Here is a 56,016-nt window from a genome sequence, read left to right on the forward strand (position 1 = left end):
TGGTGATAAAGGGACCCTGGTTGGATTGTTTGTAAGGAAGTAGCACTTCTGTTTCAAAATCGTCGTATACATTTTCATTATGGGTAAAGTTCAGCCCCAATGCTTCGGTATCAAGTTCAATAAAGTAGGTGTCGTTATCTTGTTTGGTTAAAACAGGAAGGTTGGCGTCCCTTTCATTAAAGGTAATGGTAGAGTTTGCTGGGACATTGAATTTTTGTTCCATTTTTCCCGATTTCCAATACACGGTTACAGTATCTACAGAAGTATTGTTGGCCAGTCCAAAAAATGCTTTAGGTTCTTGGGCAGAGCGGTAGCCGCGAACTCGTTTTACTTCTACCATTTGTGAGTCGCTGCCACTGCTTACCGTTACCTTGGCAAATTCTTCGGAGGAATTTCCATTGGTGATTACTTTTAAGTAATTCCCAAGTCCACTCTCTATGGATAGGTTTTGATAAACAAATGCGGTTTCATCCATATTATTGACAATGATGTCCAGGTCACCATCATTGTCCAAATCCCCGGAAGCAGCACCATTACTGAATGAAAAATCTCCTAACCCCCAAGTGGTTGCTACATTATCGTAAACCAGTTTTGATTTCCGCTTGTAAAGTATGTTGGGTAATTTTTCAGAAGGCATTGATTCATAAAGCTGTTGCTTTACTTCCAACGGAACATTGCGTCCATATCGTTGTTTTGCTTCAAAAACCTTTCTTTGTAAATCGTTGTCAAGTGCATACCTACGATATCCATTGGTTACATGTATTTCTTTATGTCCGTCGAGGTCAAAATCATTCATTAACACGGACCAACTCCAGTCTGTATTGGCAACTCCGGAAAGTTGGGAAATATTACTGAATTTAGTGCCTCCCATGTTTTTTTGAAGGGAGTTGTACATATACTGATAATGATAGCCAGCCTTGTTCACCAAGAAATCAAATCTTTTGGTATTCATGGAGGCCATTAATGTTTTGGACCGGACATGATCGTTAGCGGCCATGTCCAGCACAAAAATATCTTGAAGTCCATCGTTGTCCAGATCGGCTATATCCATACCCATACCATAAAATGATATTTGATTGGTAGCTTCCTTGATTTGATCGGTGAAGGTTCCGTCGTGATTATTGATATAAAGTGCATCTGGTAGATAGTAGTCACTTGCCATATAGATGTCCATCCAGCCATCTTCGTTAATGTCGGCAACGGCAAGGCCTAATCCAAATATGGGTTTTGCAAGTCCTGCAGATTTGGTAATGTCGGTAAAAGTACCGTCATCATTTCGGTACAAATGGGAGGAATTAAAATAAGCAGTTTCCTCATCGGAGTTAACATATTGGTTGAAGCTAATGGGGTCCATGCCATAGAGTTCATTCTCATTCATTACCAAGCAATCCAGGTCACCGTCTTTATCCATATCAAAAAAGACAGATTGGGTACTGATGCCCATGTCGGCAAGTCCGTATTGCTCGGCTTTTTCCTCAAAGGTTCCATCTTGATTGTTGATAAACAACAAATTTTTTCGTTGGTCCCGTGTGTTGGGTCCTCCTTGTGATATATAGATGTCCATCCAACCATCGTTATTGATATCGGCAAAAGTGACACCGTTGGACCATACTTTACCATTGTTAATTTGGGCCATGTCCGAAACATCCTCAAATGTGAGGTCACCTTTGTTAAAATAGAGTGAATTGTTTACTTGATTTCCGCAGAAAAAAACGTCCAAAAGCCCATCGTTGTTCAAGTCCTCCATACCAACTCCTGCCCCGTTGTAAAAATAATCGTAATCGAATAGGTTGTTAAGGCTGCCAACATCGTGGGTTATGGTGTTGGCAAAGGTAATATGGCTATTTCTGGGTTCAACTTTTTTAAATACTGGACTATTCTTTTCTACAGAATTACTCGAGCGGGACGCACTATTGTTTTTCTCTTGATTATCACAACTTATTATAAATAGACTCAAAAGAATGGGTATTATCCGTCTCAACATAATTAACATAATTTTATGTTAAATAAACGTAAAATTTACTTTAAAGCCAAAAAAGCTATGCTAAGATTTTAGAAAGATGTTAGATACGTATAAATATTGATTTTTCTTCAGGACTTGATAATCTACCATAAGAGTTATTTAAAAAATGGTAAAGGAGGATTTGTAACATTTTTATAATGAATCGGATTCATCGAAGCCTTACTTGGCTTAAAAATCTAAAGAACCTAGAAATATACTTGTAAAAAGGTCAAGTGATAGGATTGAATTAATTGAGGTCGAGTTCTATGAACGTCTTTGTCGAACCACTTCGTAAAGAAACACACCACAGGCCACAGACACGTTCAAGGAGCCTATTTTGCCCATGAGGGGGAGTTTTGCTTGGTGGTCGATGATCTGTAGGGTAGAAGGGGAGATGCCTTTGTCTTCTGAGCCCATAATAATGGCCGTAGGTTGGTTAAAGTCCACACCGTAAATATGGTCCGCTGCCTTTTCCGTGGCGCCTGTGACCACAATACCCGAGGACTGCAAATAGAAAACAGCATCCTTTAAATGGTCTACTTTGGCAATGGGTACGTTAAAGGCAGCTCCGGCCGAAGTTTTGACGGTATCGTCCGTTATCGGCGCGGCACCGTTTTTAGGGATAATGATGCCATGCACGCCACAACACTCGGCGGTTCGGATAATGGCCCCAAAATTACGCACATCGGAAACTTGATCTAACAGCAGAAAGAAAGGTAACTTTTCTTTGGAAAGCACTTGTTCCACCAGTTCTTCGAAATCGTAAAACTGAACTGGAGATATTTGCGCCACCACTCCTTGGTGATTATGATTTCGGGTAAGACGGTTCAACTTTTCTACAGGTACATAAGATAGGCTCAAACCACTTTTTCGAACTGTAGATTCAAGCTCCTTGAAGAGTTCGCCCTTCAAACCTTTTTGTACAAAGATTTTATTGATGGATTGGTTGGCCTCTATCGCTTCCAACACGGCACGAATGCCATAAATTGTTTCTGTTCTTTCCAATTGCATTAAAATAAAAAACCCACTGACCAAAGGTAGCGGGTTTTTCGTTATTTGGGTGTTTGTTACGAATTTAAAACTTCGATTATCTTTTTCAAATCCTCAATGGATCGGACTTTGATTTTGTTTTCTTTCAAATAAGCCTTGATTTTTTCCTTGTCTTCACCATCAAGAACCTTTAAAATCTTCCTGTTGGAAGTTTCTATCTCATCGATTCTATTGCCACCTTCTTTCTCGATATAATATTCGGTGAACTGTGAAAATTTATTTGGTGTTGCCATTACAAAGGAATTCGCCGCTGGAGCTCCTTCGGTATATTTCACCTTGGTTCTTTCGTACAAGTTGTACTTTTCACCATCGATGAGCTCCAACAAATAGCCGTTCATCGTATTTTTATTCTTATCGATGAATGTTTTGAAGCTGAGTTTTTTACCATCTTCCAAGACGGCCAAGGACTTGTCCCTGCTCAAACTGCCCACTCCGGTGTCGGTAATGGAAGACTTTATCTCAATTTCACCGTTGTAAGCATTGTAGCGATAGTAGAATTGGCCAACTTCCTTGCCCTTGTCAAATAGGGTGGTGGGTTGAAATGTATCCGAGGTATATGGAGAACCTTGGAAATCATCCACGTTCAATTTGGTATTCTTTTCGTCCATCATGGAACCAGTGATGTATCCTATAGCGGCGGTACTGGCTCCTCCAGGACCTCCTTTTCCGGCAATGACCGGGGATTGACCGGCAAATTGTGCTACGGCCAAAGAGCTGGTTATCAATGATATTGAAAGTGTTAGTGCTTTAATTGATTTCATGCGTATATTTTTTGTTAGGTTATTTAAAGTAGTGAAAATGAGGTAAAACTATGTTAAGTAGATTATAAATTTTTAGCTATATGTAATATGATGCCCAATATCATGATTTTGGACATCTTATCCAACAAAATACTATGGTTAAATGTTAAAAATGAGGGCCTAAGGAAAAAATGCAGGATTCATTTTCACTTTGTGAATCCTAATTTTTGATAGGTATGGACAAATTATTTCTACAACTTCAGATTAGGGTAATTTTGGTTGGCCTTATTTTGAGTATTGGCTACATGCCTTATGGTTATTTAGGACAAGATTATTAAAGTAAAAAGGCCACCTAAACTAGGTGGCCTTTTTTATTTCAAGATATTTTCTTGGATTAATCTTTGCAGAAGTCGATAGTGACCAAACCTGCATCGGTTCCAGCTGGAACATCGGCTACGATATTTCCATTAGGAGTGATAATTTGGAAAGATATTTCTCCCCAGAAATCCCCTTGGAAATCAAATTCAGCAGGTTCTGTCAATCCTGCAGGAACATCAAAGGTTGCAGTGCCTGCGCTTGCACCATCGGTACAGCTATAACCTGGGTCTTCGTACGGAGTACAAAGTCCGATTTCGTAAACGGTACCATCGCTCAAGGTAACAATTAGACCAGGGCCACCACCATCAGCAGTGGTTGGCTGCCAACCATCACCAAAAGCATCTTGCATCTCAACAGTCCAAGTACCTGCAGTAGGAGCCTTAGGAGGACAAACTACTGTGGCAGTGTACAAGAAAGGTGAGCTAAAGAAGGAACCGGTCAAGGTACCTGTGTTGTCTGCGAAAGAATACCTACTTCCGTCTGTCAATACCAATTCAAATCGAATAGTAAATTGATCGGAACCATTTACATCCGCATTGGTAATAGGAAGCGCAGCAAGCATTTCTGGCAACGTAATCTGGTAGCTAAAACGAGGTAGTCCAAAAGGTCCAGTTTCAAAGGATGATGGCTCTACTGTGGATACCAATACTTCCTCGGTGTCCAAATCAGTTTCTCCTTCTTCTACCGTGTTGTCACGAAAACCTAGGTAGACTTCTACAGAACTTACCAATTCACCATTTTCCTGATCCTGTATCTCAACTTCAACGGCAAAATTTGATTCGTCGTTACCGATCGGAATCTCGTTCGAGATGAGATTTACTGTTCTCAGTACAGCACCTCTTTCTGTTCCTGCGACCACTTGGTCAACAGGAGTGTTGCTGTCCTCACAGGATGTGGCCAACAGCCCAACTCCTGCGAACATTATAGTTATATATTTAAACCAATTTTTCATATTGTCTGTTTTAAATGTTTAGTTAGCAGGTGGAAAAGTTGGACTTGCCGGATTGGTGTCCCAGAAAACCTGCTGTGTCAGCGTTTGTTTCTGTGTCAGCGAAGGGTTGGTCACCACCTCGTTCTGAGGATAAAGGAAGCTTCTTGGGAAAGCTCCCGGATCCAATTCCCAGTTGGGCAGAACGGTAGTGGGGTAGCCTGTTTTCCTATAATAGTTGTAGGCCTCCGTAGCTCCACCGTACAAAGTAACAAAGTATTGCTCTGCAAAGATATTTTCTTTGTCATCGCCAGTTGCTGCATTGAAATCGGCAACAATACCATCGATATAGGCATCCACTTCAGCCTCTGTTGGTGCAACGGAAAGGTCCGCATTGGCATCCAAAGATCCAAAGGACTGTACCTTGGCAATGGATTTTTCCAGACCACTTCTTAAGAACTGGGCCCTAGTGGCATCGTTCGCTGCCATATCAGCTCTCCAAAAATCAACGTAAGAGGAAAGGATGATGGGCTCTATACCGGCACCGGCACCTCCTCTTCCAAGACCAACAGTACCAAAGCTACTGTCATCAAATCTACCCGCTGCTGGATAAACCCCAACGGCAGTCCTAAAGAAGTTGTCCGGAGGAGTACCCTCATCGTTACCATGAGATCTTCCCCAGTACCCATTGGGAACACTACAGTAAGTGAATCCACCATCTTGGTAGTGCTGAGGCGGAACTGCCAAAGAACAGGCCAAGGTTTCTTCGTTCGGATCCGCATCAGCCCCTGGAGTCGCGTCTGTTTGTCGGTAGAAATAATAACGGATCCGTGGGTCGTCATTGTTCAACATGAGCTCCATCAACCAGTTGGACTGATAGATGTTCGCACCGGATGGCGTGTAATCCGCAGCATAGTCAGGGTGACGTGTGTCCGGTTGCAATTCACTGCTCCCATATTGGAACTCAAAATCGTCATCTGCGGAGGAGATGAAATTGCCACCTGCGATTACCGAGTTGAAATTGGCCGTGTCGCCAGTGGTCACATAAGCTTTTAATCTTAGGGTATTTACCAATTTCAACCACTTGGAAGTATCACCTCCGTAAAAGAAATCGGTCGCACCCAAGGTCAATGGACCTCCTGACAAGAGACCTTGTGCCTCGTTCAATAGTGAAAGCGCTTCTGCATACACAGTAGCACCATCATCCAAGGTCGGTGCAGGGAATTCATCCGGATTTGAAGCTTGGCTAAGTGCCGCTTCGCCCAAATAATCCACTAACAACATCAACATGTGCGCCTGAAGCGTTTTTGATACTCCTAAATGAAAAGAGTAATCGGTATCACTTTCCGCATCGATAGCCTCTAGGGTATTGATGTTGGTAAACATGCCCACTTGTACACCGGTACCAGGATCATTAGTCCCACTACTGTAGGTTCTGGACCACACCGCGTTAAAGGTGTCCCCGGGATAGTTGTTGAAATAATCCCTACCGAACATGTAGTCGATACGGGTCAGTTCCGCTCCCAAATCGCTCATTACATCCATATTGGAGGCATAGGCCAACTGTATGGAGTTCAACAAGAGGTTGGGGTCTGCCTGATCGGCAGCCAGATCGTTTGGACTTACTCTTAAGTCCAGATCGGTCGTCTCGCAGGCGGTGAATGTAAGGCCCGCGAACAAAACCATTGAAATATGTTTTAAATAATTTTTCATAATGCTATATCATTAACAATTTTTATTAGAACGATGCCCTTACACTGAATCCGTACCTACGTTGTGATGGTCCGTTCATGAAGTCAAAACCACGACCGTTTCCAATACCGATACCGGCAACGTTGGGATCAAAGTTCGCTCCGTCAGGAGTGTTGTAGGCATCATACCATAAATTGAATCCCTGTGCTGTTAGTGTCAACGCGCCAAAAGGTGTTTTGTCCAAGAACTTCTTAGGGAAGGAGTAGGACAATGACACTTCCTGCAAACGGATTACGGATGCATCATAGATCTTCAATTCAGCAGGACCGAACAACAAGTTGTTGAAATAGTAAGTCGAGTTGTTGATCTGTAGGTTGTTCACCTCTCCTGTCGATTGGTTAACACCTGGCAATATGTAGGTGTTCTCCCTGTTCTGGGTCTCCGTGATCAGACCACGGCCCAATAGGGTAGCGATGGTGCTCGACATGATGTCCCCACCTTTCACATGCTGGATCTGGAAACCGAGGCTCCAGTTCTTATAGGAAAGATTGTTGAAGAAGTTCATGGTGTAATCGGGAATCGCATCCCCAATGATCGGCACATTGCCATCGTTGTCCTGCTCTGTGATCACGTAGTTACCACCGTTGTTGACCAAGAAGTTTCCATTCTCGTCACGCGCTACTGCAGTACCCACAATGGTACCCAAGGACTCTCCCTCAATGGCAGCGTTGGCACCTACGAACAGTGCGGTACTACCAGCGTAGAAGATGATATCCTCTTCCTGCTCCTCAACGATTTCCTCGTTGGCGAAGAAGTTTACTCTTGTATTCCAGTTGAAACCATCCTGACCACCTCTAAAGATATCTATGCCCAAATCGGCCTCGATACCTTTGTTACTGATCTGTCCAATGTTGGACTGGGTCAAGGTAAATCCTGTGGATGGTGGAAGCGGTTGGCTAACGATCAAATCATCCGTCCTTCTGTCGTAGTAAGTGAAATCAAAAGAAACTCTGTTCTGCCAGAAACGTGATTCGATACCGACCTCGAACTCTTTCAAGAGCTCAGGCTTAAGGTCAGGGTTCGCTCTAAAGTTATCCACTTGGTTATTGGTAATCTCACCACCTTCACCGTAAACTTGGGTATTCTGCTCTACCACGCTCACTGTTGGGTAGCCTGTTGGGAAGTTCGCGGAAGTCGCGTAACCTGCTCTCAACTTCAAGTAGTTCAGACCGTTTTCGGACTGTAGTCCACTAAATGCAGCAGTTGGCAAGAAGGATACACTCACACCTGGATAGGTCAAGCTTCTGTTTTCGGTTGCCAAGTTGGATACCCAGTCAGTCCTAGTGTTCAAGTTCAAGAACAGCATGTTATCGTAATCAAATGAAACCTGGCCCAAAAGTCCCACAATGTTTCTCTTTTGTGAGAACTGGATAGGCAATTGATTTTCGTAGTTGAAGTGTCTCTTGATTCCATATACGATTTGTCCCGTACTGGCAACACCTTGCTGATCGAAGAAATCTGAACGAGCGTTGGCACCAGCGATAAAGGTCATACCAATCTTTTCGGAAAGATCGTAGTTACCGTTAAGAGCAACATAGTGATCCCAAATCGTATTGTTGTTGTCGTACGTGTTCAAGAATCCGAAGATTGCTTGGGTAAATTCAACCCCACCTCGGTTGGAGGAGTTTACGTTCCTCTCGTTATAGTAGTCAAGACCGGTTCTCCAGGTCAATCCTAGATTTTCATTGATCTCGTAGTTCAACGAAGCATTGAAGTTGAACCTGTTGGTCAAGTTGTTATAAGTAACGTTTTTGGCGGTCCATCTTGGGTTGATGATATCGTTACCGTTACGATAGTAGATACTGGAACCATCTTCGGGCTGCTCAAAGGGCAATCCCATAAGATCCACACTCAAAGGTGTGAACAATACGTTACCGAAAACGGAAAGTCCCAAGGAACCGTTACCCCTACTCGCAGCGATCGGTGGAGTTTTTACGTCACTTCTTGCATAGTTGGCGGTAGCCTGAACACTAAACTTATTGGAAAGCTTGGACTGTCCACCAACGGAGAAGTTGAAACGGTTCAGGGAGTTACCCGGGGTAAACCCTTCTTCGTCCAAATAACCGATGTTGGCATTGAAAGTAGTGTTCCCGTCTTCTGAGGCTCCTGCAATGTTCACGGAGGTATTCAAAGTTCTACCCGGAGCCATAAACTCTTCCACAGAGTTGTAAGGTCTCCAATCATACCTTTGATTGGCAAATTGCTGCGCCAAGGCACTAGTCCCTGTATTGGGTCCGCCTGGGTTCAAGAAAGCGGACGAAGCATAAGGGTGCAATAACGTACCCTGGTCATCGATGGCCGCTTGATTGCCCCAACCGGAAACGCCATCACGCTCGAAACTAGGTCCCCAGTTACTGAAGAACCATCCGAAGGATTGGTCAAAACCGTTACCAAATTTTTGTTGGTAATCAGGTAAGGACGCAAATTCATTGGTAAACACGGATTGGCTTACGGTAATTTCGGTCTTCTTTGGACCTACTTGACCGGCACCTGCCTTGGTGGTAATCAAGATCACGCCGTTTCGTCCCAACGTACCATACAATGTGGTCGCTGCAAGACCTTTCAACACTTCCACATTGGCAATGTTGTTAGGGTCGAGATCCAAGAAACGCGAAGGAGCGGGGTTACCGTCCAAAAAGTTTCCAGGAGAGTTGGTGTCGTTACTAAAAGGTACACCGTCAACAATGAAGAGCGCTTGGTTACTTCCACTAAAGGAACTAAAACCCCTAATGGTAACGTTGGTACCAGAACCGGATGTACCACCTCCAGAGGTAATCTGTACACCTGCGGCCTTACCGTTAAGAACCCTGGCAACATCACCCTCGGAGCGGTTCTCTATCTGGTCGGCACCTACGGAGGTCACCGAATAACCCAGTGCCTTTTTCTCCCGTTTGATACCTTGGGCAGTAACAACCACCTCTTCTAGGGCTTGGGTGTCTTCCACCATTTGGACATTGATTACGTTCCCGGAACCTACAGGTCTCGAGGCAGGTCTCTGCCCGATATAGGTAAAGAGTAACGTCTGTCCTTCCCTTGCGCTGATGGCATAGTTACCATCAAAATCAGTTTGGGTACCAGTGCTGGTCCCTTCAACGACAATGTTGACCCCAGGAAGCGGCAGCCCATCGGCGTCCGTAACCGTACCTGTAATCGTCTTGTCTTGTGCATAGGATATATGCACAACAAACGCCAATAATAGCGTTAACAATCCATTAAGTTTTGTTCTCATTGTTAAATTATTTGAATTAGCTAGTTGCTAAAATCATAATTTCATGTTAATAATCCAAACTAATTTTATAAAATCTTTAAGAAGCCACCCTTAAATGAAATAACCGCAAAAACTGTAATATTCATTAACAACTATATAATTTAAAGGGGGTAGAATTGTTTTAAATGAAATTTGAACGTATAAGCCGGTCATTTACCAGGGGTGTTGATTTTTCTTACATCAATTTGGACAGTTTTGGATTATAATGCGTGTTTAAGGGCTTAGCTGTTAGAGCAATGTTAAGGTGTTTTATTTGTTCGATGAAACCCTGTTGAGATTATACCTTAATATATAGACTTGAAAATTTGAGCTTAGATGAGGAATTGGTCGTAAGGACAACCGATGTGCGTGGCAGTTTTTTGCTTTTGATTGTCCGGTCCAATTGACCTTGGTTCGGTAGCTTGCCAACTTTTTTTGCGGGATGTTGAAATTTAATGGCTACGGATTTGAATTATTGGGAAATATCACTACATTTGCAGCCCTCAAAATGAGGGTTATTTAGTTTTTTAAAAGAAATTTAATGCCAACAATTTCACAATTAGTACGAAAAGGAAGGGCCACAATTACCAAGAAGAGTAAATCGGCTGCTTTGGATTCGTGTCCTCAACGAAGAGGGGTTTGTACGCGTGTTTACACAACTACGCCAAAGAAACCGAACTCTGCAATGCGTAAAGTTGCAAGGGTAAGGTTGACCAATGGTAAAGAGGTGAACGCATACATCCCTGGTGAAGGTCACAACCTCCAAGAGCACTCGATAGTATTGGTTAGAGGCGGAAGAGTAAAGGATTTGCCTGGTGTGCGATATCATATCGTTCGCGGTGCATTGGATACCGCAGGTGTTGCGGGAAGAACGCAACGACGATCTAAGTATGGTGCAAAGCGTCCTAAAAATTAATCATTTTTAAGAAGAAGCGATGAGAAAAAAGCAGGCAAAAAAGAGACCTTTATTACCAGACCCAAAATTTAACGATCAACTTGTGACACGTTTTGTGAACATGATGATGTGGGATGGTAAAAAATCTATTGCATTCAAGATTTTCTACGATGCAATTGATATCGTAGACGAAAAAAATACTGACGAAGAAAAAACCGGATTGGAGCTTTGGAAAGATGCACTTTCCAATGTAATGCCACACGTAGAGGTGCGAAGTAGAAGAGTGGGTGGTGCTACCTTCCAAATCCCGATGCAAATTCGTCCGGATAGAAAAATTTCTACTGCCATGAAGTGGTTGATCAGTTACTCCAGAAAACGTAACGAAAAATCCATGGCACAGAAATTGGCAGCTGAAATTTTGGCGGCCGCCAAAGAAGAAGGTGCTGCTGTGAAGAAAAGAGTGGATACACACAAAATGGCCGAGGCCAATAAAGCATTCTCACACTTTAGATTCTAAACAATACAATGGGAAGAGATTTAAAATATACAAGGAATATAGGTATTGCAGCTCACATTGATGCTGGAAAGACAACTACTACAGAACGTATTCTTTTCTATACAGGTGTGAGTCATAAGATTGGGGAGGTGCACGATGGTGCAGCGACCATGGACTGGATGGAGCAAGAGCAAGAGCGTGGTATTACCATTACCTCTGCGGCTACCACCTGTACTTGGAAGTTCCCCATGGAGAATGCGCAGACATTGCCAGATACAAAAGATTACCACTTTAATATTATCGATACTCCCGGACACGTGGATTTCACGGTTGAGGTAAACCGTTCCCTTCGTGTGTTGGATGGATTGGTGTTCTTGTTCAGTGCTGTTGATGGTGTTGAGCCACAATCCGAGACCAACTGGAGATTGGCCGATAATTATAAAGTACCACGCATCGGTTTCGTGAACAAAATGGACCGTCAAGGAGCCAACTTCTTGGCTGTTTGTAAGCAGGTTCGTGAAATGTTGGGTTCCAATGCGGTGCCAATCGTATTGCCAATTGGTGACGAAGCAGATTTTAAAGGTATTGTGGATTTGGCCAAGAACAGAGCTGTTGTTTGGCACGAAGATAACTTCGGTTCTACATTTGATGTTGTGGATATTCCAGCAGAAATGCAGGACGAGGTTAGGGAGCATAGAGCTGCCTTGATCGAAGCTGTTGCGGAATATGACGAGCAATTGATGGAAAAATTCTTCGAGGACGAAGATTCCATCACTGAAGAAGAAGTACATGCCGCACTACGTGCTGCTGTAATGGATAGGGCCATCATTCCTATGGTTTGTGGTTCTTCCTTCAAAAATAAAGGAGTTCAGTTCTTGTTGGACGCTGTATGTAGATACCTTCCTTCTCCGTTGGATAAGGATGATATCATCGGTGTGAACCCTGATACTGAAAAAGAAGAAAGAAGAAAACCAGATCCTAAAGAACCATTTGCCGCTTTGGCATTTAAGATTGCTACGGATCCTTTCGTAGGGCGTTTGGCATTCTTTAGAGCTTACTCAGGTCGTTTGGACGCTGGTTCCTACATTTTGAACAACCGTTCCGGTAACAAAGAGCGTATTTCACGTATCTATCAAATGCACTCCAATAAGCAAAATGCCATCGATTTTATCGAAGCTGGAGATATTGGTGCTGCTGTTGGATTTAAAGATATCAAGACTGGAGATACCCTATCGGACGAAAAGCATCCAATTGTTTTGGAAAGTATGCAATTCCCCGATCCAGTAATCGGTATTGCGGTTGAGCCAAAAACAAAGGCTGATGTTGATAAGTTAGGTATGGCTTTGGCTAAATTGGCCGAAGAAGATCCAACTTTCCAAGTAAAAACAGATGAAGCTTCCGGACAGACAATCATTTCCGGTATGGGTGAGTTGCACTTGGATATTATCTGTGATCGTTTGAAGCGTGAGTTCAAGGTAGAAGTAAACCAAGGTCAACCTCAGGTAGAGTACAAAGAAGCTATTACGGCTTCTGCTGACCACAGGGAAACTTACAAGAAGCAAACGGGTGGTAGAGGTAAATTTGCGGACATCGTATTCACCTTGGAGCCTGCCGAAGAAGGTAAGACTGGTCTTGAGTTTGTGAACGAAATCAAAGGTGGTAACATTCCTAAGGAATTTGTCCCATCTGTAGAAAAAGGATTCAAGGAGGCTATGAAAAATGGTCCTTTGGCCGGCTTCGAAATGGATGCCATGAAAGTTACCCTTAAAGATGGTTCCTTCCACGCGGTGGATTCCGACCAACTTTCGTTTGAGCTTGCAGCCAAGCTTGGTTACAAAGCAGCTGCCAAGAAAGCAAAAGCGGTAATTTTGGAGCCTATCATGAAGTTGGAAGTGCTTACCCCTGAAGAAAACATGGGTGACATTGTTGGTGACTTGAACCGAAGAAGAGGTCAGGTAAACAGTATGTCCGACAGGGCAGGGGCTAAAGTTGTTAAAGCTGAAGTACCACTTTCTGAAATGTTTGGATACGTAACCTCCTTGAGGACATTGTCTTCAGGTAGAGCTACATCAACCATGGAGTTTTCGCACTATGCAGAAACACCTACCAACATTGCAGAGGAAGTAATCAAATCAGCTAAAGGAGTAACCGCTTAATTTTTCAGCAAGATGAGTCAAAAAATTAGAATAAAATTGAAATCTTACGATCACAATTTGGTGGACAAATCTGCTGAAAAGATCGTAAAAACAGTAAAGACTACGGGTGCTGTGGTAACTGGACCGATTCCGTTGCCAACCCGAAAGAAGATATTTACGGTTTTGCGTTCACCCCACGTGAACAAAAAGGCTAGGGAGCAGTTCCAATTGAGCTCTTACAAGAGGTTGTTGGACATTTACAGCTCTTCATCAAAAACCATCGACGCCCTTATGAAGCTTGAGCTTCCCAGTGGTGTGGAGGTTGAGATAAAAGTCTGATAATACCTTTTCCACTATAGGTGGGAATCACATGTCCCGAACGACGGTTCGGGAAAAACGGAGAAAGAAAAGAATCTGGGTCAGAGCAGAATTGTTTTCTTGACCCAATTTTTTTGCCAAGAAATTGGCTAGAGTTATAAAAAGTAAATAATTGTTAATTAATTAAATATGTCTGGGTTAATAGGTAAGAAAATCGGTATGACCAGCATTTTCGACGAGAATGGAAAGAACGTTCCATGTACCGTTTTGGAAGCTGGGCCATGCGTGGTTACCCAAGTCAGAACCGAAGAGGTAGACGGGTACAAAGCCCTTCAACTAGGTTTCGATGACAAGGCAGAAAAACGTGCTAACAAGGCCGAAACAGGTCACTACAAAAAAGCAGGTACTTCTCCTAAAAAGAAAGTCGTTGAGTTCCAAGGGTTTGAAGGTGAATACAAATTAGGGGATACCGTAGGTGTTGATCTGTTTGTAGAAGGAGAGTTTGTTGATGTAGTTGGTACATCAAAAGGAAAAGGATTCCAAGGTGTTGTAAAACGTCATGGTTTCGGTGGAGTTGGACAAGCAACCCACGGTCAGCACAACAGATTGAGGGCCCCAGGTTCCATCGGTGCGGCTTCTTATCCATCCAAAGTTGTTAAAGGTCTTCGTATGGCCGGAAGAATGGGTGGTGAAAGAGTGACAGTTCAAAACTTGAAAGTATTGAAAGTGGTTCCTGAGAAAAATCTTTTGGTAGTAAAAGGATGTGTTCCAGGTCACAAGAATGCTTACGTAACAATTCAAAGGTGGCAATAATGAAGGTAGCAGTTTTAGATATCACAGGAAAAGAAACAGGTAGGAAAGTAGAGCTTTCTGACGATGTTTTTGCGATAGAGCCTAATGAGCACGCTATCTATTTGGATGTAAAGCAATACTTGGCCCACCAAAGGCAAGGAACGCACAAGGCCAAAGAAAGAGCGGAGATCGCTGGTAGTACCAGAAAGATCAAAAAACAAAAAGGTACAGGTACCGCAAGGGCCGGTAGTATCAAATCCCCTGTATTTAGAGGAGGAGGTAGAATTTTTGGTCCAAGACCAAAGGACTACACCCAAAAGTTGAACAAGAACATGAAGCGATTGGCCAGAAAATCGGCCTTGAGCTTGAAGTCCAAAGAGCAATCTTTGGTGGTTGTGGAAGACTTCAATTTTGAAGCGCCAAAAACCAAGGACTTCGTTAAATTCTTGTCTTCCTTGGGAATAGAAAATAAAAAGTCTCTTATTGTGTTGGGCGGTACAAATAATAACGTATATTTGTCGTCGCGCAATTTGGACCGCTCCGAAGTCGTAACTGGTTCAGAATTAAACACTTACAAAATTGTTAATGCAACAAGTTTGGTGTTGACCGAAAGCGCTTTGGAAGGAATTGAATCGAACCTAAAGAAATAGAACAATCATGAGTGTGTTGATAAAACCGATAATTACGGAAAAAATGACCGCTGACAGCGAGCTTTTCAATCGCTATGGTTTCTATGTAAACCCTAGTGCCAACAAGCTTGAGATCAAAGAAGCGGTAGAGGCTACTTATGGTGTTTCTGTGGAAAAGGTAAGAACCATGAACTATGGGCCAAACCGTAAGAGTCGTTATACAAAAACCGGTATTCAGCATGGCAAAACGAATGCATTGAAAAAAGCGATCGTTGATGTAGCTGAAGGTGATATTATTGATTTTTACAGTAATCTATAAAGACGAGAAATGTCAGTTAGAAAATTAAAACCGATAACCCCTGGTCAGCGTTTTAGAGTAGTAAACGGATTTGACGCGATTACTACTGATAAGCCGGAGAAAAGCTTGCTTGCTCCGATAAAAAAGACGGGTGGTAGGAACAGTCAAGGAAAAATGACCATGCGCCATAAAGGTGGTGGTCACAAAAGAAGATATCGAATCATCGATTTCAAAAGGGACAAGCAAGGTGTAGAGGCCACTGTGGTTTCTATTCAGTATGATCCCAACAGAACTGCATTTATCGCCTTGGTAGAGTACAAGGATGGTGAAAAAAGATATGTGGTTGCCCAAAACGGATTGCAGGTAGGCCAGACCATTCAGTCTGGGACTGGATCTGCTCCTGAAATTGGAAATGCGCTTCCGTTGAGCGAAATTCCTTTGGGTACCATTGTGTCCTGTATCGAATTGAGACCGGGTCAAGGAGCTATCATGGCTCGTAGTGCCGGTACTTTTGCCCAGTTGATGGCGAAAGACGGAAAGTTTGTGACCATGAAATTGCCTTCTGGTGAATCCAGAATGGTGTTGGCTACATGCTTGGCGACCATTGGTGCGGTATCCAACTCAGACCATCAATTGCTTGTTAGCGGTAAAGCCGGTAGAAGCAGATGGTTGGGTAGAAGACCAAGAACCAGACCAGTAGCAATGAACCCTGTTGATCACCCTATGGGAGGTGGTGAAGGTAGAGCTTCCGGAGGTCACCCAAGATCTAGAAACGGTATTCCTGCAAAAGGATTCAGAACCCGTTCTAGAACTAAGGACACCAATAAGTATATCGTAGAACGTAGAAAGAAATAAAAGAAAAGTAAATGGCACGTTCGTTAAAAAAAGGACCATACGTTCATTATAGCTTGGAGAAAAAAGTCCAGGCCAATATAGAATCAGGTAAGAAATCAGTTATCAAAACGTGGTCTAGAGCCTCTATGATAACGCCAGACTTTGTTGGGCAGACCATCGCGGTGCATAACGGTAGACAATTTGTCCCTGTTTTTGTTACTGAAAACATGGTAGGTCACAAACTTGGGGAATTTTCACCTACAAGATCTTTTAGGGGTCATGCAGGAGCTAAAAACAAAGGTAAAAAGTAAGTAAGCTATGGGAGTTCGTAAAAGAGAAATGGCCGAAAGGTTAAAAGAAGAGAAAAAGAAACTTGCTATTGCAAAGCTTAACAATTGCCCAACCTCTCCAAGAAAGATGCGTTTGGTCGCTGACTTGGTAAGAGGAAAGCAGGTTGAGTTGGCTTTGGCTACCCTAAGATTTAACCCAAAGGAAGCTTCTAGAAAATTGGAAAAACTTTTGCTTTCTGCAATTGCCAATTGGGAAGCCAAAAATGAGGGTGCTGATATCGAAGCTGCCGATCTTTACATCAAGGAAATCCGTGTTGATGGAGGAACTATGTTGAAAAGATTAAGACCAGCTCCACAAGGTAGGGCACATAGAATCAGAAAGCGTTCCAATCATGTTACTATGATTTTGGAGGCCAATAACAACGTTCAAAGCTAGAAGAATAATATGGGACAGAAGACCAATCCAATAGGAAATCGCTTAGGAATTATCAGAGGATGGGAATCCAACTGGTATGGAGGAAATGATTATGGCGATAAACTGGCTGAAGACGATAAGATCAGAAAGTACCTTTATGCACGTTTGGCCAAAGCCAGTGTATCTAGGGTGATTATAGAAAGAACCTTGAAATTGATTACCATTACCATTACCACCGCAAGGCCAGGTATCATTATTGGTAAGGGAGGACAAGAGGTTGATAAACTTAAGGAGGAGCTTAAGAAAATCACCAACAAAGAGGTCCAAATCAATATTCACGAAATCAAGAGACCTGAGCTTGATGCCAATTTGGTTGCTGCGAGTGTAGCAAGACAGATTGAGAGCAGGATTTCGTACAGAAGAGCCATTAAAATGGCCATTGCAGCAGCAATGCGTATGAATGCCGAAGGTATCAAGATTCAGATTTCCGGACGTTTGAACGGTGCTGAAATGGCACGTTCCGAATCTTACAAAGAAGGAAGGATCCCATTGTCCACTTTCCGTGCCGATGTAGATTATGCATTGCACGAGGCTCACACTACCTACGGAAGATTGGGTGTTAAGGTGTGGATCATGAAAGGAGAGGTTTATGGAAAAAGAGAACTTTCCCCATTGGTAGGATTGAGCAAGAGTCAAGGAAAAGGCGGCAAGGAGAACAAGAAACCTCGTCGTAGAAAGTAATTAAGATAAAGTAAGGTAAGATGTTACAGCCAAAAAGAACAAAATTTCGTAAGGCCCAGAAAGGGCGTATGAAGGGGATTTCCCAAAGAGGCCACCAACTTTCCAATGGAATGTTCGGTATCAAGTCCTTGGACTCTCACTTCATTACTTCCCGTCAAATCGAGGCTGCACGTATCGCTGCGACAAGATACATGAAGAGACAAGGTCAGTTGTGGATCAAAATATTCCCGGACAAGCCCATCACTAAAAAGCCTCTAGAGGTACGTATGGGTAAGGGTAAAGGAGCTCCGGAATATTGGGTAGCCGTTGTAAAACCTGGTCGTATCATGTTCGAAATTGCCGGTGTGCCCATGGACGTTGCACAAGAAGCCTTGAGGCTTGCAGCGCAAAAGTTGCCGGTAAAGACCAAGTTTGTCGTAGCAAGGGATTATTCCGCCTAATTTTTAATTGAGAAGAAAGATGAGACAATCAGAAATAAAAGAACTTTCAATTGAAGAGCTAAAGGAGCGATTGGCAGAGTTCAAAAAACAACATGCCGATCTTAAAATGGCGCACGCTGTTACACCTTTGGAAAATCCTTTACAGATCAGAAAGACTAGAAGGACGGTAGCAAGACTTGCAACTGAATTAACTAAAAGGGAATTACAATAATCGGTTCTGCCTTATGGAAAACAGAAATTTAAGAAAAGAAAGAATAGGCGTTGTTACCAGCAACAAAATGGAGAAATCGATAGTGGTTTCTGAGGTAAAACGAATGAAGCACCCTATGTACGGGAAGTTCGTTTTGAAGACCAAAAAATATGTTGCGCACGACGAAAAGAACGATTGCAACGAAGGTGATACCGTCAAAATAATGGAAACACGACCATTGAGCAAAACAAAATGCTGGAGGTTGGTAGAAATCCTAGAAAGAGCTAAATAATTATGGTACAGCAAGAATCAAGATTAAGGGTTGCGGACAATACCGGTGCAAAAGAAGTTTTGACCATCCGCGTACTAGGAGGAACTAAAAGAAGATACGCTTCCGTTGGTGACAAAATTGTTGTTACCGTAAAAGAGGCTACTCCAAACGGTACTGTAAAAAAAGGTTCTGTTTCTACAGCGGTTGTTGTTAGGACCAAGAAAGAAGTAAGAAGACCTGACGGTTCTTACATCCGTTTCGACGACAACGCATGCGTGTTGTTGAACCCAACCGGGGAGATGAGAGGAACCCGTGTGTTTGGCCCTGTTGCGAGAGAGTTGAGGGACAGACAATTCATGAAGATTGTTTCATTGGCGCCTGAAGTGCTATAACAGAAATATCAGAAAGATGAAGTTGAAAATAAAAACAGGGGATACGGTAAGAGTCATTGCGGGAGACCACAAAGGCAGCGAAGGTAAAGTACTTCGTGTAGACCGTGAAAAGAACAAAGCTATCGTGGAGGGCGTCAACGAGGTGTCCAAACACGAAAAGCCAAGTGCGAACAATCCTCAAGGAGGCATAACTAAAAAGGAAGCTCCGATGCACATTTCCAATCTTTCCTTGATCGACCCAAAATCTGGTGAGGCAACTCGCGTAGGGTACGAAGTAAGGGACGGAAAGAAAGTGCGTGTTTCCAAAAAATCCAATGAAGTAATTTAGTCATGAGTTACATTCCAAGATTAAAGCAAGAATATAAAGAGCGTGTAATCAAGGCGCTGACCGAAGAATTTGGTTACAAGAACGTAATGCAGGTTCCTAAGTTGCAAAAGATTGTGGTGAGCCGAGGTGTCGGTGCTGCTGTGTCCGATAAAAAACTTATCGACCATGCAGTGGACGAGTTGACCAACATTACAGGTCAGAAAGCGGTAGCTACCCTTTCCAAAAAAGACGTCGCCACGTTCAAATTGAGAAAAGGAATGCCAATTGGTGCAAAAGTGACCCTTAGGGGAGAGCGTATGTACGAGTTTTTGGATAGATTGATCACAACTGCCCTGCCAAGGGTACGTGATTTCTCCGGAGTGAAAGCCACTGGTTTTGATGGTAGAGGTAACTACAATTTGGGTGTTACCGAACAAATCATCTTCCCTGAGATCAATATCGACAGAATCAACAGGATCAACGGAATGGACATTACGTTCGTTACCACAGCTGAGACTGATAAAGAAGCAAAATCATTGTTAACCGAACTGGGAATACCCTTTAAAAAGAACTAGTATGGCCAAGGAATCAATGAAAGCCCGCGAAAGAAAAAGGGCTAAAATGGTAGAAAAATACGCCGAGAAAAGAAAGGCGCTAAAGGAAGCGGGAGATTATGAGGCTTTGCAAAAGTTGCCAAAGAATGCTTCTCCTGTGCGCATGAGGAACCGTTGTAAATTGACCGGTAGACCTCGTGGATACATGAGAACTTTTGGTATTTCCAGGGTAATGTTCAGGGAAATGGCCAACAAAGGCTTGATTCCCGGTGTTAAGAAGGCAAGTTGGTAATTTAGATAAAGAAAAGAAATGCTTACAGATCCAATTTCAGATTATTTGACCAGATTGAGAAATGCCAATAAGGCAGGTCATAGGGTTGTAAATATCCCAGGTTCCAATCTTAAGAGACAGATTACCAAAATATTGTTCGATCAAGGCTATATTTTGAGCTACAAGTTCGAGGAAAATGAAGTACAGGGCAATATCAAAATCGCCTTGAAGTACGATAAATTTACCAAGGAGCCTATCATTAAAAAATTGCAGCGGGTAAGTAAGCCCGGTCTGCGAAAGTATTCAAGCTCTAACGATTTGCCTAGAGTGTTGAACGGATTGGGCATCGCCATCGTTTCCACTTCCCACGGAGTTATGACGAGCAAGCAGGCCCAGCAAGAGAACGTAGGTGGCGAGGTATTGTGCTACGTATATTAATTGAGAAAAGAGAAGAAAAATGTCTAGAATAGGTAACAGTCCAGTTAAAATTCCTGAGGGAGTCACTGTAGAAGTGAAGGATTCCTTGGTTACTGTAAAAGGTAAATTGGGAGAGCTTACACAAGAGTTTTCAGGAATTGACGTAAAAGTCGAGGACGGAAGTGTTGTTTTGGAAAGACCTTCCGATGATAACAATCACAAAGCAAAGCATGGGTTATACCGCGCTCTTATCAATAATATGGTAGAAGGTGTGACCAATGGTTGGACCAAGGAATTGGAATTGGTTGGAGTTGGTTACAGAGCCAGCAACCAAGGACAGAAATTGGATTTGGCTCTAGGATTTTCTCATAACATCGTTTTGGACATCGCTCCAGAAGTGAAAATTGAGACCATCTCCGAAAAAGGGAAAAACCCTATCGTAAAACTAACGTCTCACGACAAACAATTGGTGGGCCAAGTGGCTGCCAAGATCAGATCCTTCCGTAAGCCAGAGCCTTACAAAGGAAAAGGTGTGAAGTTTGTTGGTGAGCAATTAAGAAGAAAAGCAGGTAAATCAGCTTAATAATTAAGACTATGGGATTATCTAAGACTGAAAGGAAATTACGCATCCGAAGAAGAATACGCAAAGTATCCTTCGGAACTGAAGCAAGACCAAGGTTGTCTGTTTTCAGAAGCAATAAAGAAATATACGCCCAGTTGATTGACGACAATAAAGGTGTAACTTTGGCGGCGGCTTCGTCCAGGGACAAAGACGTCGATTCCAAAGGAACCAAGTCCGAAATCGCAACAAACGTGGGCAAGGCCATAGCCGAAAAGGCCCTTAAGCTTGGTGTTGACGCCGTTGCTTTTGATAGGGGAGGAAACCTATATCACGGAAGAGTAAAATCATTGGCTGAAGGAGCTAGGGAAGCCGGACTAAAATTTTAAGAAACTATGTACCAGAATTACAAGAACGTAGAGATAGTTAAGCCAGGTGGACTGGAGTTGAAAGACCGTTTGGTTGGAGTGCAAAGGGTTACCAAGGTAACAAAAGGAGGTAGAGCCTTTGGTTTTTCAGCAATAGTTGTGGTAGGTGACGAGAACGGAGTAGTTGGACATGGTTTGGGTAAATCCAAAGAAGTTGCTACGGCTATCGCCAAAGCCATCGAGGATGCCAAAAAGAACTTGGTTCGCATTCCATTGAACAAGGCTACATTACCTCACGAGCAAAAAGGAAAGTTTGGTGGTGCAAGGGTATACATTAAGCCTGCATCCCATGGTACCGGGGTTATCGCCGGTGGTGCTGTTAGGGCCGTATTGGAAGCCGTGGGTGTTCAGGATGTATTGTCCAAGTCCCAAGGTTCTTCCAACCCGCACAATGTGGTAAAAGCTACTTTTGACGCCTTGTTGCAATTGAGAAGTGCCGATACTGTGGCAAAACAAAGAGGAGTTTCTTTGGAAAAAGTCTTTAAAGGATAAATAGAGGATATTATGTCAAAGATAAAAGTAAAACAAGTAAAGAGCGGTATCAAAAAACCACAGGACCAAAAAAGGACTTTGGAAGCTCTTGGATTGAAAAAAATCGGACAGGTAGTTGAGCACGAAGCGACTCCCAGTATCCTTGGAATGGTAAATAAGGTAAAACACTTGGTTTCCACAGAGGAAGCTTAAAATATAAAGGCACATGGATTTGAATAATCTTAAACCAGCGGATGGCGCTGTGCACAAAGAAGGAAAACGTGTAGGACGAGGAGAAGGTTCCGGTAAAGGAGGAACTGCTACCCGTGGGCACAAAGGAGCCAAGTCTAGATCTGGATATTCCAAAAAGATTGGTTTCGAAGGTGGTCAGATGCCATTGCAAAGACGTGTACCCAAGTTCGGTTTCAACAACAGGAACAGAAAAGAGTACACAGGAGTCAATTTGGGAAAACTACAGGAATTAGTGGACAAAGGAGCCGTGAAAAACGAGGTTACCTTGCAAACACTAATGGACAACGGTTTGGCCCACAAAAACGATTTGGTAAAGATATTGGGCGATGGCGAATTGAAGGCCTCCCTAAAAGTATCCGTACATAAATTTACCGCTTCCGCCAAAGCTGCCATCGAGTCAGCAGGAGGTGAGGCGATAAGTTTATAAGACATTGCAGCATGAAGAAATTTATTGAGACCATATCAAATATCTGGAAGATTGATGAACTGAGACAACGTATCATCGTAACCTTGGGGCTGTTGTTGGTATACCGATTCGGTGCCCAAGTAGTCCTTCCCGGTATTGATACCGCCCAGTTGGCGGAATTATCCTCGAACACTGAAAATGGTATCTTGGGTATTCTGAATGCTTTTACAGGGGGAGCCTTTGCAAATGCTTCGGTATTCGCTTTGGGTATTATGCCCTATATCTCCGCCTCCATTGTGGTGCAGTTGATGGGAATAGCGATTCCTTATCTTCAAAAACTTCAAAAGGAAGGAGAGAGTGGAAGAAAAACCATCAATCAGATTACCCGTTGGTTGACCATCGGTATCTGTATTGTTCAAGCTCCCGCTTATTTGTACGGTCTTGGTGCCCTAGGTGTGCCTGACAGTGCATTTGTTTTGGGCAAAGGTTTGGATTTTATCGTTCCAGCAGTTATCATATTGGTAACAGGATGTGTGTTTGCCATGTGGTTGGGTGAAAAAATCACCGATAAGGGAATCGGTAACGGTATCTCCCTTTTGATTATGGTGGGTATCATCGCAACATTGCCACAGGCATTTGCTCAGGAATTTGTTTCTAGAACGACCAATAATACAGGTGGAATCATGTTCATGTTGATCGAGGTCATCATTTGGTTCTTGGTCATCTTGGCCAGTGTGTATTTGACAATGGCTGTGAGACAGATTCCAGTGCAGTACGCTAGAAGAACAGCCTCTGGCGGATACGAAAAGAACGTAATGGGAGCACGACAGTACATTCCGCTAAAACTGAATGCATCTGGAGTAATGCCCATTATCTTTGCACAAGCGATTATGTTTGCGCCAAGTTTAATTGGTAGAACATTTAATGATACCGCTGCAGGACAGTGGATGGAAGTACAGTTTGCCGATATCTTCGGACTGGCGTACAATATCCTTTTTGCGGTATTGATCATCATATTCACCTACTTCTACACAGCGATCACTGTGCCTACCAATAAAATGGCCGATGATTTGAAAAGAAGTGGAGGATTTATTCCAGGTATCCGCCCAGGAAAGGAAACAGGCAACTACTTGGACAAAATCATGTCGCTCATCACCTTGCCCGGTTCCATCTTTTTGGCGCTGTTGGCCGTATTGCCGGCCGTTGTGGTAAAACTGATGGACGTACAGGCCGGATGGGCATTGTTTTATGGAGGTACATCACTGTTGATTATGGTCGGTGTAGCTATAGATACAGTACAGCAAGTTAATTCGTATTTGTTGAACAGGCATTATGACGGATTGATGAAAACCGGAAAGAACAGAAAAGTAGCATAATTTATGGCAAAGCAGCCAGCAATAGAACAAGACGGGACTATTATTGAAGCATTGTCCAATGCAATGTTCAGGGTAGAATTGGAAAACGGACACGTGGTAACAGCACACATCTCCGGAAAAATGAGAATGCACTATATCAAGTTGCTTCCAGGAGACAAAGTGAAGTTGGAAATGAGTCCATACGATTTAACAAAAGCAAGAATTACGTATAGATACTAGTTACATGAAAGTAAGAGCATCAATAAAGAAGAGAAGTGCCGACTGCAAGATTGTTCGCAGAAAGGGCAGATTGTATGTAATCAACAAAAAGAATCCTAGATTTAAACAAAGACAAGGGTAATTATGGCAAGAATTGCAGGGGTAGATATACCTAAACAAAAGCGTGGCGTTATTGCGCTGACCTACATCTTCGGAATAGGAAAAAGCAGGGCGCAAGAAATTTTGGCAGCAGCCCAAGTAAGCGAAGATACCAAGGTTTCTGACTGGACCGATGATGAAATCGGAAAGATCAGGGAAGCCGTTGGAGCTTACACAATTGAAGGGGAGCTTCGCTCAGAAACCTCAATGAACATCAAGCGATTGATGGATATCGGTTGTTACCGTGGAATTCGCCACAGATCTGGATTGCCGTTAAGAGGTCAACGTACCAAGAATAACTCTAGGACCAGAAAAGGAAAAAGAAAAACAGTTGCCAACAAGAAAAAAGCAACTAAATAATAAGAACATAGTCATTAGTATTTAGACGTTAGAAGAATCTGTTTGAAATGTAAAAGTCTAGGATTCCAATAACTAAGAGCTAACACTAGAAACTAAAAAATATGGCAAAAGCAAGTAAAACTACAACCAAGAAGCGCAAAGTAGTAGTAGATGCTACCGGAGAGGCGCATGTAGTTGCATCTTTCAACAACATCATTATCTCCCTTACCAATAAGAAGGGTGATGTAATTTCATGGTCTTCCGCTGGAAAAATGGGATTCCGAGGCTCTAAAAAGAACACTCCCTACGCTGCCCAGGTAGCCGCAGAGGATTGTGCCAAAGTTGCTCACGAAGCTGGATTGAGAAAAGTAAAGGTGTACGTTAAAGGACCAGGTAACGGTAGGGAATCCGCAATCCGTTCCATCCACAACTCAGGAATCGAGGTAACAGAGATCATCGATGTGACCCCACTTCCGCACAACGGTTGTAGACCACCTAAACGAAGAAGAGTTTAATTATCACAAATAGTTTTAATGGCCCCAAAAGGGTCTTCACCCGAAGGTGCAGTTAGATTATCGAAGGATAAGCCTTAATTCATAATCGCACTTTCAAATTAACAGAAGATGGCAAGATACACAGGACCAAAAACAAAAATCGCTAGAAAATTTGGAGAAGCGATTTTCGGAGACGACAAGTCATTCGAAAAGAAAAATTACCCTCCAGGACAACACGGTAACAACAGACGCCGTGGTAAAAAATCGGAATACGCTATCCAGTTGATGGAGAAGCAAAAAGCAAAATACACCTATGGTATTTTGGAAAAGCAGTTCCGTAACCTTTTTGCAGAAGCAAAGAGAAAAGAAGGTGTAACCGGTGAGGTTCTGCTTCAATTGTGCGAATCCCGTTTGGACAACGTGGTATTTAGAATGGGAATCTCCCCATCCCGAAGAGGAGCGCGCCAATTGGTATCGCACCGTCACATTACCGTAAACGGAGAGGTAGTGAACATTCCTTCCTACTCCCTTAGGGCCGGCGATGTTGTTGGCGTTAGGGAAAAATCAAAATCCGTACAAGCCATTGTAGATTCTTTAGCTAACAACAGCAGTGTTTACGAATGGATTACATGGAACTCTGAAAAGAAAGAAGGTACTTTTGTTGCCGTTCCAGAAAGACTTCAGATCCCTGAGAATATCAAGGAGCAGCTGATCGTCGAATTATACTCTAAATAAGAATTCAACATTAATCCAATTATGGCATTACTTAATTTTCAGAAGCCCGATAAAGTTATAATGATCGATTCAACAGATTTCGAAGGGAAATTTGAATTTCGCCCTTTGGAGCCTGGTTATGGATTAACAGTTGGGAATGCGCTGAGAAGGGTTTTGCTTTCCTCCTTGGAAGGTTTTGCCATCACTTCTGTGCGCATAGATGGAGTTGAACATGAATTTTCAGTGATATCTGGCGTTGTAGAAGACGTAACAGAAATCATTTTGAACCTTAAACAAGTAAGGTTCAAAAGACAAATTGATGATGTTGAAAGCGAGACTGTATCAATTTCCGTTAGCGGAAAAGAACAAATGACCGCTGGTGATTTCCAGAAGTTCATTTCGGGATACCAAGTGTTGAACCCAGATTTAGTAATCTGCAACATGGACCCCAAGGTGAACATCAACATGGAAATTGTTATCGAAAAAGGTCGTGGCTATGTTCCAGCGGAAGAAAACAAGAAATCCAATGCACCTTTGGGCAGCATTGCAGTAGATTCTGTTTACACTCCCGTTAAGAACGTAAAGTACAGCATCGAAAACTACAGGGTGGAGCAAAAGACCGACTACGAAAAATTGGTCTTCGAAATCATCACCGATGGTTCCATTCATCCAAAGGATGCCTTGACAGAGGCCGCCAAAGTTTTGATTCACCACTTTATGTTGTTCTCCGATGAGCGTATCACCCTTGAGGCTGATGAAATCGCTCAAACAGAGACCTACGATGAGGAATCCTTGCACATGCGTCAGTTGTTGAAGACCAAATTGGTGGATATGGACTTGTCCGTAAGGGCACTGAACTGTTTGAAAGCCGCCGAAGTGGATACTTTGGGAGATTTGGTTTCCTTCAACAAAAACGATTTGATGAAGTTCAGGAACTTCGGTAAAAAATCATTGACCGAATTGGAAGAATTGGTCATCAACAAAGGCCTACAATTTGGTATGGACCTTTCCAAATATAAATTAGATAAAGATTAATAATCATATTTTGCTCTCCTGCACAACAGGATTTGGTAGCAAGATGATAACTTAGAAAGATGAGACACGGAAAGAAGTTTAATCATTTAGGAAGAACAGCTGCCCATAGAAAGGCAATGTTGGCCAATATGGGATGTTCCCTAATTGAGCATAAAAGAATCAACACCACGGTTGCAAAAGCCAAGGCGTTAAAACAGTTCATCGAGCCCTTGATCACCAAGGCAAAGACCGAGAACAACCAGACTACCGAGAAAGGTACGCACAATAGAAGGGTTGTTTTTAGTAACTTGCGAAGCAAAGAGGCCGTAACTGAATTGTTCAGCACTGTAGCCGAAAAAGTTGGTGACAGACCGGGAGGTTACACAAGAATCATTAAATTGGGTAACCGTTTGGGAGATAACGCTGATATGGCGATGATCGAGTTGGTAGATTTCAATGAGCTTTACAACGCAGGTAAGCCCAAGAAAAAATCCACCAGAAGAAGCAGAAGAGGCGGAGGAGCCAAAAAATCGGAAACTCCGGCACCAGCGGCTGAAACCAAAACTGACGATTCTGAAGAATAAGAAGAATGTTATTAACTATTGTATTTTAGGAAAAAGGATAAGTGAGAACTTATCCTTTTTTTATGTTTTTTTGCCATAACAGAAACTAGAGCACGACATGAAATATCACACAAAGAAAAAAGCGTTGATTTTGTTGGCGGATGGAACCATTTTTTATGGGAAAGCCGTAGGAGGAAGAGAAGGAACCGCAGTCGGGGAGGTATGTTTCAATACCGGAATGACAGGTTACCAAGAGATTTTTACTGACTCATCCTATTATGGACAGTTGATGGTGACCACCAATGCGCATATCGGTAATTATGGTGCCCATTTGGATGAAGTGGAATCCGATTCCGTTAAGATTGCCGGCCTTATCTGTAAAAATTTCAGCTATGAATACTCAAGGCCCAGTGCCGATATGAGCCTGCTCGAATTTTTGGACAAAAACAATCTATTGGCCATCTCCGATGTGGATACCCGTGCTTTGGTGAGCTACATCAGGGACAATGGAGCCATGAACGCCTTGGTCTCCACCAGAGTGGATGAGATCGATGCCTTGAAAGAGGAGTTGAAGCAGGTGCCCAGTATGGAAGGTTTGGAGCTCTCATCCAAAGTATCCACCAAAGAGCCCTATTTCTATGGTGATGAAAATGCAGATATCAAGATATCCGCCTTGGATATCGGAATCAAAAAGAATATCCTGAGAAATCTGGCCAAACGCGGAGCATATATTAAAGTGTTCCCATACAATACTTCCTATAGTGAAATGAAGGAGTTTGACCCAGACGGTTACTTTATATCCAACGGACCCGGTGACCCGGAACCGTTAACCGATGCAGTGGCTGCGACCAAGGAAATGATAGCATCGGACAAACCGTTGTTCGGAATTTGTTTGGGACACCAAGTTTTGGCTTTGGCCAATGGAGTTTCCACCTACAAAATGCACAACGGGCATAGGGGAATCAATCACCCCATCCTCAATTTGATTACAGGAAAAGGAGAGATCACCTCCCAAAACCACGGATTTGCCGTAAATAGGGAAGAGACTGAGGCACATGCCGAATTGGAAATCACCCACACCCATTTGAACGATCAAACCGTGGCGGGAATCAAAATGAAGAACAAGGATGTGTTTTCAGTGCAATATCACCCAGAAGCAAGTCCGGGTCCACACGATGCAGACTATTTGTTCGACCAGTTCTTTGATTTGATCAAGGCTAGGAAAAACTAAGAGTTTGTTCAGTAATTTGTGATTGGAATTGTTACAGGCCATTTTTTGATGCAGTTTGAGGCACAATTTTTAAGCATAGCCGTGGTTACGGTTCAAAAATGTAACGAAAAAATGCGCAAAAAAGGTCGTAAGAAAACAATTGACAAATTTCTTAACAAGCTCTAAAACGTTATAGTTTTATTTTTAAGCAATTAAGTGCGTTTTGTGAGCCATATCTTGAAGTAAAAAACGCGACCTTTTGTATCTTAGCCCAATAATCACAACTAAAACATTGATTTAAAATGAGCATCATTATCAACATTCATGCAAGACAGATATTGGATTCCAGGGGAAATCCAACCGTAGAAGTAGATGTAACAACCGAAAATGGAATAGTGGGAAGGGCTGCGGTACCTTCTGGAGCCTCTACCGGAGAGCATGAAGCCGTTGAGTTACGTGATGGTGGCGCTTCCTTTATGGGTAAAGGTGTTGGCAAAGCAGTCAACAACGTAAATACAATCATAGCCGAAGAATTGATCGGAACTTCGGTATTTGAGCAAAACTATATCGATCAGACCATGATCGAGTTGGATGGTACGCCTAACAAATCAAAATTGGGGGCCAATGCCATTTTGGGCGTTTCCTTGGCCGTGGCCAAAGCCGCCGCCAATGAGTTGGGTATGCCTTTGTACCGATACGTAGGTGGCGTAAGTGCCAATACACTTCCCGTTCCCATGATGAACATTATCAACGGAGGCTCCCACTCGGATGCACCCATTGCGTTCCAAGAATTTATGGTGATGCCGGTAAAGGCAAAAGATTTCAGTCATGCCATGCAAATGGGGACCGAAATCTTTCATAACCTCAAAAAAGTATTGCACGACCGTGGTTTGAGCACGGCAGTAGGGGATGAAGGTGGTTTTGCACCAACCTTGGAAGGTGGTACCGAGGATGCCTTGGATACCATTGCCAAAGCAGTAGAGAAAGCGGGCTATAAATTGGGAGATGATGTAATGATTGCATTGGATTGTGCCTCTGCAGAATTTTATGTGGATGGTGCTTATGATTATACCAAATTCGAAGGCAGTAAAGGAGTGGTAAGGACCTCGGCCGAACAAGCCCAATACCTTGCCGAGCTATGTGAAAAATATCCGATCATTTCCATTGAAGATGGAATGGACGAAAATGACTGGGAAGGATGGAAAATGTTGACCGATAAAATCGGTGATAAAGTTCAGTTGGTAGGGGATGACTTGTTCGTGACCAATGTAGAGCGCTTGTCCCGCGGAATCGAGAACGGGATTGCAAATTCCATTTTGATCAAAGTAAACCAAATCGGCACGTTGACCGAAACCATCGCCGCTGTGAACATGGCGAAGAATGCAGGTTATACCTCTGTAATGTCGCACCGATCTGGAGAAACTGAGGACAACACTATCGCCGATTTGGCCGTAGCATTGAACACTGGACAGATAAAAACCGGTTCCGCTTCAAGGAGCGACCGGATGGCCAAGTACAACCAATTGCTCAGAATTGAGGAAGAGTTGGGAGATATTGCCTACTACCCTCAGGAAAAAGCTTTTAAGGTGAAATAAGCATAACGATTATTTAGCATATAAAAAGCCTTTTCCATTTGGGAAAGGCTTTTTTTTGTTTCAATAACAAACTTTGGTTAAATTAAGGGTTCACTAATCTACGATTCAAATTCTCCCGCATGAATAACTTTCTTTTTGTCGCCGCCGAAAACGATGCTTTGGACAACTGCAAAGCAGGTGGCATGGGCGATGTAGTTCGCGATGTACCGAGGCAAATCTCTGAACGGGGCGATAAGGTACACGTTGTGGTACCAGCCTACTCCCGATTGCATCATGGGGGATTGCCCAGGACCACGTTGAACTTTACGCTACGTGGTTTGACTTATACTGCAGAACTATATGAGGTGAAGCCCAAGAAGGAATTTCCAAATATCTTTCATTATGTATTGCATCATCCAGAAATAGAAGCGGGCGACATTGCACACATCTACCACAACGATCCAGAAGAGCCATTCTATACGGACGCCATCAAATACTTTATATTTTGTACTGCCGTGGCTGAAGCTATCAAACAAGGTGCTTTTGGAGAAGTGGATATTGTTCACTTGCACGATTGGCACGCGAGCTTGTTGTTGTTTTTGAGGGAATATCATCCTGAATATACCAATTTAAAGGACATCCGGATTGTGTATAGCATTCACAACCTCGCCATTCAGGGTATTCGCCCGTTCGATGGTAACTATTCCTCCGTAAGGAATTGGTTCCCCAATGTGCCTTTGGACTATCAAAAGTTGATGGACCACAGGTATCAGGATTGTATCAACCTTATGGCCGTGGGCATCCGCTTTGCCGATGCCGTTCACACCGTATCGCCATCATACAAAGAGGATGTTCTGAAACCGAGTTCCCCGCCAGAGTTTATCGGGGGAGAGGCTTTGGAAAAGGATTTACAGAAAGCGGACGAGGAAGGCCGTTTGTTCGGTATTTTGAATGGCTGCAACTACAAGAACATCAATAAGGAAAAGAAGGGCAATATTTATCGAAACACGGTAAAGGCACTTTTTATGTGGTTGCAGGAAGAGTCCAAAAAGTACAAAGCGGATTTCTTGGCCCATACTGGTGAAAAGATTATGGCCTTTGTGGACGAACGCCCCAAATTTATTGCTTCCAGTGTTGCACGATTAACGGAGCAGAAGTTTTACTTTTTTATGCGATCGCCAGAGGCCTTTGTGGAAATTTTGAAGCGACTCGAAAAAGTGGATGGCATCTTTATGTTATTGGGTACGGGCGCACCGGAGTATGAGGAGCTTTTTAGAAAATTGAGCTACCAGCACAAGAACTTTATCTTTACCAATGGCCAATCCGAAAAATTGATCGATTCGATGTATTTGGAATCCGATCTTTACTTTATGCCCAGCTTGTTTGAGCCTTGTGGTATTAGTCAAATGTTGGCCATGAGAAATGGAAATCCATGCTTGGTGCACCATACGGGAGGATTAAAGGATACCGTGGAGCACATGAAAACAGGTTTTAGTTTTGATGGCGACACTTATGATGAGAAAATTACCAATATGCTGGAAACCTTCGACGTGGCCTTGGATGTTTTTGCCAACGACAAGCCAACTTGGAAAAAAATACAGGCCGCCGCACGAAGAAAACGGTTTACTTGGCAGAAGTCCGTGGACGAATATTACAAGTTGCTCTACCAACTGGATTAGCAATTGGCAAACCACTTCTTTTTGAGTGTTAAGAAGAACACAAATACCTATCGGGAATTGTTAATGGTCGTGCTTTTTCGTAATTTTAACATTCTATTTTTACTAATCTATTAAAATATAAAATGTCGGATAAAGCTATACTCGAATATGGGGGGAAAAGGTATGAATTCCCCGTTATTAAAGGTACTGAAGATGAATTGGCCATAGATATCAAAACCTTGAGGGCCGAAACAGGAATGGTGACGATTGATCCCGGTTATAAGAACACGGGTTCTTGCGAAAGTGCCATTACCTTTCTGAACGGAGAGAAGGGAGTTTTGAGGTATCGCGGATATTCCATTGAAGACTTAGCGGAAAAGGCCGACTTTTTGGAAGTAGCATATCTTTTGATATTTGGTGAGCTGCCAAACAAGGAGCAGCTCGAAAAATTCCATAGTGACATCAAGGAAGAGTCCCAAGTGGACGAAGAAATGAAAAAGATATTGGATGGCTTTCCAAAATCGGCGCATCCTATGGGCGTACTTTCTTCCTTGACCAGTGCTTTGGTAGCCTTTAACCCATCCTCTGTGGATGTGTCTTCAGAATCTGCCATGTACAATTCCATTGTACGCATTCTGGCCAAATTTCCAGTATTGGTGGCTTGGACAATGCGTAAGAAAAAGGGACTTCCATTGGATTATGGGGATGATAACCTTGGGTACGTGGAGAATATCCACAAGATGATGTTCAAAAGACCAAATCAAGAATACAAACGCGACCCTATTGCCATCAATGCATTGGATAAATTGCTGATTCTTCATGCAGACCATGAACAGAACTGTTCCACTTCCACAGTACGTATCGTTGGCTCTTCGCATGCAGGACTTTTTGCATCCCTTTCAGCGGGTATCTCCGCACTTTGGGGACCACTTCACGGAGGAGCAAACCAAGCAGTACTTGAAATGTTGGAAGCCATTGAAGCCGATGGTGGCGACACCAAAAAATATATGGCCAAGGCCAAGGATAAGGATGATCCATTCCGCTTGATGGGCTTTGGACACCGGGTATACAAAAACTTTGATCCAAGGGCCAAAATCATTAAAAGGTCCGCCGACGAAGTGTTGGGCAATCTAGGTATCCAAGATCCGATTTTGGACATCGCCAAAGGATTGGAAAAAGAAGCATTGGAAGACAGCTATTTTGTAGATAGAAAGTTATATCCCAACGTGGATTTCTACTCTGGAATCATTTATCGTGCCTTGGGAATTCCCACAGAAATGTTCACCGTAATGTTCGCTTTGGGAAGACTGCCAGGTTGGATCGCACAATGGAGGGAAATGCGCTTGCGCAAGGAACCGATTGGAAGACCAAGACAGGTCTACATTGGGGAAAACCTAAGAAGTTTCACTCCATTGGAAAAAAGGTAAGACTTGGGACGAATAAAATGAAAAGGGGCAGTTTGCCCCTTTTTTTAGCTCAAAGTTATAGCTTGCCTATCATGTTTTGGTTAAGGTGTTTGTCTCTTTCCAAGCACATGCGCATAATTTCATAATGGTAGTGTTTCTGGATAGGTGAAACATCTTCATCCATAACCGCACTTTTGGCATTTTGGAAGGTTTTATGGATAAAATCATGGGCATCCACCGTGCTCAGGTTTTTAAGGGTGGAATCCAAGGAGGCCCCATATTTTTTAGCGGATTGACTTACCTTCTTGTAATCCCATGCCACATGTTGATCGGTCAATTGATGCGTGTACAGGCCAAAACCCTCTGGAAGGTCTTCTTCTGTAATGCAATCATCATATTTTGCGGAGTAGACCGATTCGATGGGAGCTTTTGGGCCGGTTTTGGAGATAAAATTAAAATGCTCCATATTTGAAATGGCATTAATGCTGCCCATTACAATAAACACACTCGCCAACAAAACAAATGTAAGCACTAATTTTTTCATAAGTAGGAAAAATCTTATTACAAAAGTAGTAATTAAAAGATATCATCAAACTGATATTTGTCAGTTTTTTGATAAACACGCACATTTTAACTATTTGGATAACACGAATTTCCCTTAAGATTACATTCCCTTGTTTTACGTTTAAAAAGGTTAATAAATCAATGTATTTTCTGCAATGTAGCAATGGTAAAATTGTTGTAAAACACTAGATTTGCCACAGAATTGTTAGGGATATCATCCCAAATCGCAAATGTCGATAGTTTCGACTTTAAAAGACCTCAATATGTTGGATTTGAACATAGTAGATGAAACCAGTAGATTAAAGGCCGTAATCTTGGGCACAGCCGAGAGCAATGGCCCAGTGCCCACTATTGAGGAAGCTTATGACCCTAAATCCATTGAGCACATCAAGGCAGGTACCTACCCAAAAGAGGCCGATATGATCAAGGAAATGGAGGCCTTTGCAAACGTATTCCAAAAGTATGGGGTAAAGGTGTACCGTCCAGAGGTGCTACAAGACTGCAATCAGATATTTACCCGAGATATTGCCTTTGTTATAGAGGATAAACTCTTTCATGCCAATATTTTGCCTGATAGGGAAAGGGAATTCGAGGCCATTCATGAGGTTTTGGATATGATAGCACCGGAAAAAATCGTGCGTCCCCCCGAGGAGGTTCATATTGAAGGTGGCGATGTTATGCCATGGAACGACCATATTTTTATAGGGACATACACTAAACCTGATTATGCCAGCTATATTACCGCCCGCACCAATCAAGCAGCGGTAGAGTTTATCCGTGATATGTTTCCGCATAAAACGGTAAAATCCTTTGAGCTTCGTAAATCCAATACCGACCCCAGGGAAAATGCACTCCATCTAGACTGCTGTTTTCAACCTGTGGGGACCAATAAGGCCATTCTTCATAAAAATGGTTTTTTGGTGGAGGAAGAATATCAGTATTTGGTCGATTACTTCGGTCCTGAAAACATTTTTGAAATCGATAAGGAAGAAATGTATCAAATGTTCAGCAATGTGTTTTCCATTTCACCCGAAGTGGTGGTATCCGAAAAAAGCTTTACAAGGCTGAACAACTGGCTCCGTGACCAAGGGTTCACTGTAGAGGAAATACCCTATGCCGAAATTGCCAAACAAGAAGGCTTGCTGCGTTGCAGTACCATGCCATTGATCAGAGCATAAATCTAAACCCAATTTTCTGCTGCCACAGGAATTATCAAAAAAAGTCAACGTCTTGAAAAAACAGATTACCAATACCATTTTAATGGTGCGCCCGGTGAATTTTAGAATGAACGAGCAGACGGCCGTCAATAACTATTTTCAGGAGGATCCCCATTTAAAGAATGCCGAAATCAACAAAAAGGCACAGGATGAATTCGACCAATTTGTAAAGGTTCTTCGGGAGCATGGTGTACATGTGATTACCATTAGCGACAATTTGGAGCGGGATACCCCTGATTCCATTTTTCCGAACAATTGGGTGTCATTTCATCAAAACGGGACCGTATGCGTGTACCCTATGTTTGCCGAGAACAGAAGGAAGGAGCGTCGGGAGGACATATTTGAATTGCTGGAGGACAACGGTTTCCAAATCGATAATATTATGGACTACACGGCCGCCGAAGACGAAGGTGTATTCTTGGAAGGCACCGGAAGCATTTTAATGGACCGGGTGCACCAAAAGGCCTACTGTGCCCTTTCCGAACGTGCCAATGAGGACCTTTTTATCGAGTTTTGCGAGGATTTTGATTGCTTTCCGGTCATCTTTCACGCCAACCAAACTGTGGAGGATAAGCGTTTGCCGATTTACCACACCAATGTGATGATGGCCATGGCCGAAACCTTTGCGGTAATCTGTTTGGATTCCATCGATGATAAAAAGGAACGAAAGAATGTGGTGGATCACCTCAAAATGGACGGTAAGGAAGTCATTAGGATTACAGAGGAGCAAATGTGCCACTTTGCGGGCAATATGTTGCAGGTAATCGGTGCCAACGACCAACGTTTTATGGTGATGAGCACCCATGCGTACAACAGTTTATCGGATGCGCAGATCAAAACCATTGAAAAGCATTGCGGCATTATCCACAGTCCTTTGGATACTATCGAAACCTGTGGAGGTGGCAGTGCCCGATGTATGATGGCGGAGGTGTTTTTGCCCAAGGCGTAAGTTTCGTCATGCTGAACTTGTTTCAGCATCTCATTGCTTTACATGGCAATCTGTATTAAGCAGGAATTGCAAAATTTCTCAGCTGTCAGGTCGAGTGTTCCAAATGAAGTTTGGAATGTATCGAGACCCTTTTGTTTATAAAAATCGATTCTCGATACAGCTCGCCATGGCTCGCCACTCGAATTGACGATTTTTTGGGGAATATATATCTCAACAACCTAGATTTATTTAGAAAGTTGAGTAGATTCTTGTTTCCTCAACCCAACTACAATTCCTCTAAGCGCAGCTACTACCTCCTGAACTTCTCTCTGCTCAAAAGAACCTTCCTCCAGATAAAATAGCATTTCAATTCCATAATCTAGAGTTTTTGCCAACTCTTCTGGGGAGCCATACGTATCTTCAATCCAATTTATTAAAACCTCAGGATGTACCATAACAATCTTAAACTTGCCATATATGGCATTAACAATGGTAAATATAAACCTTTTCTTGACTTGTCAAATATGGCAAGTATGGAAAAAACGGAAGTTTTAAGGAAAATCGGTGAAAATGTCAAAAAAGCCCGACTTGAAAAAGGTTATACACAGGTTGACTTGGTTGGCAAAATTGAGGCCAAAATTGATACTACGAATATTTCCAGAATAGAAAAGGGGAGAACAAATGCCACTATTCACACGCTTTACCGAATTAGCCAAGCTTTGGAAGTACCCTTATCTAACCTCTGCAATCTAAAATCTAACATCTAGAATCTACTCTTCCTCCGCCGTAAACCCACGTATGGCTTGGTTGGGCTCCATGATGGTATAGCCTTCCCAAAACTCGGGATTGTAGCGGGGCATATAGGTGGCACGAACGGTCTTGTCCTCGGTAAAGTTGTTAAAGTCGTTTTGGGCAATCTCGTTTTGGTTGAACACCACCAATTCCCACTTGGAAGTGATGTTCATCCGAAAGTCAATGTTCAGTTTGAGTTCGTTCTGTTTGCGGCGCCCCTTTACGTGCTTGTTTTTTTCTACGACTTTTAGGGGCCGGTCCACACCAAAATATTTACCATCGGCCAATTCCATAAACTGGAGATCGTACCGGCCATTGGGCAATTTGGCAAAGCGCATGGTTCCCTTGTACACGTTTTCCCGATAGGTAATACCCAACAATCTAAAGTTGCGCAGGCGTTGGGTATTTGTAAAATCCATTCGAATCACGGCAAAATCCTCAATGTTGATGAAGAGGCGACCTTTAAAATCGGCACTGCTCCGTCTGGGCCAAAAATCCACCACGTAAACCCCTGCATCGCCCATTTCGGCATAACCGGAAAGTTTAAAATCGTAACGTCGAGTCTTGTCCACAAGGTCCAATTTGGTGTCCTCTTGGAAATAGAGTTGCCCTAGAAGCTCCTTGAACTGCCAGCGTTGACTATCCACGAGCCCCGAAACACTGTCTTTTTCCATTTGGGCCTTTACCTTTTTCATTTGGTCGATGCGTTCATCGTCCATGGTATCCAAAATGGAATCCACTTGGATTTTTTCACTAAAAATGCCCGACTTTATTTTGAGATAGGACCCCTGTTTTACGTTTTGAACAAAGATGTCCTCCATGTGTTCGGCCAGATCCTCGAAAGAGCCAACCTCTCGTTTATCGTACAAATCGGCGGCTTTGATGATGTCAACTTTGTAGTCCGTATTGTGTTTGTAGAGGTCGCCAAAACTCTCGGTATAGTGCGAAGCATTTTTGGGTATGCTGTGCGATATGCTATCCATCAATTCCTTGTTCAGCTCTTTTATGGATGATTTTTCAAACCCAAAATCGACTTTCTCCATGTTGGCAAATTCAGCCTTGCGAAGAAAAAATCGCTGTTTTACGGGAGTTTTGTTCACATTGTTGGGGATGTTTTCAATCATCTTTTCAATGATATCGTCCACCTCTAGTTCCTTGTCAAAAACATAAACTCCGCTAAGCTCAATGGCTTTGGGGTCAAGCTGAAGCAAAGTGTCCTGCAACTGCTCCAAGGTGAATCCCTTTTTGCCGTATCCCATGGAAGTGATGTAAATGGAATCGAGCGTAGCCTCTTTCAAAACAAAACTGAAACGGCCTTCCTCGTTGGTGATTACCCCGAGTTGCTCACCATATTGCACCGTAGCGTAGGGAATTCCTTTTTGGGTCTTGGCATCGACCAAACGGGAACTTATGGTCTGTGCGGAAAGCGGGATACCAATCAATACAACTATACATGTGGTGAAAAATGACTTTGAAATTGACATGTTTGCTCTTTGGGTTTCAATGATAAGACACCTTTTTGGGGCAAAAGGTTGCCTATGGTTAGACGAATTTGGACCAATTTTGTGACAAAGTGCGAAGAAAAAAGCATTTCCCGATTGGGCTTAATAGTATTTTAACAGCGTTGGAGTCGGGAGTCGGGAGTTAGCGGGTGATTGTCATTTCGAGCGCAGACGAGAAATCTCATGCCAAGAAATGATGACCAACAAATGAAAATATCTCGACTGCGCTCGATGTGACAGCTGTTGACTTATTCAATAAAAAAAAATCTTACACTTTTGCAATATTCTTGATCATGTTGCCAAAGATGAAGAGGTGGAACGGCAATACGGAATACCAGTACAATCTGCCCCATAATCCTCTAGGACGAAAGGTGGCGGTTTGATACAGCTTGCCATCGGCAATCTTGAACTCCAACCAAGCTTCTCCCGGCGTTTTCATTTCGGCGAAAAGTAGCAACCGTTTTGTTTTTTTATCGGCCAATAACACCCGCCAAAAGTCCAATGCGTCACCGGGGAAAATTCGGTCTGGATGGGTGCGTCCCCTTCTCAGTCCGGGACCGCCCACCAATTTGTCCAAAAACCCACGGAACTTCCAGAGCCAGTTGCCATAATACCAACCCGTTTCCCCACCAATGCGCCAAATGTTTTCCAAAACGGCCTGCTCATTTTTGATGGGAACCGACTTCTTGTCTTGCAAGACCCCATATTTGGGTACTTGGATATATTTTTCGAGGTCTTCCTGAATCTGTCCGCTGGCAATGCTATCCTTCCAACTGCTAATGACAAGGTTTTGCTCTATTTTTTTGAAGGCCATATCAATGGCTTCTTCGTAACTGTGGGTTTCCAGGCCCAGCATTTGCTGCAAACGATTATCCTCGGCAACGACTTCCATCTTCATGCTATCCACAAGGTTAACGGCTAATTTGTAGGAGGTAGAGGTCACAAAATACAGCCAATAGGACGATAACTTCGGGGTCATTACGGGAACGGTAAAAATCCAATTTTTAAAGCCCCGAACTTTGGCATATCCGTGAAGCATGTCTTTATAAGTAATCACATCCGGCCCACCAATATCAAAGGATTGCCCAAAAGTTTTTTGATTGCCCAAAACCCCTGTAAGAAATTGGATAACGTCTCGAATGGCAATGGGTTGGGTTTTGGTAAGTACCCATTTGGGTGTTATCATTACTGGTAGTTTTTCGCAGAGATCACGGATAATCTCAAAGGACGAACTCCCTGACCCAACTATGATGCCCGCTCGAAGCACGGTCAATTCAAAATCACCTTTATAGAGAATCTCCTCTACGTTTTTACGCGAGCTCAAGTGCTTGGAAAGTTCCTTGTCGTTCACAATGCCGCTCAGGTAAATCACCTGTTTGCATTGCGTACCTTCCAACAGGGTATTGAAGTTTTTCGCCGCTTGGGCCTCTTTTTCATCAAAATCCGATACGGAGGAGGTCATGGAATGTATCAGATAATAGGCGGCATCAATGTTTTTCGGGATGTTTTGGTTTGCCGGGTCTTCCAAAAAATCAATTTCAACAACCTCTATTTGGGAACGAACCTTGGCATCTACTGAAAGTCGTTTTTCATCGCGGACGGCACAGATGACCTCGTGCCCCATATCCAAAAGCTTGGGCAATAGCCGCATTCCGATATAGCCATTGGCCCCGGTCAACAATATTTTCATAGGTCTTCGATGTTGGTGGGTAGGTTGTCCGCTCGGTAATCCAGTAGTTTTTTAAAGAATTTTTGAACGGCCTTGGTATCGGAACGTACTTTGATGAAGTATTGGTCCATATAAATGGAGTAGATGGCCATGTCGCCTTTGTATACGTTCAATTTGTAATAGGGGATGATGAGTCCGTAGGTTTCCAAGCGGGATCGAAACCGGACAATGATGCCATTGGGACGCAGCTCAACGTTGCAAGAGTTGGTATTGCTGTCCAAAATGAGCAGATTGTAGATATCCAGACTTGCTTCGGTAATGAACAATTTTGGGGAACCGATACCGCCCATGGCAAAGCGCTCCCTTATGGGAATCGGCTTGCCAACGGCTTCGTCTATTTTTTTGGTGATTTTCTTATCGTTGTAGGATACGTTCAATAGCATATTTAAAGATTTTGACCGAACCTGATCAGGTTACCGTCGTTGTCTAGCACCGAAAACTCGCGTACGCCCCAAGGTTTGTCCTCCAATGGTCCGTTGGGATGGATTACTTCGGCTTCTTGCAGTTCTTTGTAAAGCGAATCAACATTCCTAACGTAGATGTAACAACTGGTATTTTCGGGAAAGATTTTGTCGTCACATTTCCAAAAATGGATTTCTACTTGATCACGACCTATCACGGCATAGTTTTCATCCACCCAGCCTGATTTGTCGAACCCCATTTTTTCCTTGTAAAAAGCAACGGTTTTTGGAATGTCCAACGAAGCCAAAACCGGAGCTGCTCGATGCAAATGTTCCATAGCATGTTTTTTTAAAAATACAATTTTTAAATAGGCAACGCCAATCCAAATAGCATGAAAAGCCCAAAAAATACGTAGTTTTGCGCCCTGAAAAGCCTATGAGATGAGTTTGCAGAACGATTTGACCCAAAAAGTGATCGAGGCGGTAAAACAACTATATCAAGTTGAGCTGCCCACGGTGGAATTTCAACCTACCCGAAAGGATTTTGAGGGAGATATTACAGTGGTGGTGTTTCCTATGTTACGGCACGTAAAAGGTAATCCGGTTCAAATTGGGACCGAAATCGGAAAATATCTGGAAGCCAATGTGGACGAAGTGTCCAAATGCAATGTGGTGCAGGGCTTTTTGAACATTGTAATCGAGGATAGCTACTATCTTGATTTCTTCAATTCAATTTCCAACGAAACTGATTTTGGCTACGTAAAATCGCAATCTGATGATGCGGTGATGGTGGAATATTCATCACCCAACACCAATAAACCATTACACTTAGGGCATATCCGAAACAATTTGTTGGGCTATTCGGTAGCCGAAATATTAAAAGCCTCGGGTAAGAAAGTATACAAGACCCAGATCATCAACGACCGAGGCATCCATATCTGCAAGAGCATGTTGGCCTGGCAGAAGTTCGGCGATGGTGAAACTCCGGAATCTTCGGGTCTTAAGGGCGACCATTTGGTGGGAAAATATTATGTGGCTTTCGATCAGGCCTACAAAGAGGAGATAGCTCAACTTGTCGATGCAGGGACACCAAAGGAGCAGGCCGAAAAAGAAGCCCCCATTTTGTTGGAGACACAGGAAATGCTCCGAAAATGGGAAGCGGGCGATGAGAGCGTAGTTTCCCTTTGGAAAAAAATGAACGGTTGGGTGTACGATGGTTTTGCCACGACCTACAAAAATTTGGGTGTTGATTTTGATACGCTCTATTACGAAAGCGATACCTATTTATTGGGTCGTGATGTAGTAAAGGATGGCCTTGAACGTGGTGTTTTCTTTAAAAAAGAGGATGGCAGTGTTTGGATAGACCTAACCGATGAAGGCCTCGATGAGAAAATTGTACTACGTTCCGATGGTACCGCAGTGTACATGACACAGGATATTGGTACCGCGATTCAGCGGGTGACCGATTTCCCGGATATCAACGGTATGGTGTACACCGTGGGCAATGAGCAGGATTACCATTTTAAGGTATTGTTCCTTATCCTGAAAAAGCTAGGGTATTCTTGGGCGGAGCAATTGTACCATTTGAGTTATGGTATGGTGGACTTGCCCAGTGGTAAGATGAAGAGTAGGGAAGGTACCGTAGTGGATGCGGACGACCTCATAAAAAATATGGAGGATACTGCGGAATCCATTTCCCAAGAACTGGGCAAGTTGGACGGATATTCCGAAACGGAGAAAAAAGAGTTATACCGAACCATAGGTTTGGGTGCCCTTAAATACTACATCCTTAAGGTGGATCCCAAAAAACGGATTCTTTTCAACCCTGAAGAATCGGTGGATTTCCAAGGGAATACCGGCCCGTTTATTCAGTATACATACGCCAGAATTCAATCTATTTTACGCAAAGCAAAGGGTGTCGGGTCGAGCGCAGTCGAGACCTCAATGAACTTACACGAAAAGGAAAAGGAACTATTGAAACTGCTGCAATTGTTTCCGGAAACGGTACAGCTGTCCGCTGAAAACTTTAGTCCCGCCTTGATTGCCAATTACACATATGATTTGGTGAAAGAGTTCAACTCGTTTTACCAGCAGGTTTCCATTTTGGGCGAAACGGAGGAGCAGAAGAAGGATTTTCGGGTTCAGCTCTCCAAAAAAGTAGGGGAGGTGATTCAATCCGCGTTTCGATTGTTGGGGATTGACGTTCCCGAAAGAATGTAAAAAAAATGGCCATGTTTTGCATGGCCATTTCTTCTAAGTTTAAGTAAAATGATATCGGATTAAGCCTTTTCGTTGGCGATCACCGCCAAATTATAAACTACAAGGCCAAACCCAATTTTGTTAATGGCATCTCCGATGTTGTAAATAACGTCCATGGATAGTCCATTGAAAATCCCATCGTACCATCCTGGAGTACCTGCCATGTAACCAATCGGATAAATGGCCCAACCTACCAATACGAACCAGCACAGTGTTCTGTGGGCGGAAAGTACAGCGCCTCCAGCTTCTCTTGCCAATTTGTTGGCGCCTCCCAGCCAAATTTCATAAACGATGACAAAGTAGGCGATACCGGAAATAAGACCCCAAATCTGTGCTTGGTCACGGTAAACGGTCTCTCCTAGGTAACCTGTAACCAGCATGATTACGGATAGCGCGATCAATTTCCACATCAACGCTTTCTTGGCCCCAGCTACTTTTAGGATCAAATAAAACTCAACACACATTAGGGGAACTGTCAGAATCCAGTCCACATAACGGAAAAAGGTGGGCGATTCACCATTGGCTGCCCAATAATCACGCATGTACCAATAGTGCACTGCAGCAATGAACGTAATCAATCCTGAGACTAAAATGGAAGTTCTCCATTTACGATCAAAATTGTTCATTGACAAAAAGAAGAAGGCCGACGCGGCCATCATGGCCATACACCCAACAAAGAAGGTGAAGCCAACGTAATCGTTGGTAGCAATTTTAGCCACCATGGGTAACGAAGTAATTAAACTTTCCATAATACAATTATTTTTTGTTTAACTAAAAGTATAAAAAATTAAACAATATATTTATATTTTTGTATAACTTTTTTTGTGAATAATTAAACAAAGAGTATTGGATATTATCAGAATAACAAGTTTTTTGCTGGTAGCAACCTTTTTTGGATTATGGCTATCGGTATATTTACCCTTGGAATTGGAGCTGCTGTTGTCCTTTTTACTTATTGGCACCTTTGGGATATTGCATGGTGCAAATGACATTGGTATACTGACCAGCTATTTTCAAAAAAGAGGGGCCAATATCCCAAAAACGGGCATGACCATGCTTTATATTATAATGATAGCATCCATCTGCGCCGTATTTTATTTTTTCCCCACCATTGCCCTAATGCTCTTTATCCTGTTTAGCAGCTATCATTTTGGGGAACAGCATTGGAATACCACCTTGACCGGAAACTTTAAAGGCAAGTCGTTGTTTTATCTACTTTATGGTGGCCTGATTTTATTTATGCTGTTCCATGCGCACCGCGAACAAGTGGTCCAGATAGTATTGGATATTACCGGACGGGATGTTCCCACGCGGGTAATTGGTCAACTATTTCTTTGGATGGGGATAGGGGTTGGCTTGTTTTTCCTGTATTTCGCCTATGCCAGGTTAAGGACCTATTCCATTTTACTGGAGTTGTTCCTATTGGCAGTTTTTTATGTTGTCTTCAATACGGCTTCCTTGTTGCTGGCCTTTTGCATCTATTTTGTGGTTTGGCACAGCATTCCCTCTTTAATGGATCAGATGAAATTTCTTTATGGGGAAGTGAGCTGGAAATCGTTCTACCGTTATTTCAAGAGCAGCTACCTCTATTGGTTGGCTTCTTTGCTAGGAACTTTAATCTTATACCTTTTATTAAGGAACACTGAGGAAACTTTGGTCCCCGGTTTGATTTGCTTTTTGGCCTCGATTACGGTTCCCCATGTGTTGGTGATGACAAAAATTGAGGAGTACCTAAAAGCTCACCCTGAAACTGATGTTGGGAGTAATGCCCAATGAAAAATTTTCAATGGTTTCGATTTCATCGTCCTCATTCACCCGATAATATTTATTGAGGCTGTTTCTTCGGTCCGTAAAATTTAAGATGGATAAGCCCGCATTGGCCTTGATGTTCCTAGCAAGCTGAAAATGGTAAATGGCTGAGGCATCCGCCCTAAAATAGTCGGGCAAACGGCTATTGTTCGGGGACTGGAAATTGATGCGGGGCGGCACAAAGTCATCATTTAGGCCCTCATCCCCCTCAACGGGTTCCGTAAAGGGTTTGCCGGTCCTATAATTGAGTCCAATACTTAACTTTAAATCTTTATAGGTATAGGTGCTGGCAAGGGTTATGGTGTGTCGAATATCCAAATTGTTGGGGAAAGTTGGAGGTGTTATGGAATCGAAAGTGTAATCGTTTTCATTGTAGGCATAGGTGAACCAAGTACTGTAATTGTCCCCTTTTTTGTTGATGAGCAATTCAACTCCTTTTACATCATAGCTGCCGATCTCCCCGGCAAATTGATTGGGATTTTGGAAACCTTGGGTGTTCGTGCTGATGCCGTCCACATGTTTGTAAAATCCTTCAACGCCGATATAAAGGTTATTTTTTTCGTAATTGAATCCAACTGAGCCCTGTTTACTGGTGGTAACGGGCAAAGAATTGTCGTTGGAAAGTATCCACCTGCGTTTTTCAATTCCTAAAAAGTTTTGCTCCAAATCAATGATCTGGTTAGTGGTCTGGCTTTTGAATTCACCCAAAACCTCAGCCCTAAGATAGTTGGCCAGTTTAAAATTGAGGTTGAGTCTGGGTTCGATAATCACTTTTTTAAAGGTGTTCAAGTTCTCGATAAAGTTGACCCTGGCCCCGAGACCACCTATAAACTTGTTGCCCGGTGAACTGTAGTTGAGTTCCGAATAGGGAGCGTGGGTTCGTATGACTCCTTTTATTTCACTGATAAAATTAGGCTCATTGATTACGGTGGCATTGGTAATTCCCGTTTCGATATATTGGTAACCATTGCTCCAGCTCCATCCATCGGTAATAAGATATCTGGTGTCCAGTTTTAGTGCGTTTTCCGTTACTTGGTTGTTCTGGAACAATTGCTGTACTTGGTTGGCAAAAATGTTCTCCGCATCCAGATCATACTTGGAATAGTAGATATTGAGGTGGGAGGAAAATCTTTCGGTCCAGCTACTTGTCAATTGCCCACCCACCGAAATGTTATCCTGTTTCAACAGACTGATGTTCGTTTCGTTGAGGGACACGTTGGTTTCTTCAAACCTTAAATTGTTTTTGATTTGGATGGCACTGAGGCTAATTTTATGGTCCGGATTCAGGTCGTAAATAATCTTTCCTGAAAAGTCATAAAAGAAAAAATCCTCGTCACGGGTAAACTCATCCTCTACCGTGTTGTTGTTCTGCAAGGTAATCTCACTATCCTGAAAGGCCCTATTGATAAATTGCTTGTAGGTTGGAGTACTCAAAAAATCGGTAGCCGAACGTCTTGCGGCGAACTGTACCCCCAATTTTTGGGTTATTGGGATTTCGGCATAAATATCACCACTTATCAAGTTGAAGCCACCTCCACCTTTAAAGGTTTGGGGCACGGTATTGCCGGTTTCCATTTGGATCACACTGCTTACCCCATCCCCAAAAATGGCAGGGGTTCCGTTTTTGTAAACGGTCACCCTATCCGTTTGATATGGATTGAAGGCGGAAATCAACCCAAAAAAATGACCGGATTGGTACATTTTGATGCCGTTCCACAGTACGAGGTTCTGGTCGTTGGTTCCTCCGCGAACATTGATGTCGGAGACGGTCTCATCAATACTTTTGATGCCTGGCAATGCCTGTACGGTTTGAAGGATGTCCGGTTCGATCAAGCCGGGCAAGATACCAAACTCCGCCGTGTTCAGTGAGATGCTCGCATCACTCTCCTTTATAATTCCAGAGGTAAGATACTTGTACACAAATACCTCGTCCAACTCTTCGTAACGCGGTGACAACAGGATTTTAGGACATCCCCCTTGCTGGATGAGCGCTTCAACATTGATGTATTTGGTATCATAGCCCAAGTATCGAATCCTTAGGGAAGCATCACGGGATACGTTTTCCAAACGGAATGAGCCATCGGAATCGGTAACAATGGCGACATTGAAGCCCATCACCTCCACCGTGGCACCTATGACGGTATTTTCAGCAAAATTATCCAGTACCACACCACAAAGATTGACCCGATTATTTTTGGAAAGGGCGTAATATCGATCATTCAATTTTTCGGGGATGATCCGGAATTTATCCTGGATATATGTTAGAATATCAGTAAGGGAACTGAGGTTTTCGGGAATCTTGATGGTATAGCCTTCCAAATCTTCGTTCAAGTAGGAAAATTTAATATCAAAACGGTCCTCCAAGGTTTGAATGTACGAAACAAGGGAAACGGAAGACTCTTGTTTTTCTTGGGCCTGCAAGTAAATGCCGCCCATAAAAAACAGGAAAACCAGTATGGTGCCTATATTTTTATTGAGGTGTGTTCCCAGCATAAAAAAGTACATTGTCTCCTTCTACCTTATAACGAGTTTGGGAGGGGGTACTTATACTTTTTAACGCCATATTCAGGTCGGTGTTGTTGAAAGATCCGGTAAATAGTAAATCGGTATTGATGTTTTCCGTGTTGACCTGCACATCAAATTGCCTTTCCAACTCGGCAAATACATATTTCAGGGGAATGCTTTCAAAGCTACTTTCGTTGTTCATCCAAGAAGGTTGGGTTCCTTTGGGAGTTCCTGTAACTTGCTTTCCATTGATGACCACATAGGAGTTACCAGCAGGCAACTTTATTTCTTTGCCATTGTGGGTAACACTTACCAAGCCCTCATAACAGGTCACCTCAAAGATTCCTTTCCTGTTTTCTACGTTGAATTGGGTTCCCAACACGGTTACGGTGCCCTGTTCTGTGGAAACCGTGAATTTTTTTCCTTTGGCCACCTTAAAAAAGGCTTCCCCGTCCAATTTGATGTTTCTTTGATTATCCCAATTCTTTTCGCTGTAGGAAATACGGGAATCCGCATTCAAAAACAGTTCGGAATTGTCGGGAAGGATAACTTCGGAACGTTCGGCAAAACCAGTAGTGACCTTTTCGTTCAAGGAGTTGATATAAAAGTAGGAACCGGTAAGTAGTATAGCAATAACGGCAGCCACCCGGAGGAATTTCCTGAAGGGATTCAAGGAAATGACCTTGGGTGCCTTGGCCATGTGCTCTTCCTTAAATCGGAGCAAGGCTTGGTCCACATCAAAATCGGGAGCCTGCAAACCGCTGGAAGCTTCCTTTAGTTTTTGAAAGGACGAATATGCTTCGGAAGTTTCAAATTCCCGAAGCTCCTGCTCTGAGAGCTCTCCATTCAACCATTTTGCCAAATAATTTTCTTGCATGGGTCTTATGCTTTACGTTATGATAACAACTACCTATTAAAATACCCTACCTTACCACCTTAAAAATAATCACCTGCTATATTCCGTCTATATGTTCCCGCAAACTTTTAAGGGCCAAATGCATTCTTTTTTCAATGGCTTTTACACTTACCCCTTCCATTTCGGCGATTTCCGCATATTTTTTTCCATCGATACGGTTGAGCAAAAAAGTGGTACGCTGATTTTCTGGAAGGGCATGTAGTGCATCGTCCAGTTTTTTCTGGTATTCCTTTTCCTCCATTAAAAATTCGGGCGACTCGTTGGTACGGTCCCTAACAAGGCTGTCCGCATGTTTAAGCCTTACCTTTTCCGCTTTGATTACATTTAGGTACAGATTGTTGGCCACGGTGTAAACAAAGGATTTGGCTTTTTCTGGACTTACCTTGGCACAATTCTCCCATAACTTTACAAAGGCTTCTTGAACGGCATCATGGGCCTTTTCTTCGTTCCCAAATTTGTAAAATATATAATTAAAGACCGTTTTGGAATGGGCCTTGAACACTTCACTGAAAATATGGTCCTCGCAGACGTTGCTCATAGCGGGAAAATTGTTTGTTGGTCAAATATATTTGAAAAATTTAAAGAAAAAGTAGGGTTTTTTGGAAGAGGGTTGTTTTAAGGTTGAATTATAACCCCAAAATTCATTCGTTATGAAAAAGTTGACAAACAACTTATTGCGTACATTACTTGCAATCCTTGTTCTTGGTTTTACGGCCTGCCAAGAAGAATATGAAGAAGTAGGCGGAGGGACACAAAGTGAGACCATTTCCGCCAGCTCCGCTACCGCCGATTTGATCCAGAAGACCTCTTCCAATGACGGTTCTTATGACAATATTGTGGATGGTGCCAGCTGCTTCGCTGTACAATTTCCATATATCGTAAATGTGAACGGAGTGGAAATAACCATCGATTCCAGGGAAGATTTGGATTTGATCGAAGAAATCTTTGATGAATTGGACGACGACGATGATATTCTTGATATCTTCTTCCCCATTACCATCACCCTTTCCGATTTCAGTGAAATCACCATAGAAAATCAAGATCAATTGGAGCAGTATGCCCGTGAGTGTCTTGAAGGAGGTGACGATGACGATATTGAATGTATCGATTTTGTATACCCAATTACACTCTTCACCTTTGGTGTGGACAACCAACAGTCAGGTCAAGTGAACATTGAGAGCGATCGCGATATGAAGCGATTCTTTGACGAACTGGATGATGATGATTTGATCAGCATCGAATTTCCCATTACCCTTATTAAGTTTGACGGAACCCAAGTGGTGATCGAAAATAACGCAGCCTTGGCCGCAGCCCTTGAAATGGCTAAGAACCAGTGCGACGAAGATGACGACGATGATTATAACGACGACGACTTTACAGAATCCGAGTTGGACGAACTGCTACTGGAATGCCCATTGCAGGTGAGGCAGGTCATCCGAAACAGTGTGGACAATACAGAACAGTACATTGAGCGTCTGTTGACCTTCTCCGCGGATGGTACAGTTTACTTCACCACCTTTACCGCAGATGAAATTATGGGATCATGGAGCACTAGTACCACCGAAAATGGTGTAATGCTGAGCCTTGACTTTGAAGATTTCCCAGATTTCACCATCGATGCCATCGTATACGAATTGGATGATGACAGAATCAAACTTTATCAAGACGATGGGAACAAAATCATATTGAAAGAAAGATGTGATTTGGAGGATTCCAATCCAATCGACAGGGAGGCTTTTATAGCTCTGCTCAACGAATGTAAATGGATTATTAAGGAAGTGGAGAACCAAGGTGAGGAAATTGAAAGACTCTTGGGATACGAATTTGAATTTGCCGCTGGTGGCGCTGTAACCTTGAGCAACGGGGTAGATACCAAACAAGGTACCTGGGAAACTGGTTTGAACAGTCAGTTGCAACTTTCCCTAATGATTACCATTGGAGACGAACCCGGAGTGAGCTTTGAATGGCCCATTCGTAAAATGCTACAGTCCCGATTGGAGTTTGAAATCGATGATACTGACCATGAAATGGTATTGTTGAAAGAGTGTAACGATAGTGCTGACGATGGCGATGTGGTCGAAATCAGAGGAATTGCCTTGGACGGACCATGGAATGTGGCCCTTTACAAAGAAGGCAGTACCGATATGACGGCTTCTTTCGCAGGAATGGACTTTAATTTTGGTGAAATGCACCAAGTTGAGGTCTCCATCAACGCCGACCCACAGGCCACAGGTCTTTGGAGAGTGCTTAGGGATTCCGAAGAAGGACTAAAGTTCTTTATCAACTTTGACACCATGGACGACCTATCGGAATTGACAGACGACTGGAAGGTAGTTTCCATAACTTCCACCCGTATCGAGCTAACGGATGAGAGTGGCGATGGAACTATTGATACCCTGGTATTCGAAAAACCATAAACCCGGCATAAAACGAGAACACTAAATTTTTATTCAATCACTTTTATATGAAAACCTCAATTTTAAAACTGACAACGGTACTATTGTTCATGATTTTTGTGAGCTGCGAAAACAATAACGATGATGATGTCCTTACCAACATATCGGCAGCCCAGGTCACTGAACTTACAGGAATAGCCGCAAGTGGGTCATGGACCATTACCTATTATTTCGATGATAAGGATGAAACGGACCATTTTAATGGCTACACCTTTACCTTTAATAACGATGGCACATTAGTGGCTAGCAACGGTACCACTGATATCAATGGCACGTGGTCCATTTCCGATTCCGACGATGATGGGGATGATGACAGTCCAGATGATAGTGATGTGGATTTCAATATTGCTTTTAGTGCACCGGCCGATTTTGCCGATTTGACAGACGATTGGGATATAGTCAAATACTCTGCAGTGAGAATCGAATTGATCGATGAAAGTGGAGGAAACGGCGGAACCGACAAATTGGTTTTCGAAAAGAATTAAATATTTTTCCCCAATCTTTTTTCAAAAGAAGGACGGCTCTCCCCAAAGCCGTCCTTTTTCTATTGGATTATTCTTAAATTTGTCCCTCTTTAAAACAAAGAACTTATGTTCGATAATTTAAGCGAAAAGTTAGATAAGGCATTACACGTCCTCAAAGGTCACGGACAAATTACCGAAATCAATGTGGCAGAGACCCTTAAGGAAGTTCGACGAGCTTTGCTGGATGCCGATGTCAATTTTAAGATAGCCAAGGAGTTTACCAATACGGTCAAAGAGAAGGCACTGGGACAAAATGTACTGTCTTCCCTTCAACCTGGCCAGCTTATGGTCAAATTGGTGAAGGATGAGCTTACCGAATTGATGGGTGGCGAAGCCGAGGGAATAGACCTTTCCGGTAACCCATCCGTAATCCTAATGTCCGGTTTACAGGGGTCGGGTAAAACCACTTTTTCCGGTAAACTTGCCAACTACCTCAAGAATAAGAAAACCAAAAAGCCGCTGTTGGTGGCCTGTGATGTTTACCGTCCCGCTGCGATAGACCAGTTGCATGTGGTTGGGGAGCAGATAGGAGTGGAGGTCTACTCCGATCGCGACAACAACGACCCCGTGGCCATTGCCAAGGCAGGTATAGCCCATGCCAAAACCAAGGGTTGCAATGTGGTAATCATCGATACCGCAGGTCGATTGGCTGTGGATGAGCAGATGATGACCGAGATATCCAACATCCACAAGGCCATACAACCACAGGAAACCCTGTTCGTGGTGGACTCCATGACAGGTCAGGATGCCGTTAACACGGCCAAGGCCTTTAACGATGTCTTGAATTTTGATGGGGTCATCCTTACCAAATTGGACGGTGATACCCGTGGTGGAGCCGCTATTTCCATCAAATCCGTGGTGGACAAGCCCATCAAATTTATCGGTACGGGTGAAAAAATGGAGGCCATCGATGTATTCCATCCCTCGCGTATGGCCGACCGTATCCTCGGAATGGGCGATGTGGTTTCCCTAGTGGAGCGTGCCCAAGAACAGTTCGATGAGGAACAAGCGCGCAAAATCCAGAAGAAAATAGCCAAAAATAAGTTCGGTTTTGATGATTTCCTGAGCCAAATTCAGCAAATCAAAAAAATGGGGAACATGAAAGATTTGATGGGCATGATTCCCGGAGCGGGAAAGGCCCTCAAAGGATTGGATATTGATGATGACGCATTCAAACATATCGAGGCCATTATCCATTCCATGACCCCCGAAGAACGTTCCACTCCGGCCATGCTTAATGCCAGCCGTAAAAAACGAATAGCCGCAGGTAGCGGAACCTCCATTCAAGAAGTAAACCAATTGCTCAAACAGTTCAACCAAATGAGCAAGATGATGAAGATGATGCAAGGGGGCGGAGGCAAGAAGATGATGCAGATGATGCAGAACATGAGATAACCCTTTTCAGCATAACAAACCAACACAGCAACCCATGGAAATCCTCGACGGAAAGAAAATATCAAACCAAATCAAAGAAGAAATCACCGTTGAGGTGGCCCAAATGAAAGAGCGGGGCGAAAAAGTCCCCCATTTGGCCGCGGTGCTGGTGGGTAACGATGGTGCAAGCCTCACCTACGTAGGCAGTAAAGTACGTTCCTGTAAAAAGATAGGGTTTGAGTCCACCATGATTCATCTTCCGGAAGAGACTACAGAAGAAGAGTTGCTAAAGCAAGTGAACCAATTGAACAACGACCCTGCAATCGATGGGTATATTGTGCAATTGCCCCTGCCCAAACATATTGATGAAGAAAAAGTATTGATGGCCGTTGATCCCGACAAGGATGTTGATGGATTCCACCCTATGAATTTCGGAAAAATGGCCTTGGATATGGAAACCTTCATTTCAGCAACTCCGTTTGGCATCATGGAATTGTTGAAGCGCTATAAGGTGGATACCGAAGGCAAGCATACCGTTGTAATCGGGAGAAGCCATATTGTTGGTAGGCCCATCAGTATTTTGATGAGCCAAAAAGGAAACCCAGGGAATTCCACAGTGACACTTGCCCATAGTAGGACCAAAAACCTTAAAGAGTTGACACTTCAGGCTGATATTGTTATCTCTGCCCTAGGAGTTCCCAAGTTTTTAAAAGCGGATATGGTCAAGGAAGGGGTAACCATCATTGACGTTGGAATTACCCGTGTGCCGGATGATACCAAAGAAAAGGGATACTACATCACCGGTGATGTGGATTATGAAGAAGTGAGCAAAAAGGCGTCCTACATCACACCCGTGCCCGGCGGAGTAGGCCCTATGACCATTGCCATGTTGCTCAAGAACACCTTGCTCGCACGAGAGCGTCACTCATAAGGTTTAGTTTACCTTTTCCTGTTCCACTTCAGTTTTTAAAGGCGTTGTTTGTTGCTCCTCTTCGGGATTGATGTACTCGAATTCGGTGTCACCCTCGTCATTGGTGCAACTCGATACGGCCATGGCCGAAAAAATAAGGGTGACCAAAAGTAAAATTGTCTTCATACGGATAAGATTTGGGTTCGACTTTATGTTCTAATCGATACACTTATAACGAATTAGGATCAAAATTCTTGTTTTTGTGTTCAAAATATCGATAACTTACTTCGTGCTAAAAAGCGAAGTATGGCCCAAACTACAAGAAATAAGGTAGCATGGATTGTTTTTATTTTTCTGGCCATCGGGATTGGCCTGTATCCATTGGTATACATTTTTGCTTCCGATGATTTTGGTCTGTTGCTGAACAAATCGGATGCAATAAGGGCTAGTTCGGTTTGGAAAGTGGCCTTTTACGGCCATATCAGTTTTGGTGGAATAGCCCTGCTGGTAGGATGGTCCCAGTTCATTAAAAAGTTACGCTCCAAACGGCTGCAACTCCATCGAAACCTTGGAAAGATATATGTAATTACGGCCATCCTGAGTGGTTTGTGTGGACTCTATTTAGGTTTTTATGCCACAGGTGGTTGGGTGTCCTCCATCGGCTTTTGTAGCCTTGCCCTGATTTGGCTCTTTACCACAACCCGTGCCTACATCGCCATCAAAAACAAGGATTTGGCGCTTCATCAAGGTATGATGCTCTATAGCTACGCAGCTTGTTTCGCTGCCGTAACATTGCGTATTTGGTTGCCCATCCTCATTGTGATTTTTGGGGAATTCCTAGTAGCTTACAAGATTGTTTCTTGGCTTTGCTGGGTGCCCAATATGATTTTTGCCTTTTTGTGGGTCCGAAGAAAGGGATTGAATTTGGCCTAGATCATTTGGCAAACAATTGCCCCATATCCTTGAATGCCTTGAACTCCAGTGCGTTTCCCGCAGGGTCCAAAAAGAACATGGTGGCTTGCTCCCCGGGTTCCCCTTTGAACCGAATGTAGGGCTCAATTACAAAATCGATGCCTTTCTCGATCAATTCTTTGGAAAAGGATTGGAAGGTATCCCACGGCAATACTACGCCGTAGTGCGGCACCGGTACGTTTTTGCCATCAACAGGGTTGGTATGGGTGTCTTCTTCTGATTTGGGCTTGTAGTGAATGACAAATTGGTGGCCAAAAAAGTTAAAATCTACCCATTGTTCCGCACTTCTACCTTCTTCACAACCGAGGACATCTCTGTAAAAAGTTCGACATTCTTGAAGATTGTGTACTGGAACGGCAACATGGAAGGGGGTTATATTCTGCATGGTCTATTTTTTCTGAAAATTAGGACAAGTTTATCAAGCTTCCAAAAATGATACAATTTGATCGTTCACATCATCTTGGTGCATGGAATGACCGAGACCTTCGGTACTTATCAATTGGCTCTCTTGCCAATTTTTGTTGACTGCAACCGATGCATGGTAGGGCGTAATCTTGTCGTACCTGTCATGGAACAGCAAGCCTTTCTTGCTAAGGGAACGTGCAAATTGTGAGGTGGAAAACTCATCAATTTTAAAACCAAAACGTTGTTGCACATACGCATCCAAGTGTTTCATCACCCGATTGTTAAACTTTAATAGGTCTTGAAAATGGGCCATGATCTCATGGAATTCGGACGGAGAACCAATGGTGACCAATTTTTCTACTTGATCGCTCGGATTTTTGTATTGGTTGTACACAATGGTCATCCCACCCACAGAGTGTCCGATAAGATGTTTCGGCTGGTATTTTTTAACCATGTGGTTGAGTGCCTCTTCGTATAGCGGAACATAGAGATGTTTCCCTGAGGAATAGCCATGCGACGGTGCATCAAAAGCAATAATGTTAAAATCCGCTTCCCTCAGTTTTTTGATGAGGTTCCGCCACCGGAAGGTGTTGCTCTCCCAGCCATGGACCAATAAAACCGTTTCCTTGTTCCCGGGCCAGTGGTAGGATTGGATGTTGTGTCCAGCTACTTTCTCAACAGAAAGTTTATGGTTGTCCAAATAAGCTGCCTGTTCAGGAGAGATGCGCCCTTTCCGTACGGTACAAAAAACATGGAAAGCGGTTTCTGCGCCCTTTTTTGGCGCAACTAGGGTATAGGCATTAAGATATTGCCCATAAACCAAGGGAATCGCTTTGTTCAGTAGTTTTTTCATTAAAACAATTTGGGGGCTACTCCCAGCCCAACATCAAATATTTGATTTTGGCATCATCGGGAATTTGCACGGCTTCAATGGATGCCATAGAAAAACGTAAACTTTCGGGCAGTTCCTCTTTGTCGATGGTAAAGTAAAGGTTGCTTCCCTTCGGGAAAACCACAACGCTATTTAGAGTGGTCACGATTTTCTTGATTTCATAGGCATCCTGGATATCCTTAAAAGTGCTTTTCAGTCCAATACCATTTTCTGAAGTGTAGCGTGAATCCATAATCCTTACATTTTCCACGGTAGGGA

Annotated in this window: 66 protein-coding genes (2 of these 66 running past the window's edge); 46 read left to right on the forward strand and 20 right to left on the reverse strand. The window is 43.1% G+C overall.

Going from position 1 to position 56,016, the window contains the following annotated elements:
• The 6 genes from RBB12_RS14620 to RBB12_RS14645 all read right to left on the reverse strand — a co-directional run.
• On the reverse strand, positions 1–1,984 hold the 5' portion of the coding sequence (locus tag RBB12_RS14620; RefSeq protein ID WP_306014514.1) for a VCBS repeat-containing protein. It extends 1,364 nt beyond the left edge of the window; 1,984 of the gene's 3,348 nt are visible here — the first part of the coding sequence; its start codon is at positions 1,982–1,984; the stop codon falls past the left edge of the window.
• A gap of 282 nt (positions 1,985–2,266) precedes the next feature.
• The gene (gene rlmB, locus RBB12_RS14625; protein ID WP_306014513.1) at positions 2,267–3,013 is read right to left on the reverse strand and encodes a 23S rRNA (guanosine(2251)-2'-O)-methyltransferase RlmB; all 747 of its coding nucleotides are present in this window, start codon (positions 3,011–3,013) and stop codon (positions 2,267–2,269) included.
• A 56-nt stretch (positions 3,014–3,069) separates the two neighbouring features.
• Positions 3,070–3,813, reverse strand: a complete 744-nt coding sequence (locus RBB12_RS14630) for a hypothetical protein (RefSeq protein WP_306014512.1) — start codon at positions 3,811–3,813, stop codon at positions 3,070–3,072.
• Between the two features lie 373 nt (positions 3,814–4,186).
• On the reverse strand, positions 4,187–5,122 hold the full coding sequence (locus RBB12_RS14635; RefSeq protein ID WP_306014511.1) for a hypothetical protein: 936 nt from the start codon (positions 5,120–5,122) through the stop codon (positions 4,187–4,189).
• An 18-nt stretch (positions 5,123–5,140) separates the two neighbouring features.
• The gene (locus RBB12_RS14640) at positions 5,141–6,784 is read right to left on the reverse strand and encodes a SusD/RagB family nutrient-binding outer membrane lipoprotein (RefSeq protein WP_306014510.1); all 1,644 of its coding nucleotides are present in this window, start codon (positions 6,782–6,784) and stop codon (positions 5,141–5,143) included.
• Between the two features lie 52 nt (positions 6,785–6,836).
• On the reverse strand, positions 6,837–10,079 hold the full coding sequence (locus RBB12_RS14645; RefSeq protein ID WP_306014509.1) for a SusC/RagA family TonB-linked outer membrane protein: 3,243 nt from the start codon (positions 10,077–10,079) through the stop codon (positions 6,837–6,839).
• 559 nt (positions 10,080–10,638) lie between these two features.
• Here RBB12_RS14645 and rpsL point away from each other — a divergent pair.
• The 36 genes from rpsL to RBB12_RS14825 all read left to right on the forward strand — a co-directional run bounded on the left by rpsL (position 10,639) and on the right by RBB12_RS14825 (position 33,624).
• Entirely contained in the window at positions 10,639–11,013 is a 375-nt protein-coding gene (gene rpsL, locus RBB12_RS14650; RefSeq protein ID WP_014032016.1) for a 30S ribosomal protein S12, read from the forward strand.
• A 19-nt stretch (positions 11,014–11,032) separates the two neighbouring features.
• Complete coding sequence (gene rpsG, locus RBB12_RS14655) at positions 11,033–11,509, forward strand: 30S ribosomal protein S7 (RefSeq protein WP_179384482.1); 477 nt, start codon at positions 11,033–11,035, stop codon at positions 11,507–11,509.
• Between the two features lie 8 nt (positions 11,510–11,517).
• On the forward strand, positions 11,518–13,644 hold the full coding sequence (gene fusA / locus RBB12_RS14660) for an elongation factor G (protein WP_179384481.1): 2,127 nt from the start codon (positions 11,518–11,520) through the stop codon (positions 13,642–13,644).
• A 12-nt stretch (positions 13,645–13,656) separates the two neighbouring features.
• On the forward strand, positions 13,657–13,962 hold the full coding sequence (gene rpsJ, locus RBB12_RS14665; RefSeq protein ID WP_108246808.1) for a 30S ribosomal protein S10: 306 nt from the start codon (positions 13,657–13,659) through the stop codon (positions 13,960–13,962).
• 168 nt (positions 13,963–14,130) lie between these two features.
• Complete coding sequence (gene rplC / locus RBB12_RS14670) at positions 14,131–14,754, forward strand: 50S ribosomal protein L3 (protein WP_179384480.1); 624 nt, start codon at positions 14,131–14,133, stop codon at positions 14,752–14,754.
• Positions 14,754–15,383: a 50S ribosomal protein L4 gene (gene rplD, locus RBB12_RS14675; RefSeq protein ID WP_293282804.1), complete on the forward strand. Its 630-nt coding sequence runs from the start codon at positions 14,754–14,756 to the stop codon at positions 15,381–15,383. The genes rplC and rplD overlap by 1 nt, the downstream gene beginning before the upstream one ends.
• A gap of 7 nt (positions 15,384–15,390) precedes the next feature.
• Positions 15,391–15,681 carry a 50S ribosomal protein L23 gene (gene rplW / locus RBB12_RS14680; protein WP_179384478.1) on the forward strand — a complete coding sequence of 97 codons (291 nt, stop codon included), beginning with the start codon at positions 15,391–15,393 and terminating at the stop codon, positions 15,679–15,681.
• 9 nt (positions 15,682–15,690) lie between these two features.
• Complete coding sequence (gene rplB / locus RBB12_RS14685) at positions 15,691–16,515, forward strand: 50S ribosomal protein L2 (RefSeq protein WP_127140088.1); 825 nt, start codon at positions 15,691–15,693, stop codon at positions 16,513–16,515.
• A gap of 11 nt (positions 16,516–16,526) precedes the next feature.
• Positions 16,527–16,805 carry a 30S ribosomal protein S19 gene (rpsS, locus tag RBB12_RS14690; protein ID WP_127140087.1) on the forward strand — a complete coding sequence of 93 codons (279 nt, stop codon included), beginning with the start codon at positions 16,527–16,529 and terminating at the stop codon, positions 16,803–16,805.
• Between the two features lie 7 nt (positions 16,806–16,812).
• Positions 16,813–17,220 (forward strand): 50S ribosomal protein L22, encoded by a 408-nt coding sequence (gene rplV / locus RBB12_RS14695; RefSeq protein ID WP_306014508.1) that lies wholly within the window; start codon positions 16,813–16,815, stop codon positions 17,218–17,220.
• Positions 17,221–17,229: 9 nt separating this feature from the next.
• Positions 17,230–17,940: a 30S ribosomal protein S3 gene (gene rpsC, locus RBB12_RS14700; protein WP_127140085.1), complete on the forward strand. Its 711-nt coding sequence runs from the start codon at positions 17,230–17,232 to the stop codon at positions 17,938–17,940.
• Positions 17,941–17,960: 20 nt separating this feature from the next.
• Positions 17,961–18,380: a 50S ribosomal protein L16 gene (gene rplP, locus RBB12_RS14705; RefSeq protein WP_127140084.1), complete on the forward strand. Its 420-nt coding sequence runs from the start codon at positions 17,961–17,963 to the stop codon at positions 18,378–18,380.
• Between the two features lie 19 nt (positions 18,381–18,399).
• Positions 18,400–18,591: a 50S ribosomal protein L29 gene (gene rpmC, locus RBB12_RS14710; protein ID WP_014032004.1), complete on the forward strand. Its 192-nt coding sequence runs from the start codon at positions 18,400–18,402 to the stop codon at positions 18,589–18,591.
• A 13-nt stretch (positions 18,592–18,604) separates the two neighbouring features.
• Entirely contained in the window at positions 18,605–18,862 is a 258-nt protein-coding gene (rpsQ, locus tag RBB12_RS14715; protein WP_100816200.1) for a 30S ribosomal protein S17, read from the forward strand.
• Between the two features lie 2 nt (positions 18,863–18,864).
• A complete protein-coding gene (rplN, locus tag RBB12_RS14720) occupies positions 18,865–19,233 on the forward strand; it encodes a 50S ribosomal protein L14 (RefSeq protein WP_127140083.1) in 369 nt (122 codons plus the stop codon).
• 16 nt (positions 19,234–19,249) lie between these two features.
• Complete coding sequence (rplX, locus tag RBB12_RS14725) at positions 19,250–19,561, forward strand: 50S ribosomal protein L24 (protein WP_218847515.1); 312 nt, start codon at positions 19,250–19,252, stop codon at positions 19,559–19,561.
• Between the two features lie 2 nt (positions 19,562–19,563).
• Positions 19,564–20,115, forward strand: coding sequence for a 50S ribosomal protein L5 (gene rplE / locus RBB12_RS14730; protein ID WP_179384477.1), 552 nt, complete (start codon positions 19,564–19,566; stop codon positions 20,113–20,115).
• Between the two features lies 1 nt (position 20,116).
• A complete protein-coding gene (gene rpsN / locus RBB12_RS14735; RefSeq protein ID WP_036379829.1) occupies positions 20,117–20,386 on the forward strand; it encodes a 30S ribosomal protein S14 in 270 nt (89 codons plus the stop codon).
• 18 nt (positions 20,387–20,404) lie between these two features.
• Complete coding sequence (gene rpsH / locus RBB12_RS14740) at positions 20,405–20,803, forward strand: 30S ribosomal protein S8 (protein ID WP_127140080.1); 399 nt, start codon at positions 20,405–20,407, stop codon at positions 20,801–20,803.
• A gap of 19 nt (positions 20,804–20,822) precedes the next feature.
• Positions 20,823–21,365 (forward strand): 50S ribosomal protein L6, encoded by a 543-nt coding sequence (gene rplF, locus RBB12_RS14745; RefSeq protein WP_127140079.1) that lies wholly within the window; start codon positions 20,823–20,825, stop codon positions 21,363–21,365.
• 11 nt (positions 21,366–21,376) lie between these two features.
• Positions 21,377–21,730 carry a 50S ribosomal protein L18 gene (gene rplR / locus RBB12_RS14750; RefSeq protein ID WP_179384475.1) on the forward strand — a complete coding sequence of 118 codons (354 nt, stop codon included), beginning with the start codon at positions 21,377–21,379 and terminating at the stop codon, positions 21,728–21,730.
• 6 nt (positions 21,731–21,736) lie between these two features.
• Positions 21,737–22,261 (forward strand): 30S ribosomal protein S5, encoded by a 525-nt coding sequence (gene rpsE, locus RBB12_RS14755; protein ID WP_127140077.1) that lies wholly within the window; start codon positions 21,737–21,739, stop codon positions 22,259–22,261.
• 12 nt (positions 22,262–22,273) lie between these two features.
• On the forward strand, positions 22,274–22,453 hold the full coding sequence (gene rpmD / locus RBB12_RS14760; protein ID WP_179384474.1) for a 50S ribosomal protein L30: 180 nt from the start codon (positions 22,274–22,276) through the stop codon (positions 22,451–22,453).
• Between the two features lie 13 nt (positions 22,454–22,466).
• A complete protein-coding gene (rplO, locus tag RBB12_RS14765; RefSeq protein WP_127140075.1) occupies positions 22,467–22,919 on the forward strand; it encodes a 50S ribosomal protein L15 in 453 nt (150 codons plus the stop codon).
• Positions 22,920–22,930: 11 nt separating this feature from the next.
• Positions 22,931–24,274 carry a preprotein translocase subunit SecY gene (gene secY / locus RBB12_RS14770; protein WP_179384473.1) on the forward strand — a complete coding sequence of 448 codons (1,344 nt, stop codon included), beginning with the start codon at positions 22,931–22,933 and terminating at the stop codon, positions 24,272–24,274.
• A gap of 3 nt (positions 24,275–24,277) precedes the next feature.
• Positions 24,278–24,493: a translation initiation factor IF-1 gene (gene infA, locus RBB12_RS14775; RefSeq protein WP_014031991.1), complete on the forward strand. Its 216-nt coding sequence runs from the start codon at positions 24,278–24,280 to the stop codon at positions 24,491–24,493.
• A gap of 4 nt (positions 24,494–24,497) precedes the next feature.
• On the forward strand, positions 24,498–24,614 hold the full coding sequence (ykgO, locus tag RBB12_RS14780) for a type B 50S ribosomal protein L36 (protein WP_010519235.1): 117 nt from the start codon (positions 24,498–24,500) through the stop codon (positions 24,612–24,614).
• Positions 24,615–24,616: 2 nt separating this feature from the next.
• On the forward strand, positions 24,617–24,991 hold the full coding sequence (rpsM, locus tag RBB12_RS14785; RefSeq protein ID WP_127140073.1) for a 30S ribosomal protein S13: 375 nt from the start codon (positions 24,617–24,619) through the stop codon (positions 24,989–24,991).
• A gap of 101 nt (positions 24,992–25,092) precedes the next feature.
• Positions 25,093–25,485: a 30S ribosomal protein S11 gene (gene rpsK / locus RBB12_RS14790; RefSeq protein WP_179384471.1), complete on the forward strand. Its 393-nt coding sequence runs from the start codon at positions 25,093–25,095 to the stop codon at positions 25,483–25,485.
• A gap of 108 nt (positions 25,486–25,593) precedes the next feature.
• Complete coding sequence (gene rpsD, locus RBB12_RS14795; protein ID WP_179384470.1) at positions 25,594–26,199, forward strand: 30S ribosomal protein S4; 606 nt, start codon at positions 25,594–25,596, stop codon at positions 26,197–26,199.
• Between the two features lie 21 nt (positions 26,200–26,220).
• The gene (locus RBB12_RS14800; RefSeq protein WP_179384469.1) at positions 26,221–27,213 is read left to right on the forward strand and encodes a DNA-directed RNA polymerase subunit alpha; all 993 of its coding nucleotides are present in this window, start codon (positions 26,221–26,223) and stop codon (positions 27,211–27,213) included.
• A gap of 59 nt (positions 27,214–27,272) precedes the next feature.
• On the forward strand, positions 27,273–27,776 hold the full coding sequence (gene rplQ, locus RBB12_RS14805) for a 50S ribosomal protein L17 (protein ID WP_306014507.1): 504 nt from the start codon (positions 27,273–27,275) through the stop codon (positions 27,774–27,776).
• Between the two features lie 97 nt (positions 27,777–27,873).
• Positions 27,874–28,986, forward strand: coding sequence for a glutamine-hydrolyzing carbamoyl-phosphate synthase small subunit (gene carA, locus RBB12_RS14810; RefSeq protein ID WP_306014506.1), 1,113 nt, complete (start codon positions 27,874–27,876; stop codon positions 28,984–28,986).
• Positions 28,987–29,267: 281 nt separating this feature from the next.
• Positions 29,268–30,560: a phosphopyruvate hydratase gene (gene eno / locus RBB12_RS14815; RefSeq protein ID WP_306014505.1), complete on the forward strand. Its 1,293-nt coding sequence runs from the start codon at positions 29,268–29,270 to the stop codon at positions 30,558–30,560.
• A gap of 119 nt (positions 30,561–30,679) precedes the next feature.
• Entirely contained in the window at positions 30,680–32,218 is a 1,539-nt protein-coding gene (locus tag RBB12_RS14820; protein ID WP_179384465.1) for a glycogen synthase, read from the forward strand.
• Positions 32,219–32,340: 122 nt separating this feature from the next.
• On the forward strand, positions 32,341–33,624 hold the full coding sequence (locus RBB12_RS14825) for a citrate synthase (RefSeq protein ID WP_306014504.1): 1,284 nt from the start codon (positions 32,341–32,343) through the stop codon (positions 33,622–33,624).
• A gap of 55 nt (positions 33,625–33,679) precedes the next feature.
• On the opposite strand, the gene RBB12_RS14830 is transcribed toward RBB12_RS14825, so the two are convergent.
• Positions 33,680–34,147, reverse strand: coding sequence for a hypothetical protein (locus RBB12_RS14830; RefSeq protein WP_306014503.1), 468 nt, complete (start codon positions 34,145–34,147; stop codon positions 33,680–33,682).
• 283 nt (positions 34,148–34,430) lie between these two features.
• Here RBB12_RS14830 and RBB12_RS14835 point away from each other — a divergent pair, with 283 nt between their 5' ends.
• Positions 34,431–35,345 (forward strand): dimethylarginine dimethylaminohydrolase family protein, encoded by a 915-nt coding sequence (locus tag RBB12_RS14835; RefSeq protein WP_306014502.1) that lies wholly within the window; start codon positions 34,431–34,433, stop codon positions 35,343–35,345.
• An 82-nt stretch (positions 35,346–35,427) separates the two neighbouring features.
• Positions 35,428–36,333: a citrulline utilization hydrolase CtlX gene (ctlX, locus tag RBB12_RS14840; RefSeq protein WP_409557911.1), complete on the forward strand. Its 906-nt coding sequence runs from the start codon at positions 35,428–35,430 to the stop codon at positions 36,331–36,333.
• A gap of 224 nt (positions 36,334–36,557) precedes the next feature.
• On the opposite strand, the gene RBB12_RS14845 is transcribed toward ctlX, so the two are convergent.
• Positions 36,558–36,767 (reverse strand): hypothetical protein, encoded by a 210-nt coding sequence (locus RBB12_RS14845; RefSeq protein WP_293282841.1) that lies wholly within the window; start codon positions 36,765–36,767, stop codon positions 36,558–36,560.
• 78 nt (positions 36,768–36,845) lie between these two features.
• On the opposite strand from RBB12_RS14845, the gene RBB12_RS14850 reads away from it, so the two are divergent.
• Positions 36,846–37,079 carry a helix-turn-helix domain-containing protein gene (locus tag RBB12_RS14850; protein ID WP_306014501.1) on the forward strand — a complete coding sequence of 78 codons (234 nt, stop codon included), beginning with the start codon at positions 36,846–36,848 and terminating at the stop codon, positions 37,077–37,079.
• A 3-nt stretch (positions 37,080–37,082) separates the two neighbouring features.
• On the opposite strand, the gene RBB12_RS14855 is transcribed toward RBB12_RS14850, so the two are convergent.
• From RBB12_RS14855 to RBB12_RS14870, 4 genes are all read right to left on the reverse strand, one after another.
• The gene (locus tag RBB12_RS14855) at positions 37,083–38,588 is read right to left on the reverse strand and encodes a carboxypeptidase-like regulatory domain-containing protein (RefSeq protein ID WP_306014500.1); all 1,506 of its coding nucleotides are present in this window, start codon (positions 38,586–38,588) and stop codon (positions 37,083–37,085) included.
• 286 nt (positions 38,589–38,874) lie between these two features.
• Complete coding sequence (locus tag RBB12_RS14860) at positions 38,875–40,296, reverse strand: SDR family oxidoreductase (protein WP_306014499.1); 1,422 nt, start codon at positions 40,294–40,296, stop codon at positions 38,875–38,877.
• A complete protein-coding gene (locus RBB12_RS14865) occupies positions 40,293–40,718 on the reverse strand; it encodes a hypothetical protein (protein WP_127140058.1) in 426 nt (141 codons plus the stop codon). Before RBB12_RS14865 ends, RBB12_RS14860 begins: the two co-directional genes overlap by 4 nt.
• 2 nt (positions 40,719–40,720) lie before the next feature.
• A complete protein-coding gene (locus RBB12_RS14870) occupies positions 40,721–41,074 on the reverse strand; it encodes a bleomycin resistance protein (RefSeq protein WP_293287106.1) in 354 nt (117 codons plus the stop codon).
• 103 nt (positions 41,075–41,177) lie between these two features.
• On the opposite strand from RBB12_RS14870, the gene argS reads away from it, so the two are divergent.
• Positions 41,178–42,956, forward strand: coding sequence for an arginine--tRNA ligase (argS, locus tag RBB12_RS14875; protein WP_306014498.1), 1,779 nt, complete (start codon positions 41,178–41,180; stop codon positions 42,954–42,956).
• A gap of 59 nt (positions 42,957–43,015) precedes the next feature.
• On the opposite strand, the gene RBB12_RS14880 is transcribed toward argS, so the two are convergent.
• Entirely contained in the window at positions 43,016–43,744 is a 729-nt protein-coding gene (locus tag RBB12_RS14880; protein ID WP_293282851.1) for a bacteriorhodopsin-like, read from the reverse strand.
• 124 nt (positions 43,745–43,868) lie between these two features.
• On the opposite strand from RBB12_RS14880, the gene RBB12_RS14885 reads away from it, so the two are divergent.
• Positions 43,869–44,771 (forward strand): Brp/Blh family beta-carotene 15,15'-dioxygenase, encoded by a 903-nt coding sequence (locus RBB12_RS14885; protein ID WP_306014497.1) that lies wholly within the window; start codon positions 43,869–43,871, stop codon positions 44,769–44,771.
• Here the strand turns inward: RBB12_RS14885 and RBB12_RS14890 are convergent.
• The 3 genes from RBB12_RS14890 to RBB12_RS14900 form a co-directional block, all read right to left on the reverse strand.
• A complete protein-coding gene (locus RBB12_RS14890) occupies positions 44,727–47,297 on the reverse strand; it encodes a carboxypeptidase-like regulatory domain-containing protein (protein ID WP_306014496.1) in 2,571 nt (856 codons plus the stop codon). The two genes, RBB12_RS14885 and RBB12_RS14890, sit on opposite strands and share 45 nt — an antisense overlap.
• Positions 47,275–48,186 (reverse strand): FecR family protein, encoded by a 912-nt coding sequence (locus RBB12_RS14895; RefSeq protein WP_306014495.1) that lies wholly within the window; start codon positions 48,184–48,186, stop codon positions 47,275–47,277. The genes RBB12_RS14890 and RBB12_RS14895 overlap by 23 nt, the downstream gene beginning before the upstream one ends.
• Positions 48,187–48,262: 76 nt before the next feature.
• Positions 48,263–48,763: an RNA polymerase sigma factor gene (locus RBB12_RS14900; RefSeq protein WP_293287116.1), complete on the reverse strand. Its 501-nt coding sequence runs from the start codon at positions 48,761–48,763 to the stop codon at positions 48,263–48,265.
• A gap of 112 nt (positions 48,764–48,875) precedes the next feature.
• Here RBB12_RS14900 and RBB12_RS14905 point away from each other — a divergent pair, with 112 nt between their 5' ends.
• The 4 genes from RBB12_RS14905 to folD all read left to right on the forward strand — a co-directional run bounded on the left by RBB12_RS14905 (position 48,876) and on the right by folD (position 53,510).
• Entirely contained in the window at positions 48,876–50,642 is a 1,767-nt protein-coding gene (locus tag RBB12_RS14905) for a hypothetical protein (RefSeq protein WP_306014494.1), read from the forward strand.
• Between the two features lie 47 nt (positions 50,643–50,689).
• Entirely contained in the window at positions 50,690–51,166 is a 477-nt protein-coding gene (locus RBB12_RS14910) for a hypothetical protein (RefSeq protein ID WP_293287120.1), read from the forward strand.
• 105 nt (positions 51,167–51,271) lie between these two features.
• Positions 51,272–52,600, forward strand: coding sequence for a signal recognition particle protein (ffh, locus tag RBB12_RS14915; protein WP_306014493.1), 1,329 nt, complete (start codon positions 51,272–51,274; stop codon positions 52,598–52,600).
• A 34-nt stretch (positions 52,601–52,634) separates the two neighbouring features.
• Entirely contained in the window at positions 52,635–53,510 is an 876-nt protein-coding gene (gene folD / locus RBB12_RS14920) for a bifunctional methylenetetrahydrofolate dehydrogenase/methenyltetrahydrofolate cyclohydrolase FolD (RefSeq protein ID WP_306014492.1), read from the forward strand.
• Between the two features lie 3 nt (positions 53,511–53,513).
• On the opposite strand, the gene RBB12_RS14925 is transcribed toward folD, so the two are convergent.
• Positions 53,514–53,675 (reverse strand): hypothetical protein, encoded by a 162-nt coding sequence (locus RBB12_RS14925; protein ID WP_179384449.1) that lies wholly within the window; start codon positions 53,673–53,675, stop codon positions 53,514–53,516.
• A gap of 120 nt (positions 53,676–53,795) precedes the next feature.
• Here RBB12_RS14925 and RBB12_RS14930 point away from each other — a divergent pair, with 120 nt between their 5' ends.
• Positions 53,796–54,422: a DUF2306 domain-containing protein gene (locus tag RBB12_RS14930; RefSeq protein ID WP_306014491.1), complete on the forward strand. Its 627-nt coding sequence runs from the start codon at positions 53,796–53,798 to the stop codon at positions 54,420–54,422.
• A 1-nt stretch (position 54,423) separates the two neighbouring features.
• Here the strand turns inward: RBB12_RS14930 and RBB12_RS14935 are convergent, their stop codons facing one another.
• The 3 genes in view from RBB12_RS14935 to RBB12_RS14945 are tightly spaced (at most 33 nt apart) and all read right to left on the reverse strand, a layout consistent with a single transcriptional unit that may run on beyond the window.
• Entirely contained in the window at positions 54,424–54,846 is a 423-nt protein-coding gene (locus RBB12_RS14935; RefSeq protein ID WP_293282872.1) for a VOC family protein, read from the reverse strand.
• Between the two features lie 33 nt (positions 54,847–54,879).
• Entirely contained in the window at positions 54,880–55,719 is an 840-nt protein-coding gene (locus tag RBB12_RS14940) for an alpha/beta fold hydrolase (RefSeq protein WP_306014490.1), read from the reverse strand.
• Positions 55,720–55,735: 16 nt separating this feature from the next.
• On the reverse strand, positions 55,736–56,016 hold the 3' portion of the coding sequence (locus RBB12_RS14945; protein ID WP_306014489.1) for a hypothetical protein. It continues 268 nt past the right edge of the window; the window shows 281 of its 549 coding nt (coding positions 269–549); the start codon falls outside the window, past its right edge; the stop codon is at positions 55,736–55,738.

It is taken from the genome of Allomuricauda sp. MMSF_3307 (genome assembly GCF_030733585.1).
GTDB lineage: Bacteria > Bacteroidota > Bacteroidia > Flavobacteriales > Flavobacteriaceae > Flagellimonas.

Coding starts and splice junctions, on each gene's coding strand:
- rlmB (WP_306014513.1), bottom strand. CDS start 3,013: ATGCAATTGGAAAGAACAGAAACAATTTATGGCATTCGTGCCGTGTTG.
- RBB12_RS14630 (WP_306014512.1), bottom strand. CDS start 3,813: ATGAAATCAATTAAAGCACTAACACTTTCAATATCATTGATAACCAGC.
- RBB12_RS14635 (WP_306014511.1), bottom strand. CDS start 5,122: ATGAAAAATTGGTTTAAATATATAACTATAATGTTCGCAGGAGTTGGG.
- RBB12_RS14640 (WP_306014510.1), bottom strand. CDS start 6,784: ATGGTTTTGTTCGCGGGCCTTACATTCACCGCCTGCGAGACGACCGAT.
- RBB12_RS14645 (WP_306014509.1), bottom strand. CDS start 10,079: ATGAGAACAAAACTTAATGGATTGTTAACGCTATTATTGGCGTTTGTT.
- rpsL (WP_014032016.1), top strand. CDS start 10,639: ATGCCAACAATTTCACAATTAGTACGAAAAGGAAGGGCCACAATTACC.
- rpsG (WP_179384482.1), top strand. CDS start 11,033: ATGAGAAAAAAGCAGGCAAAAAAGAGACCTTTATTACCAGACCCAAAA.
- fusA (WP_179384481.1), top strand. CDS start 11,518: ATGGGAAGAGATTTAAAATATACAAGGAATATAGGTATTGCAGCTCAC.
- rpsJ (WP_108246808.1), top strand. CDS start 13,657: ATGAGTCAAAAAATTAGAATAAAATTGAAATCTTACGATCACAATTTG.
- rplC (WP_179384480.1), top strand. CDS start 14,131: ATGTCTGGGTTAATAGGTAAGAAAATCGGTATGACCAGCATTTTCGAC.
- rplD (WP_293282804.1), top strand. CDS start 14,754: ATGAAGGTAGCAGTTTTAGATATCACAGGAAAAGAAACAGGTAGGAAA.
- rplW (WP_179384478.1), top strand. CDS start 15,391: ATGAGTGTGTTGATAAAACCGATAATTACGGAAAAAATGACCGCTGAC.
- rplB (WP_127140088.1), top strand. CDS start 15,691: ATGTCAGTTAGAAAATTAAAACCGATAACCCCTGGTCAGCGTTTTAGA.
- rpsS (WP_127140087.1), top strand. CDS start 16,527: ATGGCACGTTCGTTAAAAAAAGGACCATACGTTCATTATAGCTTGGAG.
- rplV (WP_306014508.1), top strand. CDS start 16,813: ATGGGAGTTCGTAAAAGAGAAATGGCCGAAAGGTTAAAAGAAGAGAAA.
- rpsC (WP_127140085.1), top strand. CDS start 17,230: ATGGGACAGAAGACCAATCCAATAGGAAATCGCTTAGGAATTATCAGA.
- rplP (WP_127140084.1), top strand. CDS start 17,961: ATGTTACAGCCAAAAAGAACAAAATTTCGTAAGGCCCAGAAAGGGCGT.
- rpmC (WP_014032004.1), top strand. CDS start 18,400: ATGAGACAATCAGAAATAAAAGAACTTTCAATTGAAGAGCTAAAGGAG.
- rpsQ (WP_100816200.1), top strand. CDS start 18,605: ATGGAAAACAGAAATTTAAGAAAAGAAAGAATAGGCGTTGTTACCAGC.
- rplN (WP_127140083.1), top strand. CDS start 18,865: ATGGTACAGCAAGAATCAAGATTAAGGGTTGCGGACAATACCGGTGCA.
- rplX (WP_218847515.1), top strand. CDS start 19,250: ATGAAGTTGAAAATAAAAACAGGGGATACGGTAAGAGTCATTGCGGGA.
- rplE (WP_179384477.1), top strand. CDS start 19,564: ATGAGTTACATTCCAAGATTAAAGCAAGAATATAAAGAGCGTGTAATC.
- rpsN (WP_036379829.1), top strand. CDS start 20,117: ATGGCCAAGGAATCAATGAAAGCCCGCGAAAGAAAAAGGGCTAAAATG.
- rpsH (WP_127140080.1), top strand. CDS start 20,405: ATGCTTACAGATCCAATTTCAGATTATTTGACCAGATTGAGAAATGCC.
- rplF (WP_127140079.1), top strand. CDS start 20,823: ATGTCTAGAATAGGTAACAGTCCAGTTAAAATTCCTGAGGGAGTCACT.
- rplR (WP_179384475.1), top strand. CDS start 21,377: ATGGGATTATCTAAGACTGAAAGGAAATTACGCATCCGAAGAAGAATA.
- rpsE (WP_127140077.1), top strand. CDS start 21,737: ATGTACCAGAATTACAAGAACGTAGAGATAGTTAAGCCAGGTGGACTG.
- rpmD (WP_179384474.1), top strand. CDS start 22,274: ATGTCAAAGATAAAAGTAAAACAAGTAAAGAGCGGTATCAAAAAACCA.
- rplO (WP_127140075.1), top strand. CDS start 22,467: ATGGATTTGAATAATCTTAAACCAGCGGATGGCGCTGTGCACAAAGAA.
- secY (WP_179384473.1), top strand. CDS start 22,931: ATGAAGAAATTTATTGAGACCATATCAAATATCTGGAAGATTGATGAA.
- infA (WP_014031991.1), top strand. CDS start 24,278: ATGGCAAAGCAGCCAGCAATAGAACAAGACGGGACTATTATTGAAGCA.
- ykgO (WP_010519235.1), top strand. CDS start 24,498: ATGAAAGTAAGAGCATCAATAAAGAAGAGAAGTGCCGACTGCAAGATT.
- rpsM (WP_127140073.1), top strand. CDS start 24,617: ATGGCAAGAATTGCAGGGGTAGATATACCTAAACAAAAGCGTGGCGTT.
- rpsK (WP_179384471.1), top strand. CDS start 25,093: ATGGCAAAAGCAAGTAAAACTACAACCAAGAAGCGCAAAGTAGTAGTA.
- rpsD (WP_179384470.1), top strand. CDS start 25,594: ATGGCAAGATACACAGGACCAAAAACAAAAATCGCTAGAAAATTTGGA.
- RBB12_RS14800 (WP_179384469.1), top strand. CDS start 26,221: ATGGCATTACTTAATTTTCAGAAGCCCGATAAAGTTATAATGATCGAT.
- rplQ (WP_306014507.1), top strand. CDS start 27,273: ATGAGACACGGAAAGAAGTTTAATCATTTAGGAAGAACAGCTGCCCAT.
- carA (WP_306014506.1), top strand. CDS start 27,874: ATGAAATATCACACAAAGAAAAAAGCGTTGATTTTGTTGGCGGATGGA.
- eno (WP_306014505.1), top strand. CDS start 29,268: ATGAGCATCATTATCAACATTCATGCAAGACAGATATTGGATTCCAGG.
- RBB12_RS14820 (WP_179384465.1), top strand. CDS start 30,680: ATGAATAACTTTCTTTTTGTCGCCGCCGAAAACGATGCTTTGGACAAC.
- RBB12_RS14825 (WP_306014504.1), top strand. CDS start 32,341: ATGTCGGATAAAGCTATACTCGAATATGGGGGGAAAAGGTATGAATTC.
- RBB12_RS14830 (WP_306014503.1), bottom strand. CDS start 34,147: ATGAAAAAATTAGTGCTTACATTTGTTTTGTTGGCGAGTGTGTTTATT.
- RBB12_RS14835 (WP_306014502.1), top strand. CDS start 34,431: ATGTTGGATTTGAACATAGTAGATGAAACCAGTAGATTAAAGGCCGTA.
- ctlX (WP_409557911.1), top strand. CDS start 35,428: ATGGTGCGCCCGGTGAATTTTAGAATGAACGAGCAGACGGCCGTCAAT.
- RBB12_RS14845 (WP_293282841.1), bottom strand. CDS start 36,767: ATGGTACATCCTGAGGTTTTAATAAATTGGATTGAAGATACGTATGGC.
- RBB12_RS14850 (WP_306014501.1), top strand. CDS start 36,846: ATGGAAAAAACGGAAGTTTTAAGGAAAATCGGTGAAAATGTCAAAAAA.
- RBB12_RS14855 (WP_306014500.1), bottom strand. CDS start 38,588: ATGTCAATTTCAAAGTCATTTTTCACCACATGTATAGTTGTATTGATT.
- RBB12_RS14860 (WP_306014499.1), bottom strand. CDS start 40,296: ATGAAAATATTGTTGACCGGGGCCAATGGCTATATCGGAATGCGGCTA.
- RBB12_RS14865 (WP_127140058.1), bottom strand. CDS start 40,718: ATGCTATTGAACGTATCCTACAACGATAAGAAAATCACCAAAAAAATA.
- RBB12_RS14870 (WP_293287106.1), bottom strand. CDS start 41,074: ATGGAACATTTGCATCGAGCAGCTCCGGTTTTGGCTTCGTTGGACATT.
- argS (WP_306014498.1), top strand. CDS start 41,178: ATGAGTTTGCAGAACGATTTGACCCAAAAAGTGATCGAGGCGGTAAAA.
- RBB12_RS14880 (WP_293282851.1), bottom strand. CDS start 43,744: ATGGAAAGTTTAATTACTTCGTTACCCATGGTGGCTAAAATTGCTACC.
- RBB12_RS14890 (WP_306014496.1), bottom strand. CDS start 47,297: ATGCTGGGAACACACCTCAATAAAAATATAGGCACCATACTGGTTTTC.
- RBB12_RS14895 (WP_306014495.1), bottom strand. CDS start 48,186: ATGCAAGAAAATTATTTGGCAAAATGGTTGAATGGAGAGCTCTCAGAG.
- RBB12_RS14900 (WP_293287116.1), bottom strand. CDS start 48,763: ATGAGCAACGTCTGCGAGGACCATATTTTCAGTGAAGTGTTCAAGGCC.
- RBB12_RS14905 (WP_306014494.1), top strand. CDS start 48,876: ATGAAAAAGTTGACAAACAACTTATTGCGTACATTACTTGCAATCCTT.
- RBB12_RS14910 (WP_293287120.1), top strand. CDS start 50,690: ATGAAAACCTCAATTTTAAAACTGACAACGGTACTATTGTTCATGATT.
- ffh (WP_306014493.1), top strand. CDS start 51,272: ATGTTCGATAATTTAAGCGAAAAGTTAGATAAGGCATTACACGTCCTC.
- folD (WP_306014492.1), top strand. CDS start 52,635: ATGGAAATCCTCGACGGAAAGAAAATATCAAACCAAATCAAAGAAGAA.
- RBB12_RS14925 (WP_179384449.1), bottom strand. CDS start 53,675: ATGAAGACAATTTTACTTTTGGTCACCCTTATTTTTTCGGCCATGGCC.
- RBB12_RS14930 (WP_306014491.1), top strand. CDS start 53,796: ATGGCCCAAACTACAAGAAATAAGGTAGCATGGATTGTTTTTATTTTT.
- RBB12_RS14935 (WP_293282872.1), bottom strand. CDS start 54,846: ATGCAGAATATAACCCCCTTCCATGTTGCCGTTCCAGTACACAATCTT.
- RBB12_RS14940 (WP_306014490.1), bottom strand. CDS start 55,719: ATGAAAAAACTACTGAACAAAGCGATTCCCTTGGTTTATGGGCAATAT.